Here is a 56,747-nt window from a genome sequence, read left to right on the forward strand (position 1 = left end):
ACGGTCGGGCGGTCCTGGACCGGCTTGGTGAAGATCTGCAGCAGGTAGCCGTCCTCGTCCCGGTCGACGAGGATCTTGAGCTCGCGCAGGATCTCCACGGGGACGCGGGTCTCGCCCGCCCACTCGCCGAGGGTGTCGTAGTACGAGTCGGGGGTGTCCAGGAACTGGACGCCGGCCGCCCGCATCGCGCGCACCGAGGCGACGATGTCGTTCGTGGCCAGCGCGATGTGCTGGACGCCCGCGCCGCCGTAGAACTCCAGGTACTCGTCGATCTGGGACTTCTTCTTGGCGACGGCCGGTTCGTTGATCGGGAACTTGACCTTGAGCGTGCCGTCGGCGACGACCTTGGACATGAGGGCGGAGTACTCGGTGGCGATGTCGTCGCCCACGAACTCCTTCATGTTGGTGAAGCCCATGACGGAGTTGTAGAAGCCGACCCACTCGTTCATCCGGCCGAGTTCCACGTTGCCGACGCAGTGGTCGACGGCCTGGAAGAAGCGCTTGGCGGGCGGCTCGACGATCGGGGCGGCGGCGACGAAGCCGGGCAGGTAGGGGCCCTCGTAGCCGGTGCGCTCGACGAGAGTGTGGCGGGTCTTGCCGTACGTGGCGATGGCGGCGAGCACGACCGTGCCGTGCTCGTCCTTGACCTCGTGCGGCTCGGTGAGGCCGAGGGCGCCGTGCTCGACCGCGTAGGCGTAGGCCGCGCGGGCGTCCGGGACCTCGATGGCCAGGTCGACGACGCCGTCGCCGTGCTCGGCCACATGGTCGGCGAGGAAGCGGCCGTGGTCGGTGGACGCCTTGATGACGGAGGTGAAGACGAAACGGGCGGAGCCGTTGGTCAGGACGTAACTCGCCGTCTCACGGCTGCCGTTCTCCGGTCCGGAGTAGGCGACCAGCTTCATGCCGAAGGCCGTCGAGTAGTAGTGCGCGGCCTGCTTGGCGTTGCCGACGGCGAAGACGACCGCGTCCATTCCCTTCACCGGGAAGGGGTCGGCCTGCCGGGCAGTGTCGGGGGTGGTGTGCAGAGTCTCAGTCATGTCCGAAGGCTCTCGCCGCTTCGCAAGGTGCGCAACAGTTCGCGAATTCTCTGGGCAATCTGCCTAGCGGATCGGGATGATGGCCGGGCTATCTGTACATGATGACCATCACAGCGACCCTCCGGAGGCGCACCATGGCGATCGATCGACTGGACGGCCGGCTCATCGTACTGCTGGCCCGTGAGCCCCGTATCGGCGTCCTGGAGGCATCGCGCCGGCTCGGCGTGGCGCGCGGGACGGTGCAGGCGCGCCTCGACCGGCTTCAGTCGAATGGAGTCATCCGCGGATTCGGCCCGACCGTCGATCCGGCGGCGCTCGGCTATCCCGTCACGGCGTTCGCCACGCTGGAGATCAAGCAGGGTCAAGGGGCCGATGTACGGGCCCATTTGGCCGGTGTCCCGGAAGTGCTGGAGCTGCACACCACCACCGGCCACGGCGACATGCTCTGCCGTCTCGTCGCGCGCTCCAACGCCGATCTCCAGCGGGTGATCGACCGGGTTGTCGGTTTTGATGGCATCGTCCGGGCCTCCACGGCCATCGTCATGGAGAACCCGGTCCCGCTGCGCGTCATCCCGCTCGTCGAGCAGGCCGCGGGAGACGACGACTGAGCCGAGGAGGGGCGTGTGAGCTTCTGGGAGTACCTGGGCAATCGGCACCAACAGCTGCTCACCGACGCGTTCCAGCACGTCAGCGCCGTGTTCCAGTGCATGGTCATCGCCACCGCGCTGGGCATCCTGATCGGGGCCGTCACCTATCGCAGCGGATGGGCGGGGTCGCTGGCCATCACGTCGACGGCGACGATCCTCACCATCCCGTCCCTGGCCGCGATCGGTCTGCTCATCCCGCTGGTCGGGCTGGGCGTCCCGCCCACGGTCGTCACCCTGACGCTGTACGGGCTGCTGCCCATCGTCCGCAACGCCATCGTGGGGCTGCGCGGGGTCGATCCGGCACTCGTCGACGCGGCGAAGGGCATCGGGATGTCGCGGCCGGCCCGGCTGTTCCGGGTGGAGCTGCCGCTCGCCTGGCCGCCGATCCTCACCGGCATCCGGGTCTCGACCCAGATGCTGATGGGCATCGCCGCCATCGCCGCGTATGCGTCGGGCCCCGGTCTGGGCAATGAGATCTTCCGCGGCATCGCCTCACTGGGCAGCGCCAACGCGATCAATCAGGTGCTCGCCGGCACGCTCGGCATCGTCGTCCTCGCCCTGCTGTTCGACGCCGCGTACGTCCTGCTCGGACGGCTCACCATTCCCAGGGGGATCCGTGCCTGAGACCGCCGACTCCGCGACGACCGGATCCGGGAGCACCGCCGCCGGCCGTGCCGGGACGACGAGGACCACCTCCGGCGCGACCATCCATCTGGACAACCTGACCAAGCGCTATCCGGGCAATCCGAACCCGGCGGTGGACAACGTCACGATGGACATCAAGGCGGGCGAGACCGTGGTCTTCGTCGGCCCGTCCGGCTGCGGGAAGTCCACCACCCTGAAGATGATCAACCGGCTGATCGAGCCGACGTCCGGGCGGATCAGGATCGACGACGAGGACGTCACCGACATCGACCCGGTGCGACTGCGCCGCAAGATCGGTTACGCGATCCAGTCGTCCGGGCTCTTCCCCCACATGACGGTCGCGGAGAACATCGCCCTCGTACCGAAGATGGTCGGCTGGTCGAAGGCGAAGGTGCGGGACCGCGTCGAGGAGATGCTCGATCTCGTCGGCCTGGACCCCCGGGAGTTCCACGGGCGCTACCCGCGCGCGCTCTCCGGCGGACAGCAGCAGCGGGTGGGCGTGGCACGGGCCCTGGCGGCCGATCCACCGGTGCTGCTGATGGACGAACCGTTCGGCGCGGTCGACCCGATCACCCGCGACCACCTCCAGGACGAGCTGATCCGGCTCCAGCACGAGCTGCACAAGACGATCGTCTTCGTCACCCACGACTTCGACGAGGCGATCAAGCTGGGCGACCGGATCGCCGTGCTGCGGGAGCGTTCGCACATCGCGCAGTTCGACACCCCGGAGGCGATCCTCACCAACCCGACGGACGACTTCGTCTCGGGGTTCGTCGGTGCCGGGGCGGCGCTGAAGCGGCTCAATCTCACGCGCGTACGGGACGTGGAGATCGCCCAGTTCCCGACGGTGACGGTCGACGACCCGCTCCAGTCGATCTTCAACACGCTGCGCAGCAGCCTGCACAACGAGCTCCTGATGCTGGACCGCAGGAACCGCCCGTACAAGTGGCTGCGGCGCGGCGACCTGATGCGGGCCCGGGGTTCGCTGGCGCGTGCCGGGCAGCTGGTCCACGACACGGTGACGCGGGACGCGACGCTGCACGACGCGCTGGAGGCGGTGCTGACCGACAGCGGTGGACGGGTCGCGGTGACCGGGCGGCGCGGCGAGTTCATCGGGGTCGTCGACATGCACACGTTGATGAACTCCGTCCACGAACTGCTGGAGGCCGACCGGCTCACCGCCATCGAGCACCAGCACGACCTGGAGGAACTCCGCACCCATCGGACCGAACAGGAGCTGGAGGGCGGCGCGGGCGCATGAATCCCACATCTCCGTTCGATCCCGGGCGGGCGCGTACGGCGCGCTCCCCCCGCCGGGTGCCCGCGTCCGACAAGGACCGTCCGCCCGGCGAGTACGACGTCAAGGGCCATGCCTTCCGCGACGAGGAGGAGGAACCCCCGCCGCCGCCGGCGCGGCCCGGACGCCGGATCACCTGGCGCAAGCTGGTCCTGCTGCCGGCCGCGCTCGTGATCGTCCTGGTCGTCACCTATCTGTGGATCACCAGCGTCCACCTCGACTCGATCGCGAGGAACTCGCTCACCGGCGGCAATGTGCAGCTGCGCTGGTGGCAGCATGTGAGGCTGACCGCGATCTCGACGTTCTGGGTGCTGATCATCGCCGTCCCGCTGGGGATCGCACTGACCCGGCGCAGGCTGCGCAGGGGCGCTCCGCTGGTCACCGCGCTCGCCAACGTCGGGCAGGCGACCCCGGCGATCGGCCTGCTGGCCCTGCTGGTGATCTGGCTGGGCATCGGCCCGTCGACGGCGATCATCGGCATGGTGATCTACGCGGTGCTGCCGGTGTTCTCCAACACGGTGGCCGGCCTCAAGGCGATCGAACCGAACCTGGTCGAGGCCTCGCGCGGGATCGGCATGTCGGCGCTGGGGACACTCACCAAGGTCGAACTGCCGCTCGCCGTCCCGCTGATCCTGGCCGGTGTGCGGACGGCGCTGGTGCTCAACGTCGGCACCGCGACCCTGGCCACCTTCGTCGGCGGCGGCGGTCTCGGGGACCTGATCACCTCGGGCATCCAGACCCAGCGGATGCCGGTGCTGGTGCTCGGTTCCGTACTGACGGTGGTGCTGGCGCTGCTGGTGGACTGGCTGGCCTCGCTGGTCGAGGTGGCGCTGACCCCGCGCGGGCTGGAGGTGGGGTGAGATGGGCCCGCGGAGGCGGTGGCCGAAGGGGCCGGGTGCGGGGGGCCGGCGGAAGGTGCGTGCCGGGCTCGTGGGGGCGGTGGCTCTGGCGCTGGCACTCTCCGGGTGCGGGCTGAAGAGCGGCTCGCCGATGGTGGACGACGTGGTGCCCGGATCCGTCGGACAGGGCGATCCGCTGAAGGGCGCCTCGCTGACCGTCACCTCGAAGAACTTCAGCGAGAACATCATCCTCGGCCAGATGATCGGCCTGGTCTTCAAGGCGGCCGGGGCGGAGGTCCTGGACCGGACGAACCTGCCCGGTTCGATCAGTGCGCGCGAGGCGATCGTCAAGGGCGGCGCGGACGCGATGTACGAGTACACGGGCACCGGCTGGATCACCTATCTGGGCCACGCGAAGCCGATCGCCGACCCGTTGAAGCAGTGGCAGGCGGTCCGGGACGAGGACCGGAAGAACGGGGTGACCTGGCTGCCGCCGTCCACCCTCAACAACACCTACGCGCTCGCCGTCAGCAGGAAGAACAACGCGAAGTACCACCTGCGGACGCTCTCCGATGTCGCCGCACTGGCGAGGAGGAGCCCGTCGGCGGTGACGATCTGCGTGGAGAACGAGTTCGCCTCGCGCGACGACGGGCTGCCGGGCATGGAGAAGGCGTACGGGATGTCGGTCCCGGCCGGCAACATCAAGAAGATGGACGCCGGGATCATCTACACCCAGGTTTCGAAGTCCAACTCCTGCCTGCTGGGCGAGGTGTTCACCACGGACGGCCGGATCAAGGCCATGGATCTCGACGTGCTCGTGGACGACAAGCACTTCTTCCCCAACTACAACGCGGCGCCCGTCATCCACACCAGGACCTTCGAGAAGTACCCGGAGATCGCGGGGCTGCTCGACCCGGTCAGCAGAAAGCTGACGACGGAGGTCGCGCAGGAGCTCAACGCGAAGGTGGATGTCGAAGGGCAGGACCCGCACGAGGTGGCGAAGGACTGGCTGCTCCGGGAGGGGTTCATCAGGAAGGGATGACCCCTCCCGGAGCTCCGCCGCCCTCCGTGAGTCCTCCGGCGCATGCCGCAAAGAAGTGGTTGCAAAGACCTTGTTGCAAAGACCGCTTTGCAAGTCTACAGTCGAGTCATGCCCGCAACGGAAGACGGCGGCGACAGCCCCGCCGACGAAGAGAACGTCCACCTGGTCGACGCCCGCACCCTGCGCGGGCTCGCCCACCCCCTGCGCCTGCGGCTGCTGAGCGCGCTGCGGGAGTTCGGCCCCGCCACCGCCTCCGGCCTCGCGGACCGGCTCGGCGAGTCCAGCGGCGCCACCAGCTACCACCTCCGGCAGCTGGCGACGTACGGCTTCGTCGAGGACGACCCGGAGCGCGGCAAGGGCCGCGAACGCTGGTGGCGGGCCGTCCACGCGGGCACCGCCTTCAACACCGGCCGGTTCCTGAGCCATCCGGACCCCGAGGTGCGTGGCGCCGTCGGCGTCGTACTCCACGAGATCGCCACCTCGCACGCCCAGGAGCTGAACACCTGGCTCGGCACGATGCACGAATGGCCCGAGGAGTGGCGGCGCGGCTGGGACGTCAGCGATTTCAAGATGCGCCTCACTCCCGACCTCTCCGCGGAGCTGATCGAGAAGGTCCACGCCCTCTTCGAGAGCTACCAGGACCGGGTGCCGGAAGGCACCGAGGGTTCGGCCCTCGTCCGTACCCATCTGCACGCGTTCCCGCGCCCCACAGACTGACGCGCCCAACAGACTGAGAGGAACCCACCATGCACCCCGACACGCACCTGCAGCTGCACGCCGTCCGCTCCGCCGAACTGCGCCACCAGGCCGACGAGTTCCGCTTCTCACTCCGCGCCCCGCGAAGGGACCTGCGGACCCGACTGGGCTGGACCATGGTCGAGCTGGGCCTGCGCCTGATACCGAACCGGCCCACACCGGCACTCCACTCGCCCCGTACGGCCTAGCACGATGGACGGGGGGAAGAACGCGCGGGACACCACACCCGCGGGCATGCGTGACCGCAGGCCGCTCGCATCCGTGCTGGCAGCCAACTCCATATCCACCGCCGGGACTTCACTCACCCTGATCGGGGTGCCGTGGTTCGTCCTGGAGACCACGGGCAGTGCGGGAAGGGCCGGTGTCGTCGCCTTCTGCGCGACACTGCCGATCGTCGTCTCGGCACTGATCGGCGGGCCCGTCATCGACCGGATCGGACGCCGGCGGGTCTCCGTCACCTCCGATCTGGTGTGCGGCGTCTCCGTCGCCGCCATACCGGTGCTGCACTACGCGGACGCACTGGCGTTCTGGATGCTGTGCGCGCTGATGGCGGTCGGCGGACTCCTGCACACTCCGGGCAACACGGCGCGCTACGTCCTCGTACCGGATCTCGCCGAGCACGCCGGAACCACCCTCGCCCGCGCCGCCAGCCTCTTCGACGCCGTCTCGCGCGGCGCCCGGATGGTCGGGGCGGCGCTGGCCGGCGTACTGATCGCGCTGGTCGGCGCGGAGACCGTCCTGCTGCTGGACGCCGCGACGTTCCTGACGTCCGCGCTGCTGATCGCGTCCGGGGTGCGGGGGGTCCGCGCGGCCGAACCGCGCAAGGCCGCCGAGCCGGTCACGCTGCGGGCGTACCGCACCGAACTGCGCGAGGGATACACCTACTTGCTGGGCAACCGGCTGCTGCTCGCGGTCGTGGTGATGGTCCTCTTCATGAACGGCACCGACCAGGGCTGGAACGCCGTCCTGCTGCCGGTGCACGCCTCCGCCGAGCTGGGCGGGGCCAGGGACATCGGACTGCTCACCGCGCTGTTCGGCGCGGGCGGGCTGACCGGGGCGCTGCTGTACGGGTGGTTCGGCCACCGCTTCTCGCGACGAGCCGTGTTCACGGTGTGCGTACTGCTGTGCGGTGCACCCAGGTACGCGGTCGCGGCGCTGACCGGGACGACGCTGCCGCTGGCCGTGACCATGGCACTGAGCGGCATCGCGGGCGGGATGCTGAACCCGATCCTGACGACGGTGATCTACGGAAGCGTGCCCGACGAGCTCCGCAGCCGGGTCTCCGGGGTCCTCACGGCGGGCGGCGAACTCGCCATGCCGGTGGGCGGTCTCGCGGCCGGCCTGCTGGTGGAGAGCGCGGGCGCGCGGGGTGCGCTGCTGGCGATGGGCGGGGTGTACCTGCTGGCGACGCTGAGCCCGCTGGTGTTCCCGGTCTGGCGCACGATGGACGGGGTGGGGAGCGAGGCCGAAGCCGGGACCGAGGGCGGGACCGAGGCCGAAGCCGGGACCGAGGGCGGGACCGAGGCCGGGGCCGGGACCGAGGCGGCGGGGGCTGCCGTGCCGTCACCGGCCCGCAAGGTCAGCAGCTCGGGACCTTGCGCCCCTGCTCCAGTGCCTGGAGCGAGGACACCGCGCTCTTCAGGGTCGTGACGGGGATCAGCCGGAGCCCCTTGGGCAGCTCGGCGCCCGCCTCCGTGCACTCGGCCTTCGGGACGAGGAAGACGGTCGCACCGTCACGGCGCGCGGCCTGAGTCTTCAGCGACACCCCGCCGACCGCCCCGACCTCGCCGTTCGCCTGGATCGTGCCGGTGCCCGCGACGGTGCGGCCACCGGTGAGGTCGCCGCCGGAGCCGTCGCCGTCGAGCTTGTCGACGATGCCGAGCGCGAAGAACAGGCCCGCGCTGGGGCCGCCCACATCGGCGAGGTGCAGGGTGACGTCGACCGAGCCCTTGGGCTTGCCGAGATAGTTCAGGGCCGCGTCGACGGCGGAGTTCTGCGACTTCCGCATGTCGTCGAGGTTGTGCTGCTCGATCTCCTTCTCGGAGCCGCCGGTCGGGTAGACGGATTCGCGGGGCAGGACCGCCCGGTCCGTCCGGAACCAGCTGTCGATCACATCACCGGCACCGACGTCGGCGGTGGGCCCGGTCGCGACGATCGTCGTCATCCGCAGCTCGCCCCGGGTGGTGCGGGTGGGCGCGCCCTTGATGCTGATCACAGGAGTGCCGTGATCGCTCCCGAGCACGTTCGCGGTCGTGCCCGGCTGCGCCAGCGTGAACGGCAGCGGCGCGAAGGCGGCCACACCGAACAGGGCGACTACGGGCAGGGCGCACAGGGCGAGGGTGCGGGGGCGCGAGAGACGAGTGAGCACCCGCCCAATCTAACCACCGGGGCGGGTGGTGCGGGCCGTGCCCCGGCCCTACCTCAGCGCGTCCGCCACCTCGCGGGCCGCGTCCACGACCCGGGGGCCGACCCGCTCGGGTACGGAATCGGCGAGCATCACCACGCCGACGCTGCCCTCGACCCCGGTCACCCCCACCAGCGCGGCCGCCGCCCCGCTCGCCCCGGCTTCCAGCTCGCCGTGGGTGAGGGTGAAGGCGGTCTCGCCCACCGGTTTCTGGCGGGCGGCGAGGATCGCGCGGCCCGCGGCACCCCGGTCCAGCGGGTGGCGGAACCCGGCCCGGTAGGCCACGTGGTAGTCGGTCCAGGTCGGCTCGACGACCGCCACCGCCAGCGCGTCACTGCCGTCGACCAGCGTGAGGTGGGCGGTGGCCCCGATGTCCTCGGCGAGGGACCGCAGCGCGGGCAGCGCGGCTTCCCGTACGAGCGGATGCACCTGGCGGCCCAGGCGCAGCACGCCCAGGCCCACCCTGGCCCGGCCACCCAGATCACGGCGCACCAGGGCGTGTTGCTCCAGGGTGGCGAGCAGGCGGTAGACCACGGTGCGGTTGACGCCGAGTTTGTTGGACAACTCGGTGACGGTCAGGCCGTGGTCGGTGTCGGCGAGCAGCTTGAGGACCCGTAGTCCCCGGTCGAGCGTCTGGGAGGTCTCCGCGGTCACGACGCCCTCTCCTCTTGTGGTGAGCGGCGGCGGCTGGTTCCCACGGAATGTGCGCCGCCGGTCCCAGCGGCGACGCACGGAGAGGCCGCCGGCCTGGCCAAGGCACCGGCTGCGCTCCGCGGCGGCGTTGCCACGGGGCGTTCATTTTTTTGGACAGTAGCGAGCCAGTCCGCTCAGCGGAAGACCTCGTCCAGAATCCGGGCGTCAGTGGAAGTGGAGTTGCGGTGAAAAAGCATAAGCGCCGGTCAGTGAGGCGCCGGCCGAAACCTGGACGTCTACGCGCGTCCAGGTCGACCGACGCCCCGGCGACACTCCGTATACCGGACGTGAACGGACGTTAACTCACCGTGAACGACTGTTGCACAATCTTTCCGTTCACGAGCACCTCGCAGGCCCTGATCGCCCTCGTCGCCGGATCGCGGACGGTGAAGTTGAGGGCGAACGTGCCGTCGAGTCCGACGATCCGGGTGACATACGCGTCCGAGGTCTGCTTCCCGTCGGCGGTGCGGCCGGTCACCGACACCGTGGCGACGGGGGCGAAGCCCCGGCCGGTCACCTGGACCGACGTGCCGACGGGCCCCTCGGGCGGCGAGAGCGCGAAGGCCGGCCCGGCGGGGACGGTCCCGTCCTGGACGGTGAACGCCGCCGTCTCGGTACGCGGGTTGACGAGGACCTCCCGGACCCGGATCGCGACGGTGTCGGTGGCGTTGACCGTGAAGGTCTGCGAGAACGCTCCGTCCAGCCCGACGACCTTCGTCCGCACCGGGTCGGACGTCTGCGATCCGTCGGCCCGCAGCCCGACGATGGACACGGTGGCGACGGGGGCGAAGCCCTGGCCGAGGACGGTGACGGCGCTCCCCTTCGGCCCGGCCGACGGGGTGAGGACGACGAAGGACGGGGCGACGGTCAGCGGGGTGAGGGCCTGCGCTCCCCCGGCGGTGATCTGGAGCGCGTACACGGCGCGCGGGGTGGATCCGGCCACGGTGACCGTACCGGCGAGGGTTCCGTCGGCGTTGATCCGGAGGGTGGAGCCGCTGATCCGCGCGCTGTCGCAGGCGGTACCGTCGGCGGCGCAGAGCGCGGCGGCGGGCGTGGTGCCGGTCGGCCAGTCGCCGCCGGAGAGGGTGATCGTTCCGCCGGGCTTGACCTTCGCGGCGCCCGCGGAGAGCGTCGCGGAGGCATCGGTCACGGTGAACGGGGTGGTCAGTACGGTGGCCGGATCGTTGCCCTCGTCGACCTGGATCGAGGCGATGGCCGGGTCGGACACGGTGAAGTCGACGCCGAACGTGCCGTCGGGGGTGCTCTTCACATAGACGGCGGTGTCGTCGAGCGTCGCCCCGGTCGCGTCCAGGCCGACGGTGTTGATCCACCGATCCTGGAAGTAGTTGCTGCCGGTGACCCTGACGACGCTGCCGACCGGTGCGCCGGCGCGGGAGAGCGCAATGGCCCGGGGCCCGGTGGGCAGGAACGCCTTGACGGTCAGGGGCGCGGTCGCCTCCTTCGTACCGTCACCGACCTTCACCAGGTACGAGCCGTCGGGCACCGTGCCCGCCGCGGCGAGCACCGCGCTTCCGGTCAGCTCGCCCGAGCCGCTGATCGCGAGGGTGCTGGAGACGAACTTGCCGGCGTCGCAGCCGCCGCCGTCCGCCGCGCACAGCGACGGAACGGGGGTGGCGCCGGCGGTCCACAGGCTGCCGGACAGGGCGACCCCGGTGGACGGCCGGACTGCGGCGGTGGGCGCGGTCAGGGTGGCCGGATGCCCCGCGGTGCCCTCGGCGGTGACAGTGCCGATGGAGCCGCCGCCACCGGTCACGTCGCACGGGGTCTCATAGGTGGAGCCGAGCACCTTCGTGCGCGTCAGGTTGCGCACCGGTGTGAAGGAGATCGGTCCGCTCGCGTCGGCGGGGATGAGGAAGTCCCCTTCGTACGGCGGGATCTCGATGGGCTTCCCGGACGGGATGTCCAGGTTGATCTGGGGTCCGGTGACGGTGACCTTGCCGGTCGCTCCGCCCGACATGGCGAAGTCGATGCTGGGCGTGGTGGGCACGTCGCTCAGGCTGAGTCCGCTGGTGGCGGGCGACGGGCCGAGGGTGACCTTGGCGTGGACCTTGCCGCCCGGGTCGACGATGCCCGGCGAGAGGTCGACGCTCATCTGCTGCGGCCCGGTGGCCTCGCCCTGCCCGGCCGGCAGGGTGCAGTGGACGGTCGGGGTGACGGTGCCCGCGTGGGCGACGGGGGCGAGTGCGACGGTTCCGCCGGTCCAGGCGAGCACGGCCCCTGCGGTGAGGGCGACGGCACGACGTAACACCGCACCGGGTCTTTCCGTCCTTCTCGATCTCTGTCGGGCGACCATGTGGTTCCTCCATGACTACGGGAATTCCGCGAACTCGGAAAGGGCGACGCCCGCCTGCTCCTTCGCGATACGGAGCGGGCGGGCGTCTCCGGGACTTTCCCCCTGACGGTTCTCAGAGAAGAGTGAGGGTCAGGGTGGCGCTGTAATCTCCGGGCCGGGTGAACCCGGGCACCGTCAGTACGAGATCGGCGTCGGCGTCGAACCGGCCGCCGGTGAAGGGGCGGGAGCCGTCCGGATTCATCCGGCAGAGGCTCGCCGCCTGGCTCCCGAGTGCGACGGGCGATCCTGCCACCGGCACACCCACGCTCCCGTTCTGCGCCGTGCACATGGGTGTCCACCGGACGGCGTCCGCCGGGATGGTGCCCCCGTCGGCGCTGGTGAAGCCGGTGAGGGTGGCGGTCAGCGACCAGCCGCTGTTGACGCCGCGGGCGTCCTCCACCTCGACCCGGTTGAGCCGGGAGCGCTGCACACCGCTGCCGGTGCCCAGGACCGTCGTACCGAAGTCGACGGTGTCGCCGTCCTGGACCATGGACAGTGTCCCGGCCCGGACCGAGGTGTTCAGCTTCTGGTCGGCGGTGCCGCCGCCCCCTCCCCCGTCCGTGGTCACGGTGAACGGGGTGGTCCGTACAGTGGCCGGGTCGTTGCCCTCGTCGGCCTGGACGGCGACGACGGCATCGGAGATCACGGTGAACTCGACGGCGAAGGTGCCGTCCGGGCCGCTCTTGACGTAGACCGCGCTGTCGTCGAGCCCGGTGCCCGCCGCGTCGAGGCCGATGACATTGATCCAGCGGTCCGGGTTGTAGTTCTTTCCGCTGACCGTGATCACGCTGCCGACCGGTCCGCTGCTCCGCGAGAGGGAGATCTCGCGGTCGCCGGCCGCGACGGCCTTGACGGTGAGGGGAGCGGTGGCTTCCTTCGTACCGTCGTTGACCTTCACCTCGTACGCGCCGTCCGGCACCGCCCCGGCCTCCGCGAGGGTGGCCGTGCCGTGCAGCGTTCCGTAGCTGTCGATGGTGAGGGTGTGGCTCTTGAACTTCAGCGGGTCGCAGCCGCCCCCGCCCGTCGCGCAGAGCGAGGGCACGGGGGCACCACCCGGCGTCCAGCCCGAACCGCCCAGCGCCACAGGGGTGTTGGGGCGTACGGGATCGGCCGGGGCGGTCAGGGTGGCGGGCTCGGAGCCGGTGCCCTGCGCCGTGACGGTACCGATGGAGCCGCCCCCGCCGACCACGTCACAGGGTGTCTCGAAGACCGAGCCGAGCACCTTGGTCTGCGTCAGTGTGCGGACCGGGGCGAAGGAGATCTCCCCGGAGGCGCCCGTCGGGACCAGGAAGTCACCCTCGTACGGCGGGAGTTCGATGGGCTTCCCGGCCGGGACGTCCATCGTGAACTCGGCGCCCCGCACGGTGACGGTGCCGGTGGCCCCGCCGGACATGGCGAGGTCGAGGCTGGGGATGGTCGGCACGTCGTCCAGCGCGAGTGCGCTGGTGGCGGGGGACGGGCCGAGGGTGACCTTGGCGTGCACCTTGCCGCCCGGGGCGACGACCGCGGGAGACAGTTCGACGGTCATCTCCTGCGGCCCGGTGGCCTCGCCCTGGCCGGCCGGCAGGACGCAGTGGACGGTCGGGGTGACCGTACCGGCGGCCTGCTGCCGCGCATCCGGCGGCGCGGCCTGGGCGGTGGCCCCGGCACAGCCCAGTGACAGTACGAAGCAGGCAGCGAGCAGACCGGTCACGCCGGGTCTTCGTCGTCGAATCACCAGACACCCCTCCATGGCCCATTGATTGCGCACATTGAGGAGGTCACGTGCGGAGAAGTCAAGAGAGAACCGACTGATCATTATCCGGAGAGTGATCGTTACCTGAAATGCCCGAAAAGCATTTCCGAGGCACTTTCCACGCACCTGTTGACATCTCTTGACATCTCTGAAGATCACAGTTTCACTGCACCCGACATGCCGGGCCCGGCACGCAGCTCCGCAAGAAAGATCGACTGCGATTCCCGCGATCCCCCGCGATTCCTGCGGATCGATCCTGCGAATCCTGCGAATCTGCGGAATTCAACCGGAAGGAGTTCCCCCCGTCATGTCCATCACTTCAGTACGGTCGTCGACCGTGCGGCCGCAGAACCGAAGACGCGTCCGTGTCCCGCTGGTGCTGGCCGCGGCCTGTTCCGCGGCCGCCGCGCTCGCCCTGGCGCCGACGGCCCAGGCGGTGACCCCGCTGACCGCGACGGCCACGTACGACTGCGGGACCTGGGGCAGCGGTCTCGCCACCCTGACCGCTGTCGACTCGGGCACGACCAAGACCATCAAGATCACGTCCACGGCGATCACGATGCCGCTGGGCACCAGCGCCGACCCGAACAGCATCACGACGACGCTCAAGCTCACCAAGACCTCGGGCGGCGTCACCAGTCAGGTGCAGTTCTCCGGAAAGACCAACCCCGGTATGACCAGCCCCAACCCGATCACCCTGGGACCGCTGAAGCTCACCTCCGGCACCCTGGCGGCGGGTGACCGCACCGACTCCGTGGTGCTGTCCGGCCCGCCGAGCGCCACGAACTGGTCCCTGCAGATCGTGGCCTCGTCCCCGACGTCGGCCACGGTTCCGTGCGTGGCCACGGCCAACCAGTCCGCGGCGTTCGTCTGGTAGCCGCACTCGATCCGCACGAACGGCGCCGGCCCGGGACGGAGGCCACTGCCCCCGCCCCGGGCCGGCATCCGCACGCCTCTGACACGTCACCTCACGTCATACGGGTGGCCCGCTCCCGGATCTTCTTGATCCGCTGCTGGGCCCGCCCGGCCGTCGCCTCCGCGCCGGGCGGCCCGCCGCAGACCCGCCATCCGGCGCAGCCGTGCCGGACACACCTCCCTTGCGGTTGATCATTTCCATTCATGGTCAACTCTTACGGCAACTGCTCCGCCCCATTGATAAAGTGACGCACCGTATACCGCCCGCAAGAGCGACATACGGGAATCATTGGGACTGCGGGGAAGGTAATCACCAATGGCATGGGACGAATGGGAGCAGCTGAAATCCGAGGCGGCAGAGAGACACTCGACTCAGATGCAATTGAACCAGGTCGAACCAGGCGGCGGAGGACCGGTTCCCCAGGGCGATCTGAAAGTCGATCAGCAGGACCTGGCGGCGATCGGCAATACCGCATACCGGATGTACGGAGATCTTGAGAAGGCCGGTGACCACGCCCGCGCCGCCACCCAGAAGGCCGCCGGAGGCCTCAAGACGGAGACCTTCGCCATAGGCGCGGCCCTCGATCATGTGGCCTCGCGGTGGATCGACCAGGTCCGCTCCCTGCTGGACGCCTGCGCCCACATCTCGAACCACCTCGATTACACCAAGGGCGCCCATGCCGGCGACGAGGTCTACATCGGCACGGTCATCAGCAACATCGACACGCTCGACAAGGGCTTCGACGAGAGGCCGGGCCACTGATGGACCTCGACTCCCTGCGCTTCGCGAACTTCTCCGACCTGGACGCGGCCATCACCGACTGGGAACAAATGGTCGTAAAGCTCAAATCCCTCCAGGGTGACGCCAAGGACGACCTCAAAGCCAAGTCGGACAAAGCGAACTGGGCCGGTGAAAACGCCACCGTGACCCGCGCTTTCGTGGACAAGACGGCCGGAGAATTCGCCGACGCCCACACCCAGGCCGAAACCGTCACAAAGATCCTCACCGACACCCGTGGGGAACTCGTCGGCTACCGCACACAGCTCAACGACGCGATCCACCGCGGGGTGCAGAAGAACCTCACCGTCCGGGACATGGGCGAGGGATCCTTCACCGTCACCATGAACATCCACCCCGACCGGGCGGCGAAGGGCACCACGCTGCCCGAGCACACCCAACAGGACGTCGACGCGTTCCGGGACGAGATTCAGAACATTCTGAAGAAGGCCACGGAGAGCGACACATCGGCGGCGAAAGTGCTCACCCTCATTGTCGACCAGGCCAAGTACGGCTTCTCCGATGCCAGCTACTCGGACCGCGACTCCGCGGCCAAGGCGGTGGCGGAGGCGGAGAAGATGGCGGAGATCCTCAAGAAGGACCCGCACGACGTCACGCTGACCGAGCTCAACACGCTCAACACCACCCTGGCCGCCTACAAGAACGACCCGCTCTTCGCCGAGCGGTTCGCCACGCAGGTGGAACCGAAGAAGGTCCTGGAGTTCTATGCCGGGATCGCCGACCCGTACCAGGGGTACGGGACCGACCGGGACCGGATCGAGCAGGCGAAAAAGCTCCAGAAGAATCTCGGCATCACACTGGGCACGGCCACGCTCTCCGACAGCGACAAGATGCAGGACTGGGAAGAGAAGATGGTGAAGCTGGGCCCGGACCGGCTCGGCATCGACGACGCCAACGACCCGACGGGCTTCGGCGTCATGAGCAATCTCATGCGCTTCGGCGACTACGACGACCAGTTCCTCAACGACTACGGCGACAAACTCATCGCCTACGACAAGGAACACAACGTCAAGAACATGAACCCCTGGATCAACAACTGGAATCAGGGAGACCTCAACTTCTACGGGAAGAACGACCGCGGCCGGGACCCGATGACCGGCTTCATGGAAGCCCTGGGCCACAACCCCGACGCCTCGACCCAGTTCTTCGCACAGCCCGAAGGCGCGGGGGCGACGGTCGACAAGGAGGGCGAGGTGAACGATCACCTCAAGTACCTGACCAAGGACCGCATCTGGCTCCCGGACGCCACCTTCGGCGGCGACAGCAAGGTCATCTCCGGCCATGACTCGCTCGGTCACGCCCTGGAAGCCGCCACCACGGGATACGCGTACGACGCCGACCCGATGTCCGGCAAGGACCCCATGGTCCCCGGCAGCAGAGACCACCGCACGGCTGCGACAGCCGGCGTCATGGAGCAGGTGGCGTTCCTGTACGGGAGCGAGGACGGCCCCAAAATGCTGCACGAGCAGTCACAACTGGCCGACAGCCTGGGGAAGATGGGCGCGGCCTACATCGACGACATCGACTACAGCCTGTCGGGCATCGGCGATGAGGCGAAGGACGACGGTACGTTCCCGGCGAAGTACCAGGGGCGAGCCAATTTCGGCAACGAAGGCGCCATCAATTTTCTCAGCGTGCTGGGCCAGGATGAGACCTCGCACGGAGTGGTCACGTCCGCGCAGCACCTGTACACGCTCAGTGCGCTGGACGCCTACCCGGCCACGAGCGAGGCGAACATCGGCAACGCGCACGACGCGCTCACCACGGGCGCCGAGGCCCGCGGCATCCTGGACCACTCGCGCGTGCAGCAGGCGGAGACCACGTACAAGGACGACGCCGAGCAGGCCAACAAGTCTCTCGGCCGCTCCGGGGACTGGGTCAAGCTGGGCGCCGGCGTGGTGGTGGGAGGCGGAATCGCGGCGATCCCGCTGCCCGGCTCCACTGCCGCGGCCCTGGTGGTCGCTCCCATGGCGGCGGACACCGTCGGGGACATGGTGAATACATTCATCGGCCACGAAGTCGACAAGAGCATCGACGACTCCGAGCAGGACGCCACCGAGAAGTCGCAGATGACAAGTCAGAAGTTCTACGGCGCGGGTGTGGCCCAACTGGGAGACGCCTACACCAACTATGTCGAGGCGAACCCCCGAATGGAGAAAGTCGGCGACGACCAGGACTGGGCCCAGGACATCAAGAGCAGTTACCTCGGGACGGGGTCGCTTCAGGATGACTACCGCGGGCGCGCCCCGTACAAGGACTGACCACCATGAGACAGACAATCACCCGCACCAGGAGCGGAGCGTTCATGTGGACGCCGGTCCGCTGGGCCGTGTGCGCGGCCCTCGTCGCCGGCGGGGCCACCGCGTGCAGCGACGATGGTGCCAGGACCGACAAGCCGGACGTGCTCTCCACATCACAGGTCTGTGACGGAACGCTGACGTCGGCGGGTGCGGCCGCGCTCAAGCACATCGGGGGCAAGGACGGATACACCGAGCCGGAAGATCCCGGGAGGTGGTCGCTGGAGTCGGCCGCGAAGGGCCTTCAGGAATCCACGATCTCCCGCTACGAGTGCATCCTGTATCCGGAGGGCGACAAGAGCGGACGCCCCTTGTTGACCATCGGGTTCATGGCGCGGCAGAGCCACCCGGACCCGATGGAGGCGGCAAAGGACAAGGACCACGACCAGTTGTTCTACCCGCTCGGGGTGTACGCCTCCGCGACGGGGTACGTGGCCACTTCCCTGTTCTTCGAATGCCCCACAAAGCGACCCGAAGGCAGCGCCCCTTACGTGAAGGCCGAAATGTACTCGGCGAAGAACAAGATGAACGCCGACAGCACCGGCAAGGACCGTATGACGATCCTCAACGACATGTCCCGCGCCCTGGCCAAGGAACTCGGCTGCGCCGCCCAGGCGAAGCTGCCCGCCGAAGTACCCGACGCCCTGCCCGGATAACCGCGAGGCCCCCGGTGCACAGGCGGATCGCTCCGCCCGCGCACCGGGGGCCGTAGGTGCCGGCTCACCTCATCCGGGTGGCCCACTCCTGAACCTTCTCGATCCGCTGCTGGATCTGCCCGGCCGTGGCCTCCGCACTCGGCGGCCCGCCGCACACCCGCCGCAGCTCGGTGTGGATCACTCCGTGCGGCTTGCCGCTCTGGTGCGTGTACGCCGACACCATCGTGTTGAGCTGCTTGCGCAGTCCCAGCAGCTGCTTGTGGGTGACCACCGGCCGCGCCTCGGCCGGCTTCTCCAGCAGGTCGGCCTCCCCGGCCGGCTTCTGACGGCTGTGCGCGATCTGCCGGGTCTGCCGCTTCTGGAGCAGCAGCTGCACCTGGTCGGGTTCCAGCAGCCCCGGAATCCCCAGGTAGTCCTGCTCCTCCTCGCTCCCGGGGTGTGCCTGCATGCCGAATTCGGCACCGTCGTACAGCACCCGGTCGAAGACCGCGTCGGATTCGAGGGCCTCGAAGGGCAGCTGCTCCTCGGTCTCCTCGTCCTCCAGCTTCTCGGCGTCGGCGAGGAGCTTGTCCTCCTCCGCGAACGGGTTCTCCTCGTCACTGCCCTTCTTGGGCTTGTCGAGGACGTGGTCCCGCTCGACCTCCATCTCGTTGGCGAAGTCGAGGAGCATCGGAATGGTCGGCACGAAGACGGAGGCGGTCTCGCCGCGCCTGCGCGACCGCACGAAACGGCCGACGGCCTGCGCGAAGAAGAGCGGCGTGGAGATGGTGGTGGCGTACACGCCCACGGCGAGGCGCGGCACGTCGACGCCCTCCGACACCATGCGGACCGCGACCATCCAGCGCGATTCGTCCTCGCTGAACTGGTCGATCTTCTTCGACGCGGCCTTCTCGTCGGAGAGGACCACGGTGGCCTTCTCGCCCGTGACCCTCTTGAGGATCTTGGCGTACTCGCGTGCCGATTCCTGGTCGGTGGCGATGACGAGCCCACCGGCGTCCGGAATGCCCTTGCGCACCTCGGTCAGCCGCTTGTCGGCGGCGCTCAGCACATTGGGGATCCAGTCCCCGGTGGGCGAGAGGGCGGTACGCCAGGCCTGCCCGATGGCGTCCTTGGTCATCGGCTCGCCGAGCCGGGCGGCGATCTCGTCACCGGCCTTGGTGCGCCAGCGCATGTTGCCGCTGTAGCTGAGGAAGATCACGGGCCGCACGACGCCGTCGGCGAGCGCGTTGCCGTAGCCGTAGGTGTAGTCGGCCGAGGAGCGCCGGATGCCGTCGTTCCCCTCCTCGTACACGACGAAGGGGATCGGGTTGGTGTCGGACCGGAACGGCGTACCGGTGAGCGCGAGGCGCCGGGTGGCCGGGTCGAACGCCTCCTGGCAGGCCTCGCCCCAGGACTTCGAGTCACCGGCGTGGTGGATCTCGTCGAGGATCACGAGGGTCTTGCGCTGCTCGCACCGGTTGCGGTGCAGCATCGGCCGGACGCCGACACCCGCGTAGGTGATCGCGACCCCGTGGTACTCCTTGCTGACGGGGCCCGCGCTGTACTCGGGGTCGAGCTTGATCCCTATCCGGGCCGCGGCCTCGGCCCACTGCTTCTTCAGGTGCTCGGTCGGCGCGACGACGGTGACCTGCTGCACCACGTGGTGGTGCAGCAGCCATGACGCGAGGGTCAGCGCGAAGGTGGTCTTCCCCGCGCCGGGGGTGGCGACCGCGAGGAAGTCGCGCGGCTGCTCCTGGATGTACTTCTCCATGGCGCCCTGCTGCCAGGCTCGCAGCTTTCCGGCCGTGCCCCAGGGGGCGCGGCCGGGGAAGGCGGGTGAGAGGTGGTGGGAGGCGGTAGTAGTCACGGTCTCCGGTTCGGGTCTCTCGGGTACGTGGGGCGCTGTCCGTACGGGCCGGGACGGACCCGTACGCGATACGACAACCGGGCCACCCTACCGGGGGGCCAGGCGTGAACCGCCTCGGACTACGCCGCCCCGCACGGAATTGCGATGGCCGTCACACGACGTCGACGACCAGCTCGCGCAGCCCTTGAGAGATGGCTTTCACCTCGTCCATTTCCCCGGTGGCCACCGCGATCACCAGGCGTTCCGCGGCATCGATGTCCGGGCGGAGATCGACCCCGTTCATCGCCAGGAAGGTCACGCACGACAGCCAGGCCATGGGTTTGTTGCCATCGAAAAGCGGATGGTTGATCGCCAGGGACTGCAGGAGCGCGGCAGCCTTGTCGATCAGGTCCGGGTAGGCCTCCTCGCCGAACATGGCCGCGGAGGGGCGGTGTGCCGCCGATTCGAGGAGCCCGGCATCGCGCACGACGATGTGCATGTCCGTGCAGGCGTGCTCGGCGATGACGAGGATGTCCTCGGAGGTCAGGTAGACACAGCTCACTTGAGCCGCTCCATGAGTTCGCTCCACTTGGCCGCCTGCTCCTTGGCCGTCTTGCGGACGATGGCCTGCTGAGCGGTTCTGGCCAGGTAGTCGTCGACGGCCTGCAGCAGTATGGCGTGCATGCTGGTCCCCTCCTGCTCCGCGCGCCGCTTGAGGGCTTCGGTCTGATCGTCACGAAGACGCAGGTTCATGGCCATACCGAAACGGCACCACCGAGTGGGGCCACATTGGTACCAGCTACCGCGCCCGCACCCGCGCCGCCACCCACGCCCCCACCAGCGCCACCCCCGCCATCGGCAGGAAGACCACCGCGAACGCCCCCGGATGCGACCCGGAGGCCCCCGCCTCCACCGCCCCGTGCACGGCCCCCACCGCACCTCCGCCGAGCGCGGCGAAGGCCGCCCCGCCCGCGGCCAGCAGCAGGACGTTCGACAGCCCGTCGGAGATCTGGAGGGCGGCCGAGTTCGCGCCCGCCTCCTCCGGCGCCGACAGCTTCAGCAGCAGCACGCTCGTCGACGCGATCACCATGCCCATGCCGAAGCAGCCGAAGGCCCAGGCCACGGCCACGGTCCAGACCGGCACCGAGTCGATCAGCACGGACGGCGCGGCCGCTATCGCCGCGGCGACCAGCACCATGCCGCCCACCATCAGGCGTTCCCGGTACCGCTCAAGGCGTGGCCGGGACTGCACGTACGAACCGAGCGCCCAGGTCGCTCCCCCGGCCGCGAGCGAGAGCCCGGCCATCGTCGGGCTCAGCCCGCGCTGGGTCACCAGCATCAGCGGTACGAACGACTCGGCGGCGATGAACGACCCGGCCGCCACCCCGCGCAGCAGCACCACCGAGGGCAGCCCGCGCGCCGCCCGGCCCGTGCCCGGGGGCAGCAGTCCGCGCACGGCGGGGACGAGCAGGGCAACCCCCGCGGCGGCCGGAAGCAGCGCGAACCAGTTCCGCTCCTGCCCGGCGTACTGGAGCAGCCCCGCGCCCAGCGAGATCCCGAGCGCGAGCAGGATGCGGCGACGGTCGTACGGTTCGACGGGCGCCGCCGGATCGGCCGGCCCGGACGCCCGGCGCCGGATCGCGGGCAGCGCGAGCGCCAGCGGGAACACCACGAGGACGGGGATGCCGATGAAGACCCACCGCCATCCCAGGTGTTCGGTCACGCTCCCGGAGGCGAGCGGCCCCACGACGGACGGGATCACCCAGCTCGCGGCGAACGCGGCCATGATCGACGGCCGCAGACGCTCCGGATACGCGCGGCTGATCACCACGTACAGCGCCACGATCACGAGCCCGCCGCCGAGCCCCTGGACGGCCCGCCCCGCGACGAACATCCACATCGTCCCGGCGGTCCCGGACAGCAGCAGCCCCACCCCGAACGCGCTGATCCCGGTGGCCAGCGGCCCCAGTGGCCCGCGCCGGTCCGCCCACTGCCCGGAGAGGACCATGGCGAACAGACTGGTGGTGAAGTACGCGGAGAACGCGAACGCGTAGAGCGGTACGCCGTGCAGCTCACGGGCGGCGACCGGCATCGCGGTCCCCACGGCCGTCGCCTCGAAGGCGATCAGGAACACGACGGAGACGATGCCGACGCTGAGCGCCCGGTACGTCCGCCCGAGCACCCCTCCGGTTTCGGCGGACGGGGTCGGTATCGCCGCATCGGCGGCGGTGCCGGCATCGGTACCGGCGTCTCGTGGTTCCAGGGCACTCATGAGCCCAAGAGTAAGGGGCAAGATCTCCTATGACCCCTGTCGCGAGACGGTCCCTCTCTCGTCTGTTGGTCGTAGGACCGCGCCGTGCCGGGCGGGCGGCGGCAGGACCCGATCGTGAACGCGGTGTGGCAGTCGCGTTGCGGCCCGCCCCGCACCCTTGAGCGGCGAGGACACCCGGCCCTACGTTCTGACCACGACGAGGAACACACGGCCGTGTGCCCGAGTGGTTCAGGGGCTCGACTGCAACTCGAGTTACACCGGTTCGAATCCGGTCACGGCCTCGCAGACGAAGCCGCCCGCCCCGGGGGATTTCCGGGGCGGGCGGCTCTTCCTGCTACTTCGGATCGCGGTTGAAAACCGCCTTCGACCAGAAGTAGCCGAGCACGGTGAGGCCCAGGCACCAGGCGACGGCGAGCCACCCGTTGTGGCCGATCTCGCTGCCCAGCAGCAGCCCGCGCAGGGTCTCGATGGCCGGAGTGAACGGCTGGTACTCGGCGATCGGCTGGAACCAGCCCGGCATCGCGTCGACCGGGACGAAGGCGCTGGAGATGAGCGGAAGGAAGATCAGCGGCATCGCGTTGTTGCTGGCCGCCTCGGCGTTCGGGCTGACCATGCCCATCCCGACCGCGATCCAGGTGAGCGCCAGGGCGAACAGCGTGAGCAGCCCGAATGCCGCGATCCACTCCAGGGCCGTGGCGTCCGTGGAGCGGAAGCCGATGGCCACGCCGACGGCACCCACGAGGACCACGCTGGCGATCGACTGCAGCACGCTGCCGATGACGTGCCCGGTGAGCACGGAGCTGCGGTGGATCGCCATGGTGCGGAAGCGGGCGATGATGCCCTCGGTCATGTCGTTGGAGACGGAGACCGCGGTGCCGATCGTGGTGCTGCCGATGGTCATCAGCAGAAGGCCCGGCACGAGGTAGGCGATGTACTCGGAGCGATCGGCGCCGCCGCCGCCGATGCCCGCGCTCATCACGTCGCCGAAGACGTAGACGAAGAGCAGCAGCAGCATGACCGGCGTGAGCAGCAGATTCAGCGTCATGGACGGGTAGCGCCGCGCGTGCAGCAGATTCCGCCGCAGCATCGTGGACGAGTCGCGCACGGCGAGGGAGAGGGAACTCATCGGACATCCTCCTTGGACTGGCTGGGCTGGCTGGTCTGGCTGCGCTGGCTGGGCACGGTGGAGCCGGTCAGGGCGAAGAACACGTCGTCGAGGTCGGGGGTGTGCACGGTCAGTTCGTCCGCCTCGATGCCGGCCGAGTCCAGCCAGTCGAGGAGGGAGCGCAGCTCGCGCTGGCTGCCGTCGCTGGGAATCTGCAGCGCGAGCGCCTCGTCGTCCCGGGTGACGTCGCGCAGCGCGACGGCGGCGCTCTGATACGCGGCCGGGTCGGTGAACCGCAGCCGCACGTGCCCGCCCGGGATGAGCCGCTTCAGTTCCTCGGCGCTCCCCTCTGCGGCGATCTTGCCGTCGTTCAGCACCGCGATGCGGTCGGCGAGCTCGTCGGCCTCGTCCAGGTACTGGGTGGTGAGGAAGACGGTGACGCCGTCGGAGACGAGCGCGCGGATGATCTGCCACATGTTGTGGCGGCTGCGCGGGTCGAGGCCGGTGGTCGGCTCGTCGAGGAAGATGATCCGCGGGTTGCCGACGAGGGTCATGGCGATGTCGAGGCGGCGCTTCATGCCGCCGGAGTAGCTCTGGGCGGGCTTCTTGGCGGCGTCGACGAGGTCGAACCGCTCCAGGAGTTCGGCGGTGACCCGCCGCCCCTCGCGCTTGGAGAGGTGGTGCAGGTCCGCCATGAGGAGCATGTTCTCCTCGCCGGTGATCAGCCCGTCGACGGCGGAGAACTGCCCGGTGACGCCGATCGCGGCACGCACCCCGTCCGGTGACGTGGCGATGTCGTGGCCCGCGACCCGGACCTGCCCGCCGTCGGCGGTGATGAGCGTGGACAGGATCTTCACGGCGGTGGTCTTGCCGGCGCCGTTCGGCCCGAGCAGCGCGAACACGGACCCGGCCGGGATGTGCAGATCGATGCCGTCGAGCACGGTCTTGTCGCCGTACGACTTGCGCAGACCGACGGCGGAGACGGCGGCCGGCGACGGGTGACCGTCGCCCTGCCTTGATGCGGGCATGACAGAAGAAGGCATGGGGCCCTCCCAATCGAAGGCTGAAGTGGCTGGGGAGTGAGTGAGTCGGGGTCGGTTCTTCCGGGGTCAGACCTTGGCGCGGCGGACGTCGATGTTGCCGTACCGGGTGCGGGCGCGGACCTCGACGGTGTCCTCGCTCTTCCCCGGGGTCTCGGACACGGTGAGCGTGTTGCGCACCTGCCCGGAGCCCGAGTGGACGTCGAGCCAGGCGGCCGTGCCCTCGCGGACGCCGACCTCGATGGCACCGTAGGAGGTCTCCAACTGGACGGTGCCGCGGGCCACTTCACCCACGCGCAGGGTGCCGTGGGCGGTGGTGGCGGTGACCGAGTCCTCGGCGCGCCGGATCTCGATGTCGCCGTTGGCGCCGCTCACCCGCAGCTCGCCGGTCGCGGCGCCGACGGTCGTGGTGCCGTGCGAGTTCTTCAGGACGGCGGGGCCGTCGACGAGGCCGACGCGCAGACTGCCGGAGCTGGTGGTGATCTCGGCCATGCCCTCGACCCGGTCCACGGTGATCGAGCCGTGCGAGGCGGTCAGCTTCAGCGGGCCGGTCGTGTCGAGGCGGACGTCGCCGGCCGAGGTCTTCACGCGGACCTCGCCGAGCCGGCCCTCGCCGAGCACCTGGGCCCAGGCGCCGGTCATGTCGATGCGCGAACCCGTGGGCAGTTCGACCGTCACGTCGACGGTGCCGGTGCGGCCGAACAGATTGGACTTGGGCGTTCTGACGGTCAGTACGCCGCTTGCGTACGTGACCTCGGTCTGGTCGGCCGCCCGTACGTCCTGGTCCCGCTTCGGGTCGCGGGGCCGCACCTCGACGACGGTGTCGAGGCGGTCACCCGCGGTGAACTGGATGGAACCGGCATCCACGTGCGCCGTGGCCGAGATCGGTTCGGGAGTGTCGAAAGAAGGCATGGCTGTCCCGTCCTCTTGGGTCTTCAGGACGTCCCCGCTGGTGGGACGCGGTGTGGGTGAAGCGGTGGGATGGGGACGCGACTAGCGCACCCAGCCCGTGAAGCCCTGTCCGATGGTCCGGGCCTTCTCCGTCGTACGCGGCCGGGCGCCGCCGTCGACCGCGGCCGACACGGCCCGCACCAGCCACGCGTTGACCGACAGGCCCTCGCGGCTCGCGGCCTCCTCGGCGCGGGTCTTGAGGTGGGCCGGCAGGCGCAGGTTGACGCGGGCGGTGCCGCCCTCGTCACCGTCGGCCGGGGCCGGGGCCTTGAGCGGCTCGACAGGCACGGCCGGCTCCGCGGGGGCGCCGCCGTCGGTGGGCGGCGGCGTCACCACGAAGTCGGGGTCGAGCCCGCGCAGCCGTACGTCGACCGAGCCGGGGGCGAGTTCGCGGGTGATCTCGTCCGTCGCGGCGGAGAGCACATTGAGCATGGTCAGCCGGGCCGCCGACTCCAGGGGAGCGGTGAGTCTCGCCGCCAGCTCGCGGGCTTCCTCGCCGCCGGCTTCGGCGGCCACCGCAAGTTCGCGGCGGAGGGTGTCGACATACGGAGTGAGGTCCATGACGCCATGATGGCACCATCATGGCGCCACTCGCAAGGCGTAAGGGAACATTCCCGGGCCGACACCTGACCTAACCGCGCTGACCTGCGAAAACGTCTTGGCGCTTATCTGCTTGATCGTGGCGCCACGCGCGCGCCCGCGCCTGACGGGGCACGGAAAGGCAGCGGACGACACCAGGCGGCACCGGGTGACGCCGGACGGCATCGGATGGCACTGGGATGGCGCCAAGCCGCGCCACTCGACGCCATGTGATGCCACACGATGCGGCAAGGGGGTGACCTGCCCCCGTCCCGCGGTCTGCCGCTGGACCGAGCCCACCCGAGCCCACCCGAGGCGGCACGACCGGGCCCGCCCCGCCCGGCCGGGGCGTGTGCGAGGTCGTGGTCAAACGCCCCTTCGACGGCCACGGTGTGCAGGCCGTTCGATGCCGGATCACATCATCGGTGCGGGCCTCAGGACTTGGGGGCCGCCACCGCCGCCTGGGGTCGGATGGGGAGGCGGTTGATCGGGCGGCCGGTGGCGGCCCGTACCGCTGCGGCCACTGCTGCGGGGGACGTCACCACGGGGACCGCCGAGGCGGGCTTGGCTCCGAAGGGGGCCACCACGTCGCGTTCTTCGACGAGTTCGACGATGCGGATGTCCGGTGCGTCCAGGGCGGTCGGGAGCGCGTAGCCGGTGAGGTCGGGGTGGCGGATCAGGCCGCGGGCGCTGCGGAGGTTCTCGGTGAGGGCGGCGCCGATGCCCTGGGTGATGCCCGCCTCGATACGGGTCGCCAGCTGGGACGGGTTGAGGACCCGGCCGACGTCCTGGGCGATCGCCATCTCCACGACCCGGACGGAGCCGAGTTCGATGTCGACGTCCACCACCGCGCGGATCGCGCAGAAGGCGAGGCCGACGAAGGCGTCGCCCTGGCCCGACGCGTCCAGGGGTTCGGTCGGGTGGGGGCGGCACTGGGCGGTGGCCCAGAGTTCCTTGCCGTCCATCGCTTCCATGACCGTCGTGGACAGCACCCCGTCGTACGAGGTGATCTTGCCGTCGGCGATCTGCAGCAGCTCCGTGGACATGCCGAACTTGTGGGCCAGCGGCTGGAGCAGCTGCGTACGGACCATCTTGGCGGCGCGTTCCACCGCTCCGGCCGAGACCCAGGTGTGGCGGCCGTGCGTCGCCGGGCCCGCCGGGGGCTGGTCGGTGTCGACGGACGCCACGTGGACCTCTTCGATCCCCAGCGTCTCCTGGACCACCTGGCGGGCGAGGGTCGAGAAGCCCTGGCCCGTCTCGACCGCGGCGCAGATGACCGTGGCGATGCCGTCGTGGACCCGGACCGTGGCCGTGGAGACCTCGTCGGCGCCCTCCGCGCCGAGCATGTGGACCATGCCGATCGCGTAGCCGACCCCTCGGCGCACCGCGCCGGGCTCGCCCGCGCCCTCCGGGCCGCCGGGGAGCAGCCAGTCGTCCTCCGGGGCGTCCTTGGGCAGAGCGGGGAGGGGGAAGTCCCGTACCGCGGTGAGGAGTTCGGAGACCGGTGCCGGGCAGGTCACCGTCTGACCGGTGGGGAGGATGTCGCCGGTGGACAGGACGTTGCGCAGGCGCAGCTCGGCCGGCTCGATGCCGAGCTTGGCGGCCAGCTTGTCCATCTGGCCCTCGTACGCCGCGCAGACCTGCATGGCGCCCTCGCCGCGCACATGGCCCGACGGCGGGTTGTTCGTACGGACCGCCCAGCCCTCGATGAAGGCGTGCGGGACGACGTACGGGCCACAGGCGAACGCGACCGCCGCGGCCAGCGACTCGGACGAGGCGTCGGCGTACGCACCCGCGTCGAGCAGGATCTGCGCCTCGACCTTCACCAGCCGGCCCTCCGCGTCCGCGTGGTGGCGGTAGCGCAGCAGCGTCGGGTGGCGGTGGGCATGGCCGAGGAAGGACTCCTCGCGGGTGGCGGCCAGTTTGACCGGGCAGCCGGTGCGCAGCGCGAGCAGGCCGAGCGGGAGCTGGAAGCCGGGGTCCTCGCGGTCGCCGGTCGCGCCGGGGACGCCGGTGACGACGACCTTCACCCGGTCCGGTTCGAGGCCGAAGCAGGCGGCGGCGAGATCGCGGTCGGTGTGCGGGTCGGTGGAGGCGGTGTAGATCTCCACGCCGCCGTCGGGGCGGGGCACCGCGAGTCCGGCCTCGGCGCCGATCGGGGCGGGGTCCTGGCGGCCGATGCGATACAGGCCCTCGACGACGACCTCGCCGGTGACCTCCGGGTCGCCGTAGCACAGCGGGATGTGGCGGATCAGATTGCCGTCGGGGTGCAGCGGTTCGGCGGCGAAGGCCTTCTCCGGGTCGGTGACCGGTTCGAGGACCTCGTACTCGACGGTGATGGCCGCGGCGGCGAGCCGGGCCGTGTCGGGGTGGTCGGCGGCGACCGCGGCGATCGGCTCGCCGTGGTGGCGGACCAGGTCGGACGCGAAGACCGGGCGGTCGACGACCCTGCGCCCGTACGCCTTCTCCCCGGGGATGTCCTCGTGCGTGATGACGGCCCGGACCCCGGGCATCTCGACGGCACCCGAGGTGTCGATGGACAGGATGCGGGCGTGCGGGTGCGGGGAGCGGAGTACGGCCGCCCACAGCAGGCCCTCGGCCCAGAGGTCGGCTGCGTACGGGAAGGTGCCCTCGGTCTTCGCACGCGCGTCGGCGGGCGGGAGGGAGACGCCGAGGCCGAGCGCGGACGGCTCGGCGTCGGATCCTTCTGCCGGTGGGGTGGTGATCCGTGTGCTGGTCGCGTTGGCAGCGGTGGCTGCGTCGTTGCTCACGCCATGCCTCCGTCCTGCGGGTGCGGCTGAATGCTACGGGCGTCCGGGGCCGCCTGGTGGGGGATGCGGACCTCGTCGGACTCCGGGGACGGGGAGTCCGACGAGGCGGCGGGGTCGGCGCTTGCCTCGCGGCCCGCGATGACCTCGTTCACGGCGTCGAGGACGCCCCGGTAGCCGGAGCAGCGGCAGAGGTTGCCGCAGAGCGCCTGACGCGTCTCCAGTTCGCTGGGGGCGTGGTTGCCCTCCAGCAGGTCGTGGACGGTCATCGCCATGCCGGGGATGCAGAAGCCGCACTGGACGGCCCCGCACTTGGCAAGGGCGCGCTGGACGTCGGACGGCTCGCCGTCCACGGCCAGGCCCTCGACCGTACGGACCTCGCTGCCGGCCGCGGTCGCCGCGGGGACCAGGCAGGAGGCGACCAGACGGCCGTCCACCTGGACGTTGCAGGCCCCGCACTCACCCTGTGAGCAGCCGTCCTTGGCCCCCGCGAGGCCGAGGCGCTCGCGCAGCACGTAGAGGAGCGACTCGCCGATCCAGGCGTCGGTGACGGGGCGGTCGGCGCCGTTCACATGCAGGACGTAAGAGGCTGCCGGGTGCTCGCTGGGAACGTCGAAGGCAGCCTGGGACTCGGAAAGTTGGGCCTCGGGGAGCCCGGCCTCGGGGAGCTGGGCCTCGACGGCCTGGGCTTCGAGCGGCTGAGACTCGGGGAGTTGCCCGTCGGGAAGCTGTTCCTCGGAGAGCTGCCTCTCGGAATCCTGCCCCTCGGCACGCTGTCCTTCGGAGAGTTGCGCTTCCGGGAGCCGGCCTTCGGGGAGCCGGTCCTCAGGGAGCTCTGCTTCGAGCGGTGGGGCGTCCGACGGGGCGTCCGGCGAGGTGTCCAGTGGTGGCGCGTCGGGCGACGGCTCGGCCGGGAGGTCCTCGGACGCGGCCTCCACCGGGTGTTCGGCAGAGGCGTCCTCCGCCACGGCGGTGTCGGGGGCCGGGGCCTGCGCAAGGTCCGCTCCGAGCACGGGGACGTCTCCCGTTCCTCCGGCAGCGAGCACGGGGACGTCTCCCGTGTCTCCGGCAGCGGGTACGGGGGCGTCCTCGCCGGCCGTCTCCGGTGTGGCCGCCTCGGAGACCCGGAGAGCATCCCCGTGGGCCACGGGGTGCGACGCCGAGGGCGTCTCGGGAGGCTCCGCCGCGGACTCCGCGGCAGGTGCGAAATCGGCTCCCGGCGCGTGCTCCGGCTCGATGTCCGCACCGGGTGCGGGCTCCGGCCCCACCGCGGGCTCGGGCTCCGCGACCGGCTGCTGGGCCGCCCACGGCGCGGGGGCACCGCCCGGCAGCGTGGCCGGTGGAGTCCGGTCCGCGTACCACTGGGCGGCCAGCGCCGAGGCCGCGAACTCGCCGGACTCCTCCGGGAGGTCACCGTCGGCGACCGGGATCGTCCACTGGCCGGTGTGGCCGGGCTGAACGGCGTGGTCGACGTTGCCGACCTGGTCGACGTGATCGACGTTGCCGGTGTGGTCGACGTGACCACCGTGGCCGGTCCGGCCCGGCTGGACACCCTGGTCGCCGTGGTCGGTGTGGTCGGTATGACCGGGCTGAACACCGTGGTCGACGTGACCGCCGTGACCGCCGTGGTCGGTGTGGCCGAGCTGACCATCGTGGTCGGTGTGACCGGGCTGAACACCGTAACCGGTGTGGTCGACGTGACCGGTGTGGTCGACGTGACCGGGCTGAACGCCGTAGTCGGTGTGGCCGGTGTGGTCGACGTGACCGGTGAACTCGGTGGACTCCGTGAAGTTCCACTGGCCCGTCGCGGCCGACGTCTCCCGGTACTGCTCCTGATACGGGTACTCGTACCCGTACTGCGTCTGCTGCTCGTTCGGGTCCGGCCAGTGCACCGCGCCGGGTGCCGGCTGCTCCGGCCCCGTGGCCTGTTCCTGCGGGTTCTGCGTCGGTACGGCCCAGCTGCCCGTGGCCGCCGGGTCGAGGCCGGCCGCGGGGGTCAGCGGCAGGATCATCGGCGGTACGTAGCCCTGGCCGGGCGCGGCCAGCGGGATGTTCGCCAGGTCCTCCGGCGGCAGGTGGACGAAGGCGGTCGCCTCGGCGTCGTACTCGCCGCCCTGCGGCGTCGGCTGCCAGTGCCCGTGCTGCGGCTGCTCCCGCTGCCCGTGCTGTTCGTTGCGGTCCTCGTTGCTCACGACAGTGCCCTCCCCAGCGCGCGTCGGGCCAGCGCGGCGACGGTGCGCCGCAGATGCAGTACGGCGGGGGGCAGCGGTGGCGCCTCTCCCCCGTCGGCGGGCGGTGCCTGGTCCGGGATGCAGGCCGCGGCGACGTACTCGCCGAAAGCGGCCAGCGCGTCCGGTGCCAGGCCCCGTTCACCGTCCCAGTCGATCAGTGAGGCGATCCAGCGTTCGGCCTCCAGCGGCCGCAGCGGCATCGGCGCGATGGCGCCGACCGCGCAGCGCACCCCGCGCCGGGCCGGGTCGAGGACGATCGCCACGGACGCGGTGGCGCGGCCGGGACCGGTGCGGCCGGTGGCCTTCAGGAAGACCTGGGGGGCGTGCAGCAGCGGTACCCGGACGAAGCCGATCAGTTCGGCGGGTTCGAGCATGTCGCGGCCGGCCAGCAGGTGCGAGACCGGGATCTCGCGGCGGGCGCCGCCCGGCCCCGCGATGACGAGTTCGGCCTCCAGGGCGGCGAGCACCGGCAGGGCGTCGCCGGTCGGGGCGGCGGTGGCGATGTTGCCGCCCAGCGTGCCGGCGTTGCGGATCTGGGGCGGGCCCGCGGCGCGCGCGGACGCGGCCAGGGCGGGGATGAGGGCGGCGAAGTCGGGCCGCCCCATGCGTGCGTGGGTGAGTCCGGCGCCGAGCAGGGCGTGGCCGTCCTGGTAGTGCCAGCCGCGGAGCTCGCTGATCCGGCCGAGGCCGACCAGCCCCGAGGGGCGCAGCAGCCCCTTGTTGACGGCCGACATCAGGTCTGTCCCGCCTGCCACAGGAACGGCGGCAGGCATGGCGCCGAGTGCCGCCACGGCCTCGTCGAGCGAGGCCGGCAGCGTCACGGACTGCGTCGCCTGCGGTGCGTGCGTGGTCAACCCAGCTGCCCCTTCCCGGTGTCCCGGCTGTCCGGCTCGTTTCGCCGTACGGTACGTGCTCACAGCCTGGACGTGGCAACTCTGGCACATCTTCCGATCGGACCGACGCGAGGGTCCACGAAGGGCGTATCCGTCCCCGAGCAGGACGATGGTCCTGATTCGCCCCGCTTCGACACAGAGCGCGAATTGCCACTGTTCAGCGAGCCTTGTGCGGGTTCTTCCGTTCCGGTGGGGGTGCGCTCCAGGGGCGCGTTCCGGACAATGACCGCCGGCCGCCACGCTCACGGGAGCGTGACGGCCGGACCCGGGGCGCAGCCGGAATCACACGTTCGGGGGCGGTCCCTCAAGGGGGCGTCCGAGGACGCCGGGGCGCTGCTGCCGGGGCAACGGCCCACCCGGCGGCCGGTAGTCGACGCCGAGGGCGTCGAGCCGGGCGTAGTGCGTGGTCATGCGCCGTTCGAAGTCCGCGAAGTCGCGGTCGGCGGAGGCGGGCAGGGGGGACCAGGCGACCTCGGCGAACGCCGCGAGGCGCGGGAAGACCTGGTAGTCGACGCGGGACCGGTTCTGCATGACCTCGGTCCAGACATTGGCCTGGGTGCCGAGGATGTGACGGGCCGCCGCCTCGGAGAGGCCCGGGGGTACGGGTTCGAAGCGGTAGACGTCCTCCAGGGTGCGGACGAAGCCGATGGGCATCGGCTCGTCGGGGCCGCCGTCCTGACGGTGGTCCAGGTAGACGTGCTGTTCCGGGCACATCACGACGTCGTGGCCGGCCTCGGCGGCCGTGATGCCTCCCCCGTACCCCCGCCAGGACGACACGGCGGCGCCCGCCGGGAGGCCGCCTTCGAGGATCTCGTCCCAGCCGATGAGCCGGCGGCCGCGGGCGGTGAGCCAGGTGTCGAAGTGCCGGATGATCCAGGACTGCAGCTCGTCCTCGTTGGCGAGGCCGAATTCCTCGATCCGGGCCTGGGCGGCCGGGGAGTCCTTCCACTGGTCCTTGCGGCACTCGTCGCCGCCGATGTGGATGAACGGCGAGGTGGCGGCGGGGAAGAGCGCCAGGACCTCTTCGAGGACGCCCTCGAAGAAGCGCAGGGTGTTGTCGGTGGGGGCGAGTACATTCGCGTTGATGCCCCAGGTGTCCCAGACGGAGAGGGCGGTGGTGTCGACGACGTCGGCGTTGCCCAGTTCGGGGTAGGCGGCGATGGCGGCCTGCGAGTGGCCCGGGATGTCGATCTCGGGGACGACCCGGATGTGCCGCTCGGCCGCGTACGCGACGATCTCGCGGATGTCGTCCTGTGTGTAGTAACCGCCGTGCGGGGTCTCGTCCCAGAGCTCGGAGGCCCGGTGTCCGTGCTTGGTACGGGACCGCCAGGAGCCGACCTCGGTGAGCCGGGGGTAGCGCCTGATCTCGATGCGCCAGCCCTGGTCGTCGGTGAGGTGGAAGTGGAAGACGTTCAGCTTGTGCGCGGCGAGGAGGTCGAGATAGCGCAGGACGTCGTCCTTGGGCAGGAAGTGCCGCGCCACGTCGAGCATCATGCCGCGCCAGGCGAAGCGGGGGCCGTCCTCGATGTCCGTGAAGGGGACGACGGGCCCGCTGCCGGGGCTGACGGGTGCGCGGCGGAAGGCTTCGGGCCCGAGGAGCTGACGGAGGGTCTGCGCGCCCCAGAAGACTCCGGCGGCGCTCCCTCCGGTGATCTCGACGCCGGTGGCCGGTCCCGCGCACAGCCGGTAGCCCTCGGGTTCCAGGGCCGGGTCCAGGCAGAGCCGGACGGTGTTCGCGGCGCCCTCGGCGTCCCTGCCACCCGGTGCGAGCGGCAGGCCGAAGGCGGCTCCGAGCGTGGAGCGCAGCCAGCGTTCGGTGTTCTCGGTGCCCGGGGCCGCCGTGAGGGTGGTGGACGGGTCCAGCACGAATCCGGCCCGCCCCTCGTCACCGGTGTCGGCGCAGCCGCCGATGTGCACGGGGGCCGGAATCAGTTCCATGTCCATGGGGTCAGTCCTTTACCGCTCCGCCCAGTCCCGAGACCAGGCGGCGCTGTACGAGTACGAAGAAGACCAGCACGGGAATGGTCATCACCGTCGAGGCTGCCATGATCCCTCCCCAGTCGTTCTCATCGGGCTTGAAGAAGACCAGCAACGCCATCGGGAGCGTCGACTGGGAGATGTCGCTGATGATGAACGACTTCGCGAACAGGAAGTCGTTCCAGGTCGAGATGAAGGAGAAGACGCTGGTCGCCACCAGGCCGGGGAAGACCAGCGGGAAGAGGATCTGCCACAGGAAGCGCGTGCGGCTCGCGCCGTCGACGCAGGCGGCTTCCTCCAGTGCTTCCGGGACGGCCTTGACGAAGCCGCGCAGCATCCAGATCGCGAACGGCAGCGAGAAGGCGAGGTGCGGCAGGATCAGCGAGCCGAGCGTGTTCAGCTGGCCGAAGTCCCGCATCAGGAAGAACAGCGGGATGGTCAGCGCCTCGACCGGCACCATCTGCGCGACCAGGAACATGATCAGCAGCGTGGTGCGGAAGCGGAATCTGAACCGGGTCACGGCCGTCGCCGCCAGGAAGGCGATCAGCGCGGAGACGATGACGACCGTGCCGGCGACGAGCAGGCTGTTGAGGAAGTACCGCCCGAAGTCGTGCTGCTCGAAGACCCGGCGGAACGAGTCCAGGGACGGTGACAGCGTCCACGGGCGGGGGTTCGCCGACTGGATCTCGCCGGCCGGTTTGAGGGCGGAGAGAACCATCCAGTACAGCGGGAAGGCGACCGCGGCGGCGATCAGCAGGGTCGCGGCCTCGGCGGCCAGCCGGCCGGGACGGCGGATGCGCGGCACGCTCCGTGCGCTCACAGTTCCTCCCCCTGACGCCGCACCAGGCGCAGATAGAGGAGCGTGACGGCCAGCAGGATCACCAGCATCACGACGCCGATCGCCGAGCCGAGGCCGTACTGCGAGGACGCGAACGCCTTCTGATACGCGTACACGTTGAGCACCAGGTTCTGGCCGGCGATGCCGCCGCCGTTCGTCATGACATAGATCTGGGTGAAGACCTTGAAGTCCCAGATGATCGACTGGATCGTGACGACGACGAGGATCGGCCGCAGCATCGGGGCCATGACCGACCGCCAGATCCGCCACTGCGAGGCCCCGTCCAGCGCGGCCGCTTCCAGCACCTCGGTGGGGATCGCCCGGATGCCCGCGTACACGGTCACCATCACGAACGGGAACGAGCACCACAGGACTTCGAGAAGCACCAGGGCGAAGGCGCTGTAGCGCCCGTACGTCCAGGAGAAGTCACCGAGTCCCAGCACCCGGTCGACGGGGCCGAAGTCCGGGTCGAAGAGGAACACCCAGACGGTGGAACCGGTGATCGCGGGGGTCGCCCAGGCGCCGAGCGCGGCCATCATCAGCGCGAGGCGCGGCACGGCCCGGACCCGGGTGAGCAGGACGGCGAGCGCGCAGCCGACCAGCAGGGTGGCCAGTACGCAGACCGCGGCGAAGACCACGGTCGTCAGGAGCACCTGCCGGAACTGGCTGTCGGCGAAGAGCGCCGCGTAGTTCCCGAACCCTTGGAAGGTGGTCGGTTCACCGCCGCTGACCTGGGCCTGGGTGTACTCCAGGAAGGAGATCAGGCCGAGTTGAAAGATCGGGTAGACCAGCAGTCCGCCGAGGAGGACGAGCGCGGGCAGGAGGTAGAGCCAGGGGGTCCAGCCGGGGTGGCGCGCGGGCGAGGCCGGGCGGCGGGGCGCCCGGGGGGACGTGCCGCCCGCCCCCGGGGTGCCGGGCGCCTTGTACGCCGTACTGTTCGCGGTCATCGTCAGCCCGCGTCGGAGAACGCCGCGTCCATCTTCTTCGCCGCGTCGTCCGAGGCCCTCGCCACGTCCTTGCGGCCGCTGACGATCTCCTGGAACATCGTCGGCAGGACCAGCGAGGAGTCGATCCCGCCCCAGCCGGGCGAGGCCGGGACGAACTTGGCGCCCGCCCCGAGCGTCCTGACGAACGGTTCGACGAACGGTTCCTTCCTGGCGACCGCGGCCCGCACATCGGTGTACGTGGGCAGGAAGCCCATCGCGTCGAACATCTTCGCCTGGGTCCGCTTCCCGGTCAGGGACTTCATCAGCTCGACTGCGAGGGTGCGGTGCGAGCTGCTCCTGAGTACGCCGATGTTGTTGCCGCCCGCGAACGCGGGGGCGATGGAGCCCTCCGCGACGCCGGGCAGCGGCACCACCGCGTACCTGCCCTTCACCGCGCCCGCCTCGACGGCGGCGTGGCTGAAGTCGCCGCCGATCGCCATGGCGGCCTTGCCGGAGGCGAAGGCGGTGATGGTCGCGTTGCCGCCCATGGCCGCGCACTTGGCGGCCGGGCAGTTGTCGTCGCCGAAGAGCGAGGTGTACGCCTCGATGCCCTTGCGGGCCTTGTCGCTGTTGATGGCCGCCTTGTACGTACCACCGCTCTCGTCGGCCAGTTCGCCGCCGTTGGCCCAGATGAACGGCAGGGCGCCATAGGTGTAGGCACCGCCGACCACCAGCCCGTACAGGTCCGGCTTCTTCTTGTGGATCTTCTTCGCGGTGGAGATCAGCTCGGCCTGGGACTTGGGGGCCCCGATCCCCAAGTCCTCGAAGACGTCGGTGCGGTAGTACAGCGCGCGTACGCCGACGAAGAGCGGCGCCCCGTAGACCTTGCCGCCGACCGTCACGGACTGCTTGGCCGTCGGGTCGGTGTCCTTGGCCTCGTCCCGGGCGGCGAACTCCGCGCCCACCTCGGCGAGTCCGCCGTCCCTGACGTATCCGGCGGTGTCCGTGTTGCCGTACTCGATGAGGTCCGGGGCACTCTTCGGGTCGTTGAACGCCGCCTTGATGCGCTGGGCCCGGGTGTCGACCGGTATGTACTCGACCTCGGCCTTCGCGCCCTTGTGGGCCTTCTCGAACTCCGCGACCGCCGCGTCGACGACCTGCTCCTTGGGCTTGTTCCCGACCTCCTGGAACAGCCAGACGCGCAGCGTGCCGGTCTTCTCGTCCCCCTCGGCCCCGGTGCCGGAGGTCTGCGGCGCACAGGCGGTGGCGGTGAGACCCGCCAGCACAAGCGCCGCGGCCGGGGCGGCAATTCGGGCAGACAGCTTCATGCGGAACCCCTACCGGTAGGCGTTGCAACATGCGCAACATGCATTTCGTTCTGCACAACTGGCAGGAGAGTAGGTGCGTGCGCAGACGCCGACAAGTGGTCTCAACCACTCTGTGACCCGGTGACGCAGCCCGTGCAACGCGAAAAGCCCCCGGGGCGCGCATGACGCGCGCCCCGGGGGCCCGAAGCAATGGTGGCCGAACGGCCCCGGACTACTTCTTGTCCTTGCCGCCCTTGCCCTTGTCCTTGTCGCCGCCGGCGCCCATGGACTCGTAGATCTCCTTGCACATGGGACAGACCGGATACTTCTTCGGGTCGCGGCCCGGTACCCAGACCTTTCCGCACAGTGCGACCACGGGGGTGCCCTCCAGGGCACTCGCCATGATCTTGTCCTTCTGGACGTAATGGGCGTAGCGCTCGTGGTCGCCGTCGCCGTTCGACACCTGCGGCGTCGGCTCTACGAGGGTGCCCGTACCTGCCCCGCGCTCGGGCTCAAGAGTGCTCATAACCGCCAAGGGTACTGAAAGCCCGGCGGATCAGTTCAGCGAAGGGTCGTCCGGATAGGTGGCGATCATCGCCAGTTCGCTGCGCTGGCGGCGCAGGACCGCCCGCCAGAGGTGCTCCGGACGCGGGGAGGAGACGTCTCCGGGCTCGGACTCGACGACGTACCAGGCCCCCTCGGACAGTTCCGTCTCCAGCTGCCCGGGGCCCCAGCCGGCGTACCCGGCGAAGATCCGCAGCGAGCCGAGCGCCGCGGCCAGCAGCTCCGGCGGGGCCTCCAGGTCCACCAGGCCGATCGCCCCGTACACCCGGCGGAAGCCGACGGGGTCCGCCCGGTTCGAGCGGGGCCGCGCGCTCGGGGAGGGGCCTTCGTCGCCGGGGATGACGGCCACACCGAGTGCCGAGTCGAGCGAGACCGGGCCGCCCTGGAAGACGACACCCGGTTCACCGGTCAGACCGGCCCACGACGTGAGGATGTCGCCCACGCCGACCGGGGTCGGCCGGTTCAGGACCACGCCGAGTGAGCCCTCCTCGTCGTGGTCGAGGAGCAGCACCACCGCGCGGTCGAAATTCGGATCCGCGAGCGCGGGTGTGGCCACGAGCAGTCGCCCTGTGAGCGAGGACACCTCGGTCATGGCAGAAATGATCCCGCATCTTCGGTCTCCGCGGGCACCAAGCGGGCCGACCGGTCACCGGGGAGAGCCGCGCCCGGCTCAGGGCGCAGCTCAGGGCGCACGGACGCATGGGGAGCGCACCCCTGGGAGGCGTTTGCGGACGGTAACCCTCCGCAAGAGTGGGGGAGCAGAGCGTGTTGTGGCGAATTCATGACGTTCGCGCACCCCCCGTCCTCTTACGGAAGGGGGGCCGCGGGCCATTACCCTTTCGGTTGGCCCCCTGCCCGACCACTCCGGAACGCGAGATTCATGACCGGCACAGACGATGTCCTGCTTGTCCACGGCGGAACCCCGCTGGAGGGCGAGATCCGCGTCAGAGGCGCCAAGAACCTGGTGCCGAAGGCAATGGTCGCCGCGCTGCTCGGCAGCGGGCCCAGCCGGCTGCGCAATGTGCCCGACATCCGCGACGTGCGGGTGGTCCGGGGTCTGCTTCAGCTGCACGGCGTGACGGTCCGGCCGGGTGACGAACCGGGCGAGCTGATCCTGGACCCGACCCATGTCGAGAGCGCCAACGTCGCCGACATCGATGCCCACGCGGGCTCGTCGCGCATCCCGATCCTCTTCTGCGGCCCGCTGCTGCACCGGCTGGGTCACGCGTTCATTCCGGGACTCGGCGGCTGCGACATCGGCGGCCGGCCGATCGACTTCCACTTCGACGTGCTGCGGCAGTTCGGCGCGACCATCGAGAAGCGGGCGGACGGCCAGTACCTGGAGGCCCCGCAGCGGCTGCGCGGCACGAAGATCCGGCTGCCGTACCCGTCGGTGGGCTCCACCGAGCAGGTGCTGCTGACGGCCGTGCTCGCCGAGGGCGTCACCGAACTGTCCAACGCGGCCGTGGAGCCGGAGATCGAGGACCTCATCTGCGTACTGCAGAAGATGGGCGCGATCATCTCGATGGACACCGACCGGACGATCCGGATCACCGGTGTCGACCGGCTGGACGGTTATACGCACCGGGCGATCCCGGACCGCCTGGAGGCGGCCTCCTGGGCGTCCGCGGCACTGGCCACCGAGGGCAACATCTACGTACGGGGCGCACAGCAGCGCTCGATGATGACGTTCCTGAACACCTTCCGCCGGGTCGGTGGCGCGTTCGAGATCGACGACGAGGGCATCCGCTTCTGGCACCCGGGCGGCGCACTGAACGCCATCGCCCTGGAGACGGACGTGCACCCGGGTTTCCAGACCGACTGGCAGCAGCCGCTGGTCGTGGCCCTGACCCAGGCGTCGGGCCTGTCCATCGTCCACGAGACGGTGTACGAGTCCCGGCTCGGCTTCACCTCCGCCCTCAACCAGATGGGCGCGCACATCCAGCTCTACCGCGAGTGCCTGGGCGGCTCCGACTGCCGCTTCGGGCAGCGCAACTTCCTGCACTCGGCGGTCGTGTCCGGACCCACGAGACTGCAGGGTGCGGATCTGGTCATCCCGGACCTGCGCGGTGGATTCTCGTACCTGATCGCCGCCCTGGCGGCACAGGGCACGTCGCGGGTGCACGGCATCGACCTGATCAACCGCGGCTACGAGAACTTCATGGAGAAGCTGGAGAAGCTCGGCGCGAAGGTGGAGCTGCCGGGCGGCGCGCTGGTCTGAGACGGGCGGCCGCGGGGCTGCTGACGGGGGTTCGGGGCGCTGCCCCGGGCCCCCGTTTCCCGTCCGCGGCCCGGGCCGGGGCGCGGAGACCCGCTCGACGAGGGCGGCAGAGGGCCAGAACGGGCCCTCTCGGGCCGGTGCGCGGAAGGGCGGTCACCCTGGTCGGGTGACCGCCCTTCATTGCGCCTGTGGGGCTTACTTGCCCTTGGCGGCTTCCTTGAGCTTGGAGCCCGCGGAGACCTTCACGCTGTAGCCGGCCGGGATGTTGATCGGGTCGCCGGTCTGCGGGTTACGAGCGGTGCGAGCGGCACGGTGGGTGCGCTCGAAGGTCAGGAAGCCGGGGATGGTGACCTTCTCGTCGCCCTTGGCGACGATCTCACCGACGGTCTCGGCGAGGGCGGCCAGCACGGCGTCGGCGTCCTTGCGAGTCACCTCGGCGCGGTCGGCCAGGGCGGCCACCAGCTCACTGCGGTTCATGTTGTTACTCCCGTGTTCTTCTTGCCTGTGAGGCGTGAGATCGAAGCCGATGCTGCCAGGGCCCTCGGACAGTCCCCGGACCCGGGTCTGTCTCCAGACCCTCGCGCCCGATTACGCATCCTGCCCCCACCTGCGGCGGGAAAGCCAATCCGGCACCCTCCGGAGTCGCACGAAAGGCACCCTCGCCTCGTCGTGGTGACGTTCCGTCGACTCCCCGAAAGCGGTCCGCAGCGGATGCGGGGCTCTGCGGGACGCGCCGCCCGCCCACCCTAAAGGGGCGTTTGGGGCGCCGCGACCCGCGACGCGCCGTACGTCGGACCAACGTGCGGGGCACCACCGCCGTGCGCACCGCCGACCGGGGCCGTGCGGGGGTCGGCGCGCGGGTGGTCCCGGCCGGGACCACCGGGGGCACCACCGCCGTGCGCACCGCCGGCCGGGGCCGTGCGGGGGCCGGCGGTGGGCGGTCTCAGCCGAGGCCGCCCTGGGACGGCGCGGCGCCGCCCGCCGTCTTGGCCGCGTCGCGGACGGCACCGGCGACCGCTCCCGCGACCCTGTCGTTGAAGACCGACGGGATGATGTAGTTCGCGTTCAGCTCGTCCTCGGCGACGGTCTCGGCGAGGGCGCCCGCCGCGGCGAGCATCATCTCCGTGTTGACGGTGCGGGACTGGGCGTCCAGCAGACCGCGGAAGACCCCCGGGAAGACCAGCACGTTGTTGATCTGGTTCGGGAAGTCGGAGCGGCCGGTGGCGACAACTGCCGCCGACCGGCGGGCGATTGCCGGGTCCACCTCGGGGTCCGGGTTCGCGAGCGCGAACACGATCGCACCGTCGGCCATGGCGGCGACATCGGTGCCGTCCAGCACGTTCGGGGCGGAGACGCCGATGAAGACGTCGGCGCCCACGACGGCCTCCTTGAGCGTGCCGGTGACGGACTCGGGGTTGGTGTTGTCGGCGATCCAGCGCAGCGGCGAGTCGGCGTCGGCGGAGACCAGGTCCTCGCGGCCCGCGTGCACCACGCCGTGGATGTCGGCGACGACGGCGTGCTTGACGCCCGCGGCGATGAGGAGCTTCAGGATGGCCGTACCGGCCGCCCCGGCGCCGGACATGACGATCCGTACGTCCCCGATTCCCTTGTCCACCACGCGCAGCGCGTTGGTCAGCGCGGCCAGGACCACGATCGCGGTGCCGTGCTGGTCGTCGTGGAAGACGGGGATGTCGAGGGCCTCGCGCAGCCGTGCCTCGATCTCGAAGCAGCGGGGTGCGGAGATGTCCTCCAGGTTGATGCCCGCGAAGCCGGGGGCGATCGCCTTGACGATCTCGACGATGGCGTCGGTGTCCTGGGTGTCCAGGCAGATCGGCCAGGCGTCGATGCCGGCGAACCGCTTGAAGAGGGCCGCCTTGCCCTCCATCACCGGAAGGGCGGCCATCGGGCCGATGTTGCCGAGGCCGAGCACCGCGGAGCCGTCCGTCACAACTGCGACGGAGTTGCGCTTGATGGTGAGGCGGCGGGCGTCCTCGGGGTTCTCGGCGATCGCCATGCAGACCCGGGCCACACCCGGGGTGTAGATCATCGAGAGGTCGTCACGGTTGCGGATGGGGTGCTTGGACGCCATCTCGATCTTGCCGCCGAGGTGCATCAGGAACGTACGGTCGGAGACCTTGCCCAGCACGACGCCCTCGATGCCGCGCAGGTTCTCGACGATCTCGTCGGCGTGCGCGGTGGAGGTGGCCGCGATGGTGACGTCGATCCGCAGCTTCTCGTGGCCGGAGGCGGTCACATCGAGGCCGGTGACCGAACCGCCGGAGGACTCCACGGCCGTGGTGAGCTGGGAGACCGCTGTGCCGCTCGCGGGCACCTCCAGCCTGACCGTCATCGAGTACGAGACGCTGGGCGCCGTTGCCATGGCCGAGTCCTTCGCTTTCCTTAGCTTCATTGCCGCGCGGCCGGGGCGCTCACCTCGGTCACGCTTCCCGATCGTCGCACCTACTGGCCGGTAGCCGGTAATGACTGCCACGTTTCGGAAAGTGGTTTCCACCATACGAGATATGACCGCTTCGGCGGAACCCCCACCGCCTCCGGCCGAACCGGGTTCGCGAGGCCCACCGGGTTCGCGAGGCCCGCACCGGCCCACCGGGCCCCGTCGGGCCACGCCGGACCCGTAAACAACAGGACCCGTAAACAAGAACAGACCCGCGCCACCGGAAGGTGACGCGGGTCTGTCTTCTTGGTCAAGCGGCACCGACCCGCCATGCTCGCCTCGCGGCAAGTGGTCGCTCGAAGCGACGAAGGTTGGGCCCGGGGGCTTGGATCGAGCCGGTGCCGACACCAGGCTAACAAAGACCCCGCAGAAGTGATTCCTGCGGGACGGATCGGTTCGGAAATCCGTCCGCCCGGCGGTGCCTCCGCTCCGGCCCGGCCCCGCCTCAGTCCCTCAGCAGGTCCGGGACGCCGTCCTCGTCGGGCAGGTCCCGCTCCCCCGAGACCACCGTGAGCTGCTGCGTCGCCCGTGTCAGCGCCACGTACAGCACCCGCAGGCCGGCCGGGGACTCGTCCGCGATCTCCGCGGGCGAGACGACCACCGTGGCGTCGTACTCCAGGCCCTTCGCCTCCAGGCTGCCCAGGGCCACCACCCGCTCGCCGAGGCCGGCCAGCCAGTCGCGGGCCTGTGCCCGGCGGTTCATCGCGACGACCACCCCCACCGTGCCGTCCACCTCGGCCAGCAGCCGCCGCGCCTCCTCGCGCACCGAAGCGGCCAGATCGCCGTCCCGTACGGTCTCGAAGCGCGGCTTCACGCCCGTGGAGCGGACCGCGGCCGGTGACTCCATTCCGGGCATCGCGAGCGCCAGGACCTTCGAGGCCAGCTCGGCGATCTCCGCCGGGTTGCGGTAGTTGACCGTGAGGGTGAAGTGGCGGCGCGGCCGGTTGCCCAGCGCCTCGTCGCGCGCGCGGGCGGCCTCGTCCGGATCGGACCAGGAGGACTGCGCCGGGTCTCCGACGATCGTCCAGGTGGCGTGCCGGCCGCGGCGGCCGACCATGCGCCACTGCATGGGCGTGAGGTCCTGCGCCTCGTCGACGATGACATGCGCGTACTCCGTACGCTCCGCGGCCAGCCGCTCGGCCCGCTCGCGCTGGGTCTCCTCGCGCTGCGGCATGAGCTCCTCCAGACCGGAGAGCTGGTCCAGCGGGTCGAGTTCGCGCTTCTTCTTCGGCCGGTGCGGGGTGCCCAGCAGCGTCTGGAGCTCGTCGAGGATCGCCACGTCGTGCACCGAGAGCGGCCCGTTGCCCCCCTTGTCGAGCCGCTTCAGGGAGCGGGCCAGGCGGCGCACCTCGCCCTGGTTGAGCACCCGGCGCGCCCAGCGCCCGAGCCGCTTCTCGTCGGCCATCGCGGCGAGCACCCCGCGGGGGGTGAGCTCGGGCCACCAGGCGTTCAGGAAGTCCAGGAAGGGGGCCTCGGTGGCGACGTCCTCGTCGAAGGAGGAGCGCAGTTCGGCGGCCAGTTCGGGGTCGGTGTAGCGGCCCCGGCCGGAGGATTTGTTCCACAGGGCGTCCAGGAGCATTCTGCGGGCGCGCGGGCGCAGCAGGTTGACCGGGGCGGTGCCGCCGAGGACGGACTGCCGGATGCGGTGCAGTTCGTCGGCGTCCAGTTCGACCCTGGCGCCGAAGGCGACGACCCGCAGCCGGGTGGGGGTGGCCGGAGCCCCGCCGGTTCCGCCGTCCGCTCCCGCTGTTCCGGCTGTTCCGTCTGCTGCCTCTGCTCCCGCTGTTCCCTCTGCTCCGTCTACTTCGTCACCGAAGGACAGCTGGCCGTTCCGGTCCGCCGCCCTGCGGCGGGTGCCGGGCTGTTCCAGGGCACCGCGTGACGCCTTGCGCAGCACCTGGAGCATCCGGGAGGAGCCCTTGATCCGGGCGACGGCGGGCTCGTCGTACGTGGTGGCGCCCTCGACTCCGGCCGCCTCGTCGGAGAGCGAGCCGACCGCGCGGATCGCGACCTGCCCCTCCTCGCCCAGCGAGGGCAGCACCCCTTCGGTGTACGCGACGAGGAGCGGGGTCGGCGAGACGACGAGGATGCCGCCCGCGTAACGCCGCCGGTCCTGGTAGAGGAGGTACGCGGCACGGTGCAGGGCGACGGCCGTCTTGCCGGTGCCGGGGCCGCCGGAGACCTCGGTGACGGAGGCGGCGGGGGCCCGGATCACCAGGTCCTGTTCGGCCTGGATCGAGGAGACGATGTCCCGCATGGTGTGGCTGCGGGCCTGGCCGAGCGCCGCCATCAGGGCGCCGTCGCCGATGACGGGGAGCCTGTCGCCGCCCAGATAGGCGGTCAGCTCGGGGCGCATCAGGTCGTCCTCGACACCGAGGACCCTGCGGCCCTTGGAGCGGACGACCCGGCGGCGTACCACCCGGCCCGGTTCCTTCGGCGTCGACCGGTAGAACGGGGCGGCGGCCGGTGCGCGCCAGTCGATGACCAGCGGCGCGTAGTCGGAGTCGAGGACTCCGATCCGGCCGATGTGCAGCGTCTCCGCGATGTCGGCGGACTGGTCGTCGCGTACGGCGTCGTCGGCCGGTTCGACGGAGGTGTACGCGCCGTCCGGGCCGCGTTCACCGTCCTTGCCGAGCAGCAGGTCGATCCTTCCGAAGAGGAAGTCCTCGAACTCGCTGTTCAGCCGGTTGAGGTGGACTCCGGCCCGGAACACCTGGGCGTCGCGCTCGGCGAGCGCCCCCGGGGTACCGACCTGGCCGCGCTTGACGGCGTCGTCCATGAGAAATTCCGCCTCGTGGATCTTCTCTTCGAGGCGGTGATAGACACGGTCGAGATGTTCCTGCTCGACACCGATTTCCCGGTCCCGCAACGAATCGACAGCGGCATCCTGCGCGGCCACCGAGGCCCCCTTCTGACGTGCATTGGGCAGCCGTCAACCTTATGCGAAGGGGGGCCCGCCGCGCACCTGCCGCGCGTATCGAAATGACACGGCAGGGTCTCGATCAGGCGTACGGAGAAGGGCCGCGGTCCGTTCGGACCGGTTTCAGGTTTCTCTCCGGTACGCCCGCTCCCGCGTCCGCCCCCTCCACCGCGTCCACGGCCGCGTCCACGGCCGCCACCGCCGCCGCCCTGCGCCGGTGCCGGGCCACCCGCTCCCGGTTCCCGCACACCTCGCTGGAGCACCAGCGGCGCCGGCGGCCGCGCGAGGTGTCCAGGTAGAGGCGCCGGCAGTTGTCGGCCTCGCAGCGGCGCAGTCCGGCCCGCGCCACGGGATCGGTCAGGAGCTCGACGACATCACGGGCGACGGCGGCCAGCAGCTCGCCGCATTCGGGATCGGCGCTCAGGGCCCGTACCAGCGTGCCGCTCCTGCCGCGCACGGCCCGCAGTCCCGGCGGGGCGGCCGCGGCGAGCGCGTTGACCCCCTCCAGGGCGCCTTCGGCCCCGCGGCCGCCGAGCTCCGCGGCCAGCAGACGCTCGACGCCGGTCCTCAGCTGCCGGAAGCGCACCACCCAGGTGTCGTCCACGGCATCGAGGCGGGTGCCGCCCGGCACGAGTCCGGAGGCGACCAGCCACTCCGCGAGCCGCTCGGCGCCGTCGAGCAGTTCGCAGGCGCCGGAGGTGCCGGTCCCCGTGGCCACCAGGTCCAGGCAGGGGCGCCCGGAGTCGAACCGCCAGTCGTACGAGCGCTTGCCCGCCGCCATGCGTGAGTCACCGCCTCGGGGTCTCCGGTCGAGGTCTCCCCCAGAGTGCTCCTCGGGGCGCCACCCCGGAACCCCTGCTGCCGCGCGGGTCGGCCGGTGTGCGGGGCCGTACGGTGTGCCGATGGGCAGCGAGCTCCGCGCCGCCCGCCCCGGGACCGGCCCGCTCCTGCTCGGGCCGCGGCCGCCCGACGGCCGGTACGCCCCTGATCGGGGCGTGCCGCGATCCCGAGCTGCGCGCCGTGCCGCCCTCGGGCCGTCCGGGGATCAACGGCCCCGGACGGGCCTCACACGGTCAACGACGAACCGTCGAAGAGGATCCGCTGGAACATCCGGTGGTCGCGCCAGTCGCCGTTGATGTGCAGGAAGCGCGGGGCCAGTCCGTACTGCTCGAAACCGCACTTGGCGAGCACCCGCTGCGACGCCACGTTGTCCAGCATCGTCCCCGCCTCGACCCGGTGCAGGCCGAGCCCGTCCCTGGCCACCTCGCAGACCCGCTGCACGGCGGCCGTGGCCAGACCGCGGCCCGCGTACTCGACATCGATCCAGTAGCCGAGAATCGCGCTGCGGGACGGCCCGAGCACCATGGCGGTGAGGTTGAACCCACCCACCGCGCGGTCCTGTTCGTCGGCGAGCACCCACGGCATCGCCCGTCCCGCCTCCCGGTCCGCGAGCATCCCGGCCAGCCGCTCCTGCTGCCCCCGCTCGGTGTAGAAGACGTCGGGCCGCTCGGGCTCCCAGGGCCGCATGTACGCGCGGCTGCGGGTCAGGGCCGCGGCGAGGGAGGCGGCGTCGGCCGGGGTGGCGGGGCGGAGTCGTACCTCCGCGTCGATCCGGTGTATGTCGTCGATCATCCGATCACGCTACCCCGGCCCCCTCAGCCCTCGTTCTCCACGGCCAGCGCCGCCAGGCGGTCGAAGGTGCGGATCAGCTCCGTGCGCCTTTCCTCCTTGTGCCCGGCCGTGGGCTCCAGGCCGTCGATGGTCCGCTCCCACACGTCCATGAACGTCTTCTTCCAGTCCTCGACCACCGCCGTCTCCGGCACCCGCGCGCCGACGTGGTGCTGCTCCCCGATCAGGCACAGCAGCTCGACGTTGCACGGCACGGCCACACCCCAGTATTCGTCGGGCTCCAGGCCGACGGGGTCGCCGGCCATCGCCTCCTCGATCTCCGAGACGAGCCGTCCGGTGATGTCCGACAGGTGATCCGCGGCCGCGTCACTGTCGAAATTCCCTTTGCCCCAGGTGCCCATGGGCCCTCCCTCTCCCTCGTCGGCCGTCTGCGCCGGTTCTATCAACCGGGACCGACAACGGGAGCACCGGCAGGACCGTCCCCCGGCGTGTCCAGCGCCAGCCGGTAGCCGCGCTTGACGACCGTCTGGACGAGGCGGGGCGCGCCCAGTGCCGCACGCAGCCTCGCCACGGCCGTCTCCACCGCGTGTTCGTCCGCGCCGCCGCCGGGCAGCGCGCGCAGCAGGTCGGCGCGGGACACCACCCAGCCCGGCCGGCGGGCCAAGGTGTGCAGCAGGGCCATTCCCGCGGGCGGCACCGGGCGCAGTGCGCCGTCGACGACCACGGCGTGGCCGCGGATCTGGACCCGGTGCCCGGCGAGCGGCAACGTGTGCGCCCTGGCGGGGAGTTCGCGGCACAGCAGCTGGACGAGCGGGGCGAGCCGGAAGCGTTCCGGCTGGACGGTGCCGATCCCGCGGGCCCGCAGCGGGACGGCGGTGACCGGTCCGACGCAGGCCACGAGGACATCGTCCCGCAGGGCGCTCAGAAGCTCCGGGAGCAGCCCTCGCCTCTCGGCCCGGCCCAGCAGTGACGCGGCGGCCGGGGCACTGGTGAAGGTGAGGGCGTCCAGGTCCCGGGCCAGGATGGTGTCGAGCAGCCGGTCGAGGGGCGCGATGTCCTCGGGGGCCTCCCAGCGGTAGACGGGTACGGCGATCACCTCGGCTCCCGCGCCGCGGAGCGACTCGATGAAGCCGGGAATCGGTTCGCCGTGCAGCTGGACGGCGATACGGCGGCCCTCCACGCCCTCGCCCAGGAGCCGGTCCAGCACCTCGGCCATGGACTCGGAGGCGGGTGACCACGCCTCGGTCAGCCCGGCGGCCCGGACGGCGCCCTTGGCCTTGGGACCGCGGGCCAGCAGCTCGACGCCGCGCAGGACCGCCGTCAGCCGGTCGCCGAGACCCCAGCCGTCGGCGGCCTCGATCCAGCCCCGGAAGCCGACGGCGGTGGTGGCGACGACCACGTCGGGGGCGGAGCCGACGATTCCCCGGGTGGCGGCGAGGAGTTCGGTGTCGTCGGCGAGCGGCACGGTCCGCAGGGCGGGCGCGTGCACGACGGCGGCGCCGCGCCGCTCCAGCAGCGCGCCGAACTCCTCCGCGCGCCGCGCGGCGGTGACCCCGACGGTGAAGCCCGCGAGCGGCCCGTGGTGTTCGTCCTCGTGCATGTGGTCTACCCGGCTCTCGTCCCGCTGCTGCCCGATGGTGCCGACGGCCGAGCCTGCCAACGGCACGTGACGGACCTGGTTCATCCGTATGTCCCGCACGTTACGTCCGACGGCACCGAACCGTCGTGCTCACGCGCGGCACCGCCGGTCCGCGGCTCGGCGGGTCCGGGTGCGGTGGTCCCGGTCCGGCGAAGGTATACCGCTCCCGGTTCACCGGTCAGGCGGTGCCCAGCATGAGCGCCGCGTCGGGCCGGGGCAGCCAGCTCCCGCCGGGCCGCACCAGCCAGTCCTCCTCGGAACCGAGCCGGGCCGCGGCTTCGCGCAGGGCATCGAGGCCGGGGTGGCGCAGCCCCCTGCGCCAGACCAGCAGGAGCGGGGAGACCGGTACGGGGCGTACCAGCGGACGCACCACGGTGCCCGGTATCGGAGGGAAGTCGACGACACACAGAACAGGTTGGCGCGACTTCGCCATGACCCGCTGGAATTCGGCCACGCCGACCGCGAGCGGGACGGGCGGTGCCAGTTCGATGCCCCACTCGGCGAAAAGCAGCCGGGCGAGGTCCGTCCATTCCCTGGTGCGCGGGTTCCCGGCGCCCGCGTACACGGTCTCACCGGCCAGGTCGGCCAGGGCGACGGTCTCGTGCGCGGCGAGCGGGTGAGCGGCCGGGAGCAGCACGGCCATCGGCTCGTACCGCACCGGCTGTACACCGAGCCGCGCCCGCACCGCGGGGTCGAGTCCGGCGGCGCGGCCGAAGGAGACGTCGAGCCGCCCGGCGAGGATCTCGCCCGCGGCCCAGGTGAGCCCGCTCTCGAAGCGGGCCATCAGCTCGCAGGCGGGAGCCAGTTCCCGGGCGCGGGCCAGTACCCGGGCGGCCGCCATGCCGTCGGTGTTGAGGTCGACGAAGAGCGGCCGGGCGGCGGGGTCGGCGAAGGCCGCGGCAAGATCGTCGTGCGCCTCCAGCACCCGCCGGGCGTGCGGCAGGAGCCGCTCGCCGTCGGCGGTGAGGGAGACCTGCCGGGTGGTGCGTACGAAGAGTTCCGCACCCAGTTCGCGCTCCAGCCGGCGGATGTCCCGGCTCAGCGCCTGCTGTGCGACGTAGAGCCGGGCGGCGGCACGGGTGAAGTGCAGCTCCTCGGCGACGGCGACGAAGGCGCGGAGCAGCCGGGGGTCGGTGGGGGTACGGGGATGGGGGTGCGTCCGGGGGGTGCCCGGGTCGGCAGCGGAGGAGGACACACCAAGAATTTACAACACAGATGCGTTAATCGGTACGGAGAAGGTGTTGGACCCCATGGGCCGTGCGCCCCGAGGGTTGATCCATGCCGTACGACAGAACGCCGCCCACCGACCCCATGCTCACCGTCTCCGGGGACCTGCTGATCATCGCCCCGCGCACCCCCGCCCCCGCACGGCCGGCACCCACCAACCCGTACCGCCGGCTGCTCGCCACCCCCGGCGCCCGCGCCTTCACCGCGGGCAATCTCCTCGCCCGGCTCCCCATGGGCATGTTCAGCGTCAGCGCCGTGATCATGATCGCCGGGGCGCGCGGCTCGTACGCGCTGGCCGGTGCCGTCACCGCGACCGGCCTCGGCGCCACGGCGGTGGTCGCGCCCTGGACGGCCCGGCTGGTCGACCGGTACGGACAGGCCCGGGTCGCCGTGCCCGCCACCGCGATCGCCGCGCTCGGATCGCTCGCGCTGCTGCTCTGCGTGCACTACGGCGCCCCGGCCTGGACGCTCTTCGCCTCCTACGCCGCGACCGCCACCACCCCCAACACGGGCGGGATGTCCCGGGCCCGCTGGGCGCATCTGCACCGGGGCGATCCGGCCGCCCTGCACACCGCGAACTCCTTCGAACAGGCCGCCGACGAACTCTGCTTCATGCTCGGCCCGGCCCTCGCCGCGCTGCTCTGCGCGGCGCTCTTCCCGGAGGCCGGAACACTCGTCGGGGCGGTCCTGCTGATGACCGGCGTGCTGATCTTCGCCGCCCAGCGCGCCACCGAACCGCCGGTGGCACCCCGCACCACCCGTACCGGCTCCCCGTTCCGCACCCCCGGCATGCCGGCCCTGCTCGCCGCCTTCCTCGCCACCGGCGCGGTCTTCGGCGCGATGGAGGTCGTCACGATCGCCCACGCCGGGGGCGCCATCCTGGCCCTCCAGGCGGCCGGTTCGTGCGTGGCGGGGCTGCTGTACGGATCACTGCGCCCGGCCGCGGACATCCGGCACCGGCTGCTGGGCTGCCTGGCGGGAATGACGGCGCTGATGTCCCTGCCACTGCTCGCCACCTCCGCGACCGATTCGCTGCCGGCCCTGGCGGGCGCGCTGCTGCTGGCAGGCGCCGCGACGGCGCCGACGATGGTGACCGGCATGACCCTGGTGCAACGCCTCACCCCGGAGGGCCGGTTGAACGAGGGCATGACCCTGGCCGTGACCGCGATGCTGGGCGGAATCGCCGCCGGTTCGGCGACCGGCGGCTGGATGGTGGAGCACACCGGGCAGACGACCGGCTATGCCGTACCGGTGTGCGCAGCGGGACTGGCGCTGGTGATCGCGGCGGCCGGTGTCCGGGTCCCCCGGGCGTGATGCCCGGGCGCGGGGCTCCGCGCAGAACGACGAGAACCCCGCTGCCGGTGGGCAACGGGGTTCTCGTTCACATGGGAATTGTGGAGATGGCGGGAATCGAACCCGCGTCCAACGGTGCAGAATCAGGGCTTCTCCGTGTGCAGTTCGCTGTGCTTTTCTCGGCCCCGGTAGTCACGCGAACAAGCTACCGACAGGCCCAGCCACTGTTTGATTTCCTTCCAGGCCCCGTGACCGGGTCTAGAAGTTTAGATCCCTTGATGATGCCAGGATCCGGGTCGGGATCACCCCCGGGCTGACACTTCGCAAGTCGCTACTTAGGCAGCGAGGGCGAAGGAATCGCGCTTGGAATTGGCGATTATTGGTTGCGACATATGGTTTACGAGATCATTGTCGCTTCCTCGACACGCTTCCCCTGCTTCGACATCCGCTGTCGAAACCGATCATCCCCATGCTGGTGTATTTAATTGTCAACCGCTCCATACGTGCACCCGCTGTGAGGTGCAGTGCCATCGTACGTGACCAACGAGCGACAGTGCCAGCCTATTCCTGCCGGCCGGCCCGCCCGCTTCCCGGCTAGGCGCTCCGCTGGCGCCGTCGCGCCGCCGAGATGGCCCGGTTGGTCTCCCGCGTGTCCTGCTTCTCGCGCAGGGTCTGCCGCTTGTCGTACTCCTTCTTGCCCTTGGCGAGCGCGATCTCGACCTTGACCCGGCCGTCCTTGAAGTACAGCGCGAGCGGCACGATGGTGTGGCCCGTCTCGCCCGACTTCGACTCCAGCTTGTCGATCTCCGCCCGGTGCATCAGCAGCTTGCGCTTCCGCTTGGCCGAGTGGTTGGTCCAGGTCCCCTGCACGTACTCCGGGACGTGGATGTTGTGCAGCCAAGCCTCGCCGCCGTCGATCTGGACGAAGCCGTCCACGAGCGAGGCCCTGCCCAGCCGCAGCGATTTGACCTCGGTACCCATGAGTACGAGACCGCACTCGTAGGTGTCGAGGATGTGGTAGTCGTGTCGCGCCTTCTTGTTCTGCGCGATGAGCTTGCGCCCGGTGTCCTTTTCCTTAGCCATAGTGCGGCCATTTTCGCACTACGACCCACCCCCGAGGCCACTCAATACCGTCTCGGCCCGCTGCTCGGCCCCGGAGCTCACCGCGAGGTCCGGGGTGATGCCGCGGCCGTCGACGCCGCGGCCCGCCGGGGTGCGGTAGTGGCCGACGGTCAGCTCGGCCACCGAGCCGCCCGGAAGCTTGCTGGGCATCTGGACCGAACCCTTGCCGAAGGTGCGCGAGCCGACGGTGACGGCGCGGCCCCGGTCCTGGAGCGCGCCGGTGAGGAGCTCGGCGGCGCTCATCGTGCCGCCGTCGACGAGGACGACGAGGGGCCGGGCGGTGTCACCGCCCGGCTGCGCGTAGAGGGCGCGCTGCTCTCCGTGCACGTCGTACGTGGCGACCAGGCCGCCGTCCAGGAAGGCGGAAGCCGCGGTGACGGCCTCGGTGACCAGGCCGCCGGAGTTGCCGCGCAGATCGAGGAGCACCCCGGCGCCCGCCGGTGCGTCCCGGACCGCGTCGCGGACCCGGTCGCCCGAGCCCTTGGTGAACGAGTCGACCTCGATCAGCACGGCCTCGGAGGGATCGGAACGCTTCGGTCCGATCCTCCGGACGGTGACGGGCTCGGTGGTGAGCGTGGCCCGGCGCAGCGTCTCGGTGCGCCGCGCGGCGCCCCGCTGGACGCCCAGGACGACGGCGGTGCCCGCGGACGCCTCCGTGCGGTCCCCGCGCAGCAGGGCGACGACCTCGGCGACGGGGCGCCTGTCGATCCGGTGGCCGTCGACCGTGCGGAGCAGATCGCCGGGCTCGATGCCGGCCCGGTCGGCGGGGCCGCCGGGCTGGACCCGGGCCACCTCGACCAGCCCCTCGGCGGAGCGCTTGGCGGAGATCCCGACGCCGGTGTACGAGCCGTCGAGGGCCTGCTCGAACTCCTCGTACTGCCGCTCGTCGTACACCGCGCCCCAGCGGTCCCCGCTGCGGCTGACGACCTCCTCGGCCGCCTCCTTGCCCGACTTGCCGTCGGCCACGGCCCGTGCGGCGGCGGAGGCCACCTCGTCGCCGTCGACCGTGGAGGCGACGTAACGGGTCGCCGGGTCCGGAGACTTCGAGCCGCCGCGCGGCAACGAGCCGGTGGCCGCCGCGGTGGCCAGCACGCTCGCGAAGACCAAGGTCAGGGCCGCCCCGCGGCGTACGCCGCGGGGCCCGAAACACTGCGCGGGACCCGACATGGCGATGAGTCTAGGACAACGCCCTTGCGGCACACGGCCGGTTGACCGTGCGCCACCAGGGCGCTTGTCACACCTTCAGGTACTTGCGCAGCGCGAAGAGAGCGGCAACGGCGGGCATCAGCAGACCGATCGCCAGGACCAGGGGCAGCTTGGTGAGGACCGCGTCCCAGCCGATGAAGTCGATCAGATTCAGCTTGCTCTTGAGCTCCAGACCGCCGTCGATCAGGAAGTACCGGCCGGCCAGCAGCATCACGCAGGCCAGCACACCGCCGATGAGACCGGCGAACGCGGCCTCCATGATGAACGGCATCTGGATGTAGAACCCGGAGGCGCCGACGAGCCGCATGATGCCGGTTTCGCGCCGCCGGCTGAACGCGGACACCCGGACGGTGTTCACGATCAGCATCAGCGCGATGACCAGCATCAGCGCCATCACGAAGAGGGCGGCCACATTCATGCCGTTCATCAACTGGAAGAGGTTGTCCAGGATCGACCTCTGGTCCTGGACGGACTGCACCCCGTCACGCCCGGCGAAGGCGGTGGCGACGACCTTGTACTTCTTCGGGTCGTGGAGCTTGACCCGGAACGACTCCTGCATCATGTCCGGCGTGATGTCGCCCGCCATGGGCGAGTCGCCGAACTGGTCCTGGTAGTGCTTGTACGCCTGGTCGGCCGACTCGTACGTGACGGTCTGGACGGCGTCCATCTTCTTGAGGTCGGCCTCGATCTCCTTCTTCTGATCGGCGGTGACCGCCCCCTTGGCGCACTTGGGCGTCGAGGTCACATCGCTCTTGCTGCAGAGGAAGATCGAGACGTTGACCTTGTCGTACCAGTAGTCCTTCATCGTGCTGACCTGCTCGCGCATGAGCAGCGCGCCGCCGAACAGGGCGAGCGAGAGGGCGACGGAGACGACGACGGCGAAGGTCATCGTGAGGTTGCGACGGAGGCCGACGCCGATCTCCGACAGGACGAACTGGGCGCGCATGGCGTCCTTTCAGTGCTCGATGCTCAGTGCTGGTAGCCGTAGACGCCGCGGGCCTGGTCACGTACGAGACGGCCCTGCTCCAGCTCGATGACGCGCTTGCGCATCTGGTCGACGATGTTCTGGTCGTGGGTCGCCATGATCACGGTGGTGCCGGTCCGGTTGATCCGGTCCAGCAGCTTCATGATGCCGACGGAGGTCTGCGGGTCGAGGTTGCCGGTCGGCTCGTCCGCGATGAGCAGCATGGGACGGTTCACGAACGCCCGCGCGATCGCCACGCGCTGCTGCTCACCACCGGAGAGCTCACCGGGCATCCGGTCCTCCTTGCCGCCGAGGCCGACCAGGTCGAGGACCTGCGGCACCGCCTTGCGGATCTCACCGCGCGGCTTGCCGATGACCTCCTGCGCGAACGCCACGTTCTCCGCGACGGTCTTGTTGGGGAGGAGCCTGAAGTCCTGGAAGACCGTGCCCAGCTGGCGGCGCATGTGCGGCACCTTCCAGTTGGACAGGCGGGCGAGGTCCTTGCCCAGGACGTGCACCGAGCCCGTGCTGGCGCGTTCCTCGCGGAGGATGAGCCGCATGAAGGTGGACTTGCCGGAGCCGGAGGAGCCCACCAGGAAGACGAACTCACCCTTCTCGATATCGAGAGACACATCCCGTAGAGCGGGACGGCTCTGCTTCGGGTAGGTCTTGGAGACGTTGTCGAATCGGATCACGGATGCACCACGGTCGGCCGGGAGTAGGTGTGCGTGACCATACGCGAACCGGCCTGGGGCGTGCAGGCGCGCGTCCTGGGATGGGTGATTTATGGCGGAACGGCACGGGCCGGGAGCGCGGCCGAAGTGCTACGGAACGGGCGATCTCCGGCGGGCCGCGCCGAAATCCGCGCGAGCTGGCACAGTGGTAGGGGGAACGGTTGCGTTCCCATGAGCGTTGTGCGGAGCGAGGACGTCTGCGGCTCCGCCGCGCGGGAGGAGGAAAGCGCATGACCTATGACCGACTGGTGTGCGCAAACTGCGCGGCGCCCGTGAACGAGGGCCGCTGCCCCGTGTGCCGGGCAAGTCGTGAGCGGCTGCAGCAGGAACAGGAGCAGGGGATCTTCGCGGGGCTGAGCCCCGTGACGCTGGTGGCCCTGCTGGTGGTGCTGCTGGGCGCGCTGGCACTGCTGGCGCACCAGACCGTGTAGCACCGGACCGCGCAGCCGAGGCCGTCCGTCCGCCTGCGAAAGCGTGTACGTGTACGCGGAGGGGCCCGGGATGCCGACTGGCGTCCCGGGCCCCTCTGCGCGCAGGTGGCCCTTAGGCGACCGTACGGCCGTTCATCAGGCGCGGCAGGATCCGGAAGCCGATGCCTCCGGCGATCATCGTCGCGGCGCCGACCAGCAGGAACGTGGTCTCGGCGGCACCGGTCTCGGCGAGCTCGTCCTTGCCCTTGCCCTGCTCGACCGGCTGGTTGCCGGCCGAGTCGGGGGTGGTGTTGTCCGCGCACTTCGCGCCGTCGAGGTCGACGGTGCAGCCGTCGCCACCGGTCGCGGAGCCCGAGGAAGCACTACCGGTGGTGCCGCCGTTACCGGTGGTACCACCGTTGCCGGAGCTGCCGCCATTGCCGGAGCTGCCGCCGTTGGCGCTGGTGCCGCCGTTGTTGCCGGAGCCACCGTTGTTGCCGGAGCCACCGTTGTTCGACGCGCCACCGTTGTTGCCGGAGCCGCCATTGTTGCCGGAGCCACCGTTGTTCGACGCGCCACCGTTGTTGCCGGAGCCGCCATTGTTGCCGGAGCCACCGTTGTCGGACGCGCCACCGTTGTTGCCGGAGCCACCGTTGTCGGACGTGCCGCCGTTGTCCGCAGCACCGCCGTTATCGGCAGCGCCACCGTTGTCCGCAGCGCCACCGTTATCGGCAGCGCCACCGTTGTCGGACGTGCCGCCGTTGTCCGCAGCACCGCCGCTATCGGCAGCGCCGCCGGTGTCCGCAGCACCGCCGTTGTCGGCCGCACCACCATCGGTGGTCGTACCGCCCTGGCCACCGTTGTCGCCGCCGCCGGCCGCATCGCCGCCGGACTCGCCGAGGTCGGCGTCGACACCCAGACCGCCTTCGTCGACGTGAGCCTTGGCGGTGAGACCGCCGACGTCGACTCCGATGCCGACGGCCGACGCCGCACCAGCAGCGGTGAGCGAAGCACCCGCGGCGATCACCGCACCTGCGGCTATCCGCGCGACGCGTACACGCGTCTTCTTGGTCATCTGCTGCTACCCCCAGTAGCTGTTCTCGTCATGGAGCAGCCATATGCGGGCCCCGGCTCTGCGGAGTTTGCTCCGAACGGCGCCACATGGAGCCGTGGTCATGCCGCCCGCCCCCGTTCACACCCGTCCCAGACATACGCATGCTGCCCTAGCACCCTGTCCACAGTTAAGGACTACGTCAAGGCCGTTCCGTGGAATCTGCACCGATTTAGTGGCAGTTGACCTTCATTCAGAATCACGACTGTGACGCACTCACCACGGCGCCCGCGCAACTCGGAACCCCAACTCCCCATCAGCGGCGGCTCGTACGCGTCCGCGACGAAAACGGCGGTGGGGGGAACCCCGGGGGGGTGGGGGCCCCCCCGGCGGAAAACCCCGGCAAAACCCCCCGCGGCGGGCCCGCCCCGCCAAAAACCCCCGCGATGGCCCCCCGCGGGCCCCCCCCCCCCAGCCCACGCAGA

At 70.7% G+C, this 56,747-nt stretch carries 50 protein-coding genes, 1 tRNA gene and 1 other RNA gene (1 of these 52 running past the window's edge); 16 read left to right on the plus strand and 36 right to left on the minus strand.

Going from position 1 to position 56,747, the window contains the following annotated elements; genetic code table 11:
• Positions 1-1,037: the 5' portion of a 4-hydroxyphenylpyruvate dioxygenase gene (gene hppD / locus ACIOMQ_RS27495; RefSeq protein ID WP_362205276.1), read on the minus strand. The gene continues 109 nt to the left of window position 1, outside the view; 1,037 of the gene's 1,146 nt are visible here — the first part of the coding sequence; it begins with the start codon at positions 1,035-1,037; its stop codon lies off the left edge, out of view.
• A gap of 134 nt (positions 1,038-1,171) precedes the next feature.
• On the opposite strand from hppD, the gene ACIOMQ_RS27500 reads away from it, so the two are divergent.
• From ACIOMQ_RS27500 to ACIOMQ_RS27535, 8 genes are all read left to right on the plus strand, one after another.
• Complete coding sequence (locus ACIOMQ_RS27500) at positions 1,172-1,645, plus strand: Lrp/AsnC family transcriptional regulator (protein WP_362205279.1); 474 nt, start codon at positions 1,172-1,174, stop codon at positions 1,643-1,645.
• A 15-nt stretch (positions 1,646-1,660) separates the two neighbouring features.
• A complete protein-coding gene (locus tag ACIOMQ_RS27505; RefSeq protein ID WP_362205282.1) occupies positions 1,661-2,308 on the plus strand; it encodes an ABC transporter permease in 648 nt (215 codons plus the stop codon).
• On the plus strand, positions 2,301-3,590 hold the full coding sequence (locus ACIOMQ_RS27510; RefSeq protein WP_401268384.1) for an ABC transporter ATP-binding protein: 1,290 nt from the start codon (positions 2,301-2,303) through the stop codon (positions 3,588-3,590). The genes ACIOMQ_RS27505 and ACIOMQ_RS27510 overlap by 8 nt, the downstream gene beginning before the upstream one ends.
• Entirely contained in the window at positions 3,587-4,486 is a 900-nt protein-coding gene (locus tag ACIOMQ_RS27515) for an ABC transporter permease (protein ID WP_362205285.1), read from the plus strand. The genes ACIOMQ_RS27510 and ACIOMQ_RS27515 overlap by 4 nt, the downstream gene beginning before the upstream one ends.
• A gap of 130 nt (positions 4,487-4,616) precedes the next feature.
• Positions 4,617-5,507 (plus strand): glycine betaine ABC transporter substrate-binding protein, encoded by an 891-nt coding sequence (locus ACIOMQ_RS27520; protein WP_362205427.1) that lies wholly within the window; start codon positions 4,617-4,619, stop codon positions 5,505-5,507.
• 108 nt (positions 5,508-5,615) lie between these two features.
• On the plus strand, positions 5,616-6,224 hold the full coding sequence (locus tag ACIOMQ_RS27525) for a winged helix-turn-helix domain-containing protein (RefSeq protein WP_362205288.1): 609 nt from the start codon (positions 5,616-5,618) through the stop codon (positions 6,222-6,224).
• A gap of 29 nt (positions 6,225-6,253) precedes the next feature.
• Entirely contained in the window at positions 6,254-6,451 is a 198-nt protein-coding gene (locus tag ACIOMQ_RS27530) for a hypothetical protein (RefSeq protein WP_362205291.1), read from the plus strand.
• A gap of 46 nt (positions 6,452-6,497) precedes the next feature.
• Entirely contained in the window at positions 6,498-7,913 is a 1,416-nt protein-coding gene (locus ACIOMQ_RS27535; protein WP_402190793.1) for an MFS transporter, read from the plus strand.
• Here the strand turns inward: ACIOMQ_RS27535 and ACIOMQ_RS27540 are convergent.
• From ACIOMQ_RS27540 to ACIOMQ_RS27555, 4 genes are all read right to left on the minus strand, one after another.
• Positions 7,843-8,631, minus strand: coding sequence for a S16 family serine protease (locus ACIOMQ_RS27540; RefSeq protein ID WP_362205297.1), 789 nt, complete (start codon positions 8,629-8,631; stop codon positions 7,843-7,845). The genes ACIOMQ_RS27535 and ACIOMQ_RS27540 overlap by 71 nt on opposite strands.
• A gap of 48 nt (positions 8,632-8,679) precedes the next feature.
• Positions 8,680-9,321: an IclR family transcriptional regulator gene (locus ACIOMQ_RS27545; RefSeq protein WP_124723277.1), complete on the minus strand. Its 642-nt coding sequence runs from the start codon at positions 9,319-9,321 to the stop codon at positions 8,680-8,682.
• Between the two features lie 337 nt (positions 9,322-9,658).
• On the minus strand, positions 9,659-11,629 hold the full coding sequence (locus ACIOMQ_RS27550; RefSeq protein ID WP_362205300.1) for a hypothetical protein: 1,971 nt from the start codon (positions 11,627-11,629) through the stop codon (positions 9,659-9,661).
• 157 nt (positions 11,630-11,786) lie between these two features.
• On the minus strand, positions 11,787-13,511 hold the full coding sequence (locus tag ACIOMQ_RS27555; protein ID WP_401268393.1) for a hypothetical protein: 1,725 nt from the start codon (positions 13,509-13,511) through the stop codon (positions 11,787-11,789).
• Between the two features lie 244 nt (positions 13,512-13,755).
• Between ACIOMQ_RS27555 and ACIOMQ_RS27560 the strand changes: the two genes are divergently transcribed.
• The 4 genes from ACIOMQ_RS27560 (at position 13,756) to ACIOMQ_RS27575 (ending at position 18,115) form a co-directional block, all read left to right on the plus strand.
• Positions 13,756-14,325 (plus strand): hypothetical protein, encoded by a 570-nt coding sequence (locus ACIOMQ_RS27560; RefSeq protein WP_401941324.1) that lies wholly within the window; start codon positions 13,756-13,758, stop codon positions 14,323-14,325.
• Positions 14,326-14,679: 354 nt separating this feature from the next.
• Entirely contained in the window at positions 14,680-15,126 is a 447-nt protein-coding gene (locus ACIOMQ_RS27565; RefSeq protein ID WP_362205309.1) for a hypothetical protein, read from the plus strand.
• The gene (locus tag ACIOMQ_RS27570; RefSeq protein WP_362205312.1) at positions 15,126-17,423 is read left to right on the plus strand and encodes a hypothetical protein; all 2,298 of its coding nucleotides are present in this window, start codon (positions 15,126-15,128) and stop codon (positions 17,421-17,423) included. The genes ACIOMQ_RS27565 and ACIOMQ_RS27570 overlap by 1 nt, the downstream gene beginning before the upstream one ends.
• Positions 17,424-17,428: 5 nt before the next feature.
• On the plus strand, positions 17,429-18,115 hold the full coding sequence (locus tag ACIOMQ_RS27575; protein WP_362205315.1) for a hypothetical protein: 687 nt from the start codon (positions 17,429-17,431) through the stop codon (positions 18,113-18,115).
• A gap of 64 nt (positions 18,116-18,179) precedes the next feature.
• On the opposite strand, the gene ACIOMQ_RS27580 is transcribed toward ACIOMQ_RS27575, so the two are convergent.
• From ACIOMQ_RS27580 to ACIOMQ_RS27595, 4 genes are all read right to left on the minus strand, one after another.
• On the minus strand, positions 18,180-19,961 hold the full coding sequence (locus ACIOMQ_RS27580; protein WP_362205318.1) for a DEAD/DEAH box helicase: 1,782 nt from the start codon (positions 19,959-19,961) through the stop codon (positions 18,180-18,182).
• A gap of 151 nt (positions 19,962-20,112) precedes the next feature.
• Entirely contained in the window at positions 20,113-20,502 is a 390-nt protein-coding gene (locus ACIOMQ_RS27585; RefSeq protein ID WP_401268398.1) for a type II toxin-antitoxin system death-on-curing family toxin, read from the minus strand.
• Complete coding sequence (locus tag ACIOMQ_RS27590) at positions 20,499-20,699, minus strand: ribbon-helix-helix protein, CopG family (protein WP_145763772.1); 201 nt, start codon at positions 20,697-20,699, stop codon at positions 20,499-20,501. The genes ACIOMQ_RS27585 and ACIOMQ_RS27590 overlap by 4 nt, the downstream gene beginning before the upstream one ends.
• Before the next feature lie 40 nt (positions 20,700-20,739).
• Positions 20,740-22,212 (minus strand): MFS transporter, encoded by a 1,473-nt coding sequence (locus tag ACIOMQ_RS27595; protein WP_401756857.1) that lies wholly within the window; start codon positions 22,210-22,212, stop codon positions 20,740-20,742.
• A gap of 209 nt (positions 22,213-22,421) precedes the next feature.
• On the opposite strand from ACIOMQ_RS27595, the gene ACIOMQ_RS27600 reads away from it, so the two are divergent.
• Positions 22,422-22,493 (plus strand) — tRNA-Cys (locus ACIOMQ_RS27600).
• A gap of 53 nt (positions 22,494-22,546) precedes the next feature.
• Here the strand turns inward: ACIOMQ_RS27600 and ACIOMQ_RS27605 are convergent.
• The 13 genes from ACIOMQ_RS27605 to ACIOMQ_RS27665 form a co-directional block, all read right to left on the minus strand.
• The gene (locus ACIOMQ_RS27605; RefSeq protein ID WP_402190797.1) at positions 22,547-23,338 is read right to left on the minus strand and encodes an ABC transporter permease; all 792 of its coding nucleotides are present in this window, start codon (positions 23,336-23,338) and stop codon (positions 22,547-22,549) included.
• The gene (locus ACIOMQ_RS27610; protein WP_402128320.1) at positions 23,335-24,345 is read right to left on the minus strand and encodes an ATP-binding cassette domain-containing protein; all 1,011 of its coding nucleotides are present in this window, start codon (positions 24,343-24,345) and stop codon (positions 23,335-23,337) included. The genes ACIOMQ_RS27605 and ACIOMQ_RS27610 overlap by 4 nt, the downstream gene beginning before the upstream one ends.
• 81 nt (positions 24,346-24,426) lie before the next feature.
• Positions 24,427-25,269, minus strand: a complete 843-nt coding sequence (locus ACIOMQ_RS27615) for a DUF4097 family beta strand repeat-containing protein (protein WP_362205331.1) — start codon at positions 25,267-25,269, stop codon at positions 24,427-24,429.
• A gap of 81 nt (positions 25,270-25,350) precedes the next feature.
• A complete protein-coding gene (locus ACIOMQ_RS27620; protein ID WP_401268406.1) occupies positions 25,351-25,869 on the minus strand; it encodes a hypothetical protein in 519 nt (172 codons plus the stop codon).
• Between the two features lie 452 nt (positions 25,870-26,321).
• Positions 26,322-28,658 carry a xanthine dehydrogenase family protein molybdopterin-binding subunit gene (locus tag ACIOMQ_RS27625; RefSeq protein WP_401268408.1) on the minus strand — a complete coding sequence of 779 codons (2,337 nt, stop codon included), beginning with the start codon at positions 28,656-28,658 and terminating at the stop codon, positions 26,322-26,324.
• The gene (locus ACIOMQ_RS27630; protein WP_402190801.1) at positions 28,655-30,847 is read right to left on the minus strand and encodes a 2Fe-2S iron-sulfur cluster-binding protein; all 2,193 of its coding nucleotides are present in this window, start codon (positions 30,845-30,847) and stop codon (positions 28,655-28,657) included. Before ACIOMQ_RS27630 ends, ACIOMQ_RS27625 begins: the two co-directional genes overlap by 4 nt.
• Positions 30,844-31,740 (minus strand): xanthine dehydrogenase family protein subunit M, encoded by an 897-nt coding sequence (locus ACIOMQ_RS27635; protein WP_072484141.1) that lies wholly within the window; start codon positions 31,738-31,740, stop codon positions 30,844-30,846. Before ACIOMQ_RS27635 ends, ACIOMQ_RS27630 begins: the two co-directional genes overlap by 4 nt.
• Before the next feature lie 321 nt (positions 31,741-32,061).
• Positions 32,062-33,723: a beta-N-acetylhexosaminidase gene (locus ACIOMQ_RS27640; RefSeq protein ID WP_362205360.1), complete on the minus strand. Its 1,662-nt coding sequence runs from the start codon at positions 33,721-33,723 to the stop codon at positions 32,062-32,064.
• A gap of 4 nt (positions 33,724-33,727) precedes the next feature.
• On the minus strand, positions 33,728-34,576 hold the full coding sequence (locus ACIOMQ_RS27645) for a carbohydrate ABC transporter permease (protein WP_362205363.1): 849 nt from the start codon (positions 34,574-34,576) through the stop codon (positions 33,728-33,730).
• Entirely contained in the window at positions 34,573-35,541 is a 969-nt protein-coding gene (locus ACIOMQ_RS27650) for a carbohydrate ABC transporter permease (RefSeq protein ID WP_402190803.1), read from the minus strand. The genes ACIOMQ_RS27645 and ACIOMQ_RS27650 overlap by 4 nt, the downstream gene beginning before the upstream one ends.
• Before the next feature lie 2 nt (positions 35,542-35,543).
• A complete protein-coding gene (locus tag ACIOMQ_RS27655) occupies positions 35,544-36,848 on the minus strand; it encodes an extracellular solute-binding protein (RefSeq protein WP_362205369.1) in 1,305 nt (434 codons plus the stop codon).
• A 211-nt stretch (positions 36,849-37,059) separates the two neighbouring features.
• Positions 37,060-37,353, minus strand: a complete 294-nt coding sequence (locus tag ACIOMQ_RS27660) for a DUF3039 domain-containing protein (protein ID WP_072484142.1) — start codon at positions 37,351-37,353, stop codon at positions 37,060-37,062.
• 30 nt (positions 37,354-37,383) lie between these two features.
• Positions 37,384-37,983, minus strand: coding sequence for a YqgE/AlgH family protein (locus ACIOMQ_RS27665; protein WP_362205372.1), 600 nt, complete (start codon positions 37,981-37,983; stop codon positions 37,384-37,386).
• A gap of 288 nt (positions 37,984-38,271) precedes the next feature.
• On the opposite strand from ACIOMQ_RS27665, the gene murA reads away from it, so the two are divergent.
• Entirely contained in the window at positions 38,272-39,612 is a 1,341-nt protein-coding gene (gene murA / locus ACIOMQ_RS27670) for a UDP-N-acetylglucosamine 1-carboxyvinyltransferase (RefSeq protein WP_362205375.1), read from the plus strand.
• Between the two features lie 195 nt (positions 39,613-39,807).
• Here the strand turns inward: murA and ACIOMQ_RS27675 are convergent, their stop codons facing one another.
• From ACIOMQ_RS27675 to ACIOMQ_RS27710, 8 genes are all read right to left on the minus strand, one after another.
• A complete protein-coding gene (locus ACIOMQ_RS27675; RefSeq protein WP_003968811.1) occupies positions 39,808-40,089 on the minus strand; it encodes an HU family DNA-binding protein in 282 nt (93 codons plus the stop codon).
• 466 nt (positions 40,090-40,555) lie between these two features.
• Positions 40,556-41,992 carry an NAD-dependent malic enzyme gene (locus ACIOMQ_RS27680; protein ID WP_362205378.1) on the minus strand — a complete coding sequence of 479 codons (1,437 nt, stop codon included), beginning with the start codon at positions 41,990-41,992 and terminating at the stop codon, positions 40,556-40,558.
• A 520-nt stretch (positions 41,993-42,512) separates the two neighbouring features.
• Positions 42,513-44,966, minus strand: coding sequence for a UvrD-helicase domain-containing protein (locus tag ACIOMQ_RS27685; protein WP_362205381.1), 2,454 nt, complete (start codon positions 44,964-44,966; stop codon positions 42,513-42,515).
• Positions 44,967-45,069: 103 nt separating this feature from the next.
• Entirely contained in the window at positions 45,070-45,768 is a 699-nt protein-coding gene (locus ACIOMQ_RS27690) for a CGNR zinc finger domain-containing protein (protein WP_402190807.1), read from the minus strand.
• A 284-nt stretch (positions 45,769-46,052) separates the two neighbouring features.
• Positions 46,053-46,619: a GNAT family protein gene (locus tag ACIOMQ_RS27695; RefSeq protein ID WP_362205387.1), complete on the minus strand. Its 567-nt coding sequence runs from the start codon at positions 46,617-46,619 to the stop codon at positions 46,053-46,055.
• Positions 46,620-46,642: 23 nt separating this feature from the next.
• The gene (locus ACIOMQ_RS27700) at positions 46,643-47,017 is read right to left on the minus strand and encodes a DUF4259 domain-containing protein (protein WP_402190809.1); all 375 of its coding nucleotides are present in this window, start codon (positions 47,015-47,017) and stop codon (positions 46,643-46,645) included.
• 41 nt (positions 47,018-47,058) lie between these two features.
• The gene (locus tag ACIOMQ_RS27705) at positions 47,059-48,216 is read right to left on the minus strand and encodes a uroporphyrinogen-III synthase (protein ID WP_402190849.1); all 1,158 of its coding nucleotides are present in this window, start codon (positions 48,214-48,216) and stop codon (positions 47,059-47,061) included.
• A gap of 217 nt (positions 48,217-48,433) precedes the next feature.
• A complete protein-coding gene (locus ACIOMQ_RS27710; RefSeq protein ID WP_362205433.1) occupies positions 48,434-49,378 on the minus strand; it encodes a LysR family transcriptional regulator in 945 nt (314 codons plus the stop codon).
• A 155-nt stretch (positions 49,379-49,533) separates the two neighbouring features.
• On the opposite strand from ACIOMQ_RS27710, the gene ACIOMQ_RS27715 reads away from it, so the two are divergent.
• Entirely contained in the window at positions 49,534-50,796 is a 1,263-nt protein-coding gene (locus ACIOMQ_RS27715; RefSeq protein ID WP_402190812.1) for an MFS transporter, read from the plus strand.
• Positions 50,797-50,874: 78 nt separating this feature from the next.
• Here the strand turns inward: ACIOMQ_RS27715 and ssrA are convergent.
• The 5 genes from ssrA to ftsE all read right to left on the minus strand — a co-directional run bounded on the left by ssrA (position 50,875) and on the right by ftsE (position 54,762).
• Positions 50,875-51,244, minus strand: a transfer-messenger RNA (tmRNA) gene (gene ssrA, locus ACIOMQ_RS27720).
• A gap of 125 nt (positions 51,245-51,369) precedes the next feature.
• Positions 51,370-51,858: an SsrA-binding protein SmpB gene (gene smpB / locus ACIOMQ_RS27725; protein WP_072484162.1), complete on the minus strand. Its 489-nt coding sequence runs from the start codon at positions 51,856-51,858 to the stop codon at positions 51,370-51,372.
• 18 nt (positions 51,859-51,876) lie between these two features.
• Complete coding sequence (locus tag ACIOMQ_RS27730; RefSeq protein ID WP_362205393.1) at positions 51,877-53,064, minus strand: S41 family peptidase; 1,188 nt, start codon at positions 53,062-53,064, stop codon at positions 51,877-51,879.
• Positions 53,065-53,131: 67 nt separating this feature from the next.
• A complete protein-coding gene (gene ftsX / locus ACIOMQ_RS27735; protein WP_362205396.1) occupies positions 53,132-54,049 on the minus strand; it encodes a permease-like cell division protein FtsX in 918 nt (305 codons plus the stop codon).
• Positions 54,050-54,072: 23 nt separating this feature from the next.
• Positions 54,073-54,762, minus strand: a complete 690-nt coding sequence (gene ftsE, locus ACIOMQ_RS27740; RefSeq protein WP_362205399.1) for a cell division ATP-binding protein FtsE — start codon at positions 54,760-54,762, stop codon at positions 54,073-54,075.
• 269 nt (positions 54,763-55,031) lie between these two features.
• Here ftsE and ACIOMQ_RS27745 point away from each other — a divergent pair, with 269 nt between their 5' ends.
• The gene (locus ACIOMQ_RS27745) at positions 55,032-55,232 is read left to right on the plus strand and encodes a hypothetical protein (RefSeq protein ID WP_266746502.1); all 201 of its coding nucleotides are present in this window, start codon (positions 55,032-55,034) and stop codon (positions 55,230-55,232) included.
• A gap of 112 nt (positions 55,233-55,344) precedes the next feature.
• On the opposite strand, the gene ACIOMQ_RS27750 is transcribed toward ACIOMQ_RS27745, so the two are convergent.
• On the minus strand, positions 55,345-56,286 hold the full coding sequence (locus ACIOMQ_RS27750; protein ID WP_401988064.1) for a hypothetical protein: 942 nt from the start codon (positions 56,284-56,286) through the stop codon (positions 55,345-55,347).
• Positions 56,287-56,747: the final 461 nt, after the last annotated feature.

This window comes from Streptomyces sp. NPDC087845, from assembly GCF_044742755.1.
Classification (GTDB): domain Bacteria; phylum Actinomycetota; class Actinomycetes; order Streptomycetales; family Streptomycetaceae; genus Streptomyces.

Coding starts and splice junctions, on each gene's coding strand:
- ACIOMQ_RS27500 (WP_362205279.1), top strand. CDS start 1,172: ATGGCGATCGATCGACTGGACGGCCGGCTCATCGTACTGCTGGCCCGT.
- ACIOMQ_RS27515 (WP_362205285.1), top strand. CDS start 3,587: ATGAATCCCACATCTCCGTTCGATCCCGGGCGGGCGCGTACGGCGCGC.
- ACIOMQ_RS27520 (WP_362205427.1), top strand. CDS start 4,617: ATGGTGGACGACGTGGTGCCCGGATCCGTCGGACAGGGCGATCCGCTG.
- ACIOMQ_RS27525 (WP_362205288.1), top strand. CDS start 5,616: ATGCCCGCAACGGAAGACGGCGGCGACAGCCCCGCCGACGAAGAGAAC.
- ACIOMQ_RS27530 (WP_362205291.1), top strand. CDS start 6,254: ATGCACCCCGACACGCACCTGCAGCTGCACGCCGTCCGCTCCGCCGAA.
- ACIOMQ_RS27535 (WP_402190793.1), top strand. CDS start 6,498: ATGCGTGACCGCAGGCCGCTCGCATCCGTGCTGGCAGCCAACTCCATA.
- ACIOMQ_RS27555 (WP_401268393.1), bottom strand. CDS start 13,511: ATGATCAGTCGGTTCTCTCTTGACTTCTCCGCACGTGACCTCCTCAAT.
- ACIOMQ_RS27560 (WP_401941324.1), top strand. CDS start 13,756: ATGTCCATCACTTCAGTACGGTCGTCGACCGTGCGGCCGCAGAACCGA.
- ACIOMQ_RS27565 (WP_362205309.1), top strand. CDS start 14,680: ATGGCATGGGACGAATGGGAGCAGCTGAAATCCGAGGCGGCAGAGAGA.
- ACIOMQ_RS27570 (WP_362205312.1), top strand. CDS start 15,126: ATGGACCTCGACTCCCTGCGCTTCGCGAACTTCTCCGACCTGGACGCG.
- ACIOMQ_RS27575 (WP_362205315.1), top strand. CDS start 17,429: ATGAGACAGACAATCACCCGCACCAGGAGCGGAGCGTTCATGTGGACG.
- ACIOMQ_RS27590 (WP_145763772.1), bottom strand. CDS start 20,699: ATGGCCATGAACCTGCGTCTTCGTGACGATCAGACCGAAGCCCTCAAG.
- ACIOMQ_RS27595 (WP_401756857.1), bottom strand. CDS start 22,212: ATGAGTGCCCTGGAACCACGAGACGCCGGTACCGATGCCGGCACCGCC.
- ACIOMQ_RS27605 (WP_402190797.1), bottom strand. CDS start 23,338: ATGAGTTCCCTCTCCCTCGCCGTGCGCGACTCGTCCACGATGCTGCGG.
- ACIOMQ_RS27610 (WP_402128320.1), bottom strand. CDS start 24,345: ATGCCCGCATCAAGGCAGGGCGACGGTCACCCGTCGCCGGCCGCCGTC.
- ACIOMQ_RS27615 (WP_362205331.1), bottom strand. CDS start 25,269: ATGCCTTCTTTCGACACTCCCGAACCGATCTCGGCCACGGCGCACGTG.
- ACIOMQ_RS27620 (WP_401268406.1), bottom strand. CDS start 25,869: ATGGACCTCACTCCGTATGTCGACACCCTCCGCCGCGAACTTGCGGTG.
- ACIOMQ_RS27640 (WP_362205360.1), bottom strand. CDS start 33,723: ATGGACATGGAACTGATTCCGGCCCCCGTGCACATCGGCGGCTGCGCC.
- ACIOMQ_RS27650 (WP_402190803.1), bottom strand. CDS start 35,541: ATGACCGCGAACAGTACGGCGTACAAGGCGCCCGGCACCCCGGGGGCG.
- ACIOMQ_RS27655 (WP_362205369.1), bottom strand. CDS start 36,848: ATGAAGCTGTCTGCCCGAATTGCCGCCCCGGCCGCGGCGCTTGTGCTG.
- ACIOMQ_RS27660 (WP_072484142.1), bottom strand. CDS start 37,353: ATGAGCACTCTTGAGCCCGAGCGCGGGGCAGGTACGGGCACCCTCGTA.
- ACIOMQ_RS27665 (WP_362205372.1), bottom strand. CDS start 37,983: ATGACCGAGGTGTCCTCGCTCACAGGGCGACTGCTCGTGGCCACACCC.
- murA (WP_362205375.1), top strand. CDS start 38,272: ATGACCGGCACAGACGATGTCCTGCTTGTCCACGGCGGAACCCCGCTG.
- ACIOMQ_RS27675 (WP_003968811.1), bottom strand. CDS start 40,089: ATGAACCGCAGTGAGCTGGTGGCCGCCCTGGCCGACCGCGCCGAGGTG.
- ACIOMQ_RS27680 (WP_362205378.1), bottom strand. CDS start 41,992: ATGGCAACGGCGCCCAGCGTCTCGTACTCGATGACGGTCAGGCTGGAG.
- ACIOMQ_RS27690 (WP_402190807.1), bottom strand. CDS start 45,768: ATGGCGGCGGGCAAGCGCTCGTACGACTGGCGGTTCGACTCCGGGCGC.
- ACIOMQ_RS27695 (WP_362205387.1), bottom strand. CDS start 46,619: ATGATCGACGACATACACCGGATCGACGCGGAGGTACGACTCCGCCCC.
- ACIOMQ_RS27700 (WP_402190809.1), bottom strand. CDS start 47,017: ATGGGCACCTGGGGCAAAGGGAATTTCGACAGTGACGCGGCCGCGGAT.
- ACIOMQ_RS27705 (WP_402190849.1), bottom strand. CDS start 48,216: ATGCACGAGGACGAACACCACGGGCCGCTCGCGGGCTTCACCGTCGGG.
- ACIOMQ_RS27715 (WP_402190812.1), top strand. CDS start 49,534: ATGCCGTACGACAGAACGCCGCCCACCGACCCCATGCTCACCGTCTCC.
- smpB (WP_072484162.1), bottom strand. CDS start 51,858: ATGGCTAAGGAAAAGGACACCGGGCGCAAGCTCATCGCGCAGAACAAG.
- ACIOMQ_RS27730 (WP_362205393.1), bottom strand. CDS start 53,064: ATGTCGGGTCCCGCGCAGTGTTTCGGGCCCCGCGGCGTACGCCGCGGG.
- ftsX (WP_362205396.1), bottom strand. CDS start 54,049: ATGCGCGCCCAGTTCGTCCTGTCGGAGATCGGCGTCGGCCTCCGTCGC.
- ACIOMQ_RS27745 (WP_266746502.1), top strand. CDS start 55,032: ATGACCTATGACCGACTGGTGTGCGCAAACTGCGCGGCGCCCGTGAAC.
- ACIOMQ_RS27750 (WP_401988064.1), bottom strand. CDS start 56,286: ATGACCAAGAAGACGCGTGTACGCGTCGCGCGGATAGCCGCAGGTGCG.